Consider the following 57671-nt stretch of genomic DNA (forward strand, 5'->3'; position numbering starts at 1 on the left):
TGTCACTGTCATAGGTTTTAACATTATCGGTATACCTGGAGGCTGTATCAGCATAGGTTGATCCTTTAGCTACAGCGACTTCCTTTCCGTCTAAATCATCAACAGTTTTGATTTCACTTTCTGGTCGGGTAAAAATCTGCGGTCCAGAATAATAATAGGGGGTAGAGAAAGCAACATGTTTGCTTCGCTGTGGATTAATCGTGTGGCTGGCAACAGCTACATCTGCACGGCCAGTCTTGACTCCTTCTACTATACCTTTAAACTTGATACGCTTTTGAACCGGTTCAAGACCGAGTTCTTTTGCGATCGCTTCGCCAACTTCGATATCAAAGCCTGACATCGTAAGGTCCTCATTATTTACATAACTAAATGGTTTAAACTCGCCAGATGCAGCAAAAACAAACTGATCTTTATGTATCAGTTCAGATCCGTCGGCAAGCTTTTCCTTCTCCGCACAAGCTGATAAGAAGCAGGCCGCGATAAAACTGAATATCAATATTAACTTTTTTTCCAACCGCATATTACGTATCAACTCCTCTCATGTATTTCTACAATCTTTTTTGCTAAGTATCTTACTAATAAGTGTGAATACCCTTTTAATTCCACTAATAAACAACAAGCGTCATTATTTGTACAAATTCTAACGATTTATTTCAGCTGAAAATGTCGAGTGTTTTTATAATTGCTTTGCTAATATGTATCCATGAAGGAGGGATATGTTGCCAAAAGAATTAAATCAGGTGATTGAATATATTGAAGAACATTTAACCGAGGACTTGTCTCTCGAAAGTATTGCACAGTATGCCGGGGTTTCCGATTACCACTTTAGAACAGTATTTTTTCACCTTTCAGGGATGACTTTAAATGAGTATGTTAAAAACAGAAAACTATCGGAAGCAAATAAGGATTTAATAAATGGAGAAAAGGTAACAGATGTTGCGTTTAAATACGGTTACCAGTCAGTCGACGGTTTTACTAGAGCATTTAAAAAATGGTGTGATTGCTTACCATCGGATGTCATCAAAAAGAAAGTAAGCAAGTCATTTCCTAAACTCACATTCGTTATTACAGTAAAAGGAGGAGTTTCAATGGAATGGAGAATTGAAGATAAACAAGCGTTTAATTTAGCAGGGGTAAGCAAACGTGTACCTATGCAGTTTGAAGGTGTAAATCAGGAAATCGTAAAGCTGGCCCAAAGCATAACGGAAGAACAAAGAAAAGAAATGCGCGCACTGCAAAATACAGAGCCCTTTGAAATTGTGAATGCATCTTATCATGCTGATGAGAATTTCCTTAAAGAAGAAGGGCAGTTAACGCATATGATCGGTGTCTTAACGACTGAAACTGAAGTCAGTGATCGATTAGAAAAAGTGCGAGTTGAAGCATGTACGTGGGCGGTATTTCCGAATGAAGGACCGTTTCCTGCCACATTACAAGAAACAATGGCCAAAATATACTCGGAATGGCTTCCTACTTCCGATTATGAAATTATCCAAGCACCAACTTTTTCGTTTACTAAAATGGATGAAAATAAAAAAGGTTATGCTTACAGTGAAATTTGGCTTCCTGTTCGGAAAAAATAACAGGAAGGATATTCTTATACTAAGGTAGAACAAGTGTAACTGAAGTATAAAGTAGTGGGAGGGGATAGAGTGGTCCTAATCATTCCAAAATGCATGAAATGTGATAATGAAATTAAAGACGATGAATCAGTATTGGTTCAAATGCGTTATCCGAAGCGAAAAGGGTTTACGGAAATCAAAGCTTATTTGAATCTGGAAGGCAAATTTATTTGTGAAAAGTGCTCAACGGAAATTAATATTTAAACAAAGAAAAGTTGCTCCATTGGTAAATGAAACTGGAGCAACTTTTCGTATATTCAGGCAACTTTTTTACATGCTTCTGCACATTTAAAGCACGCTTCCGCACACTTTTGGCAATGGTCATGATCATGTTTTTTGCATTCATTTCCGCATGCTTCACAAATTTTTGCACAAACGGCAGCCAGCTCGGAAATAAACGGGGTACCTCTAGAAATTGCCTGTTCCAAGTAGTTGCAAATATCTGCACATTCTCTGTCCAGACGGATACATTCGGTCATCATCTGAACGTGATCCTCTTTTAAGCATGCGTCAAAACAGTGGTTGCATGCTTCCATACATTCATGTAAAGTTTGCAGCAATTGTTGATGTTGCTCATGTGACATAGTCTATTCCTCCTCATTACAGATTGTCCACTTTAATTTTCCCGTTATTTTGTCCAGTAAACTATCCTAAATAATACTTAAAAAATTGTAAGGTTATCTTATACCTTGCAGGGGTATAATAAATTGGGGAGAAAATTAAAAAAAGGAGAAATGCAGCGATGAAAAAAAAGAGATTAGTAACAGGTGCGCTCGTTTTAAGTACAGCGCTCGTTTTAGCGGCTTGTGGTGGAAATGAAGAAGAGTCAAACTCTATAGAAGAAATGGATCATTCAAATATGGAACACGCCCAAATGGACCATTCAAGTTCAGGTGAAGTACCTGAAGGATTGGCGAATGCGGAAAACCCTACATATCCAGTTGGCAGCGAAGCAATAATTAATGCCGATCATATGGGCGGTATGAATGACGCAACAGCAACCATTACCGGAGCATTTGATACAACTGTTTATATGGTTACGTATACTCCAACAACTGGTGGCGAGCCAGTTGAAGATCACAAATGGGTTATTCATGAAGAGCTTGAAGACGCTGGAGAAGCACCAGTCAATTCCGGTGAAGATGTCGTATTAAATGCGGAACATATGGACGGAATGGATGGTGCGACCGCTACAATCGATTCGGCTGAGCAAACGACCGTATATATGGTGAGCTATAAAGATACTGAAACAGGTGAGGAAGTAACGCATCATAAATGGGTAACAGAGAGTGAACTTTCCCCTGTGGAATAAATTGTGAAAAATAATTATGCCTTAGTTAATAAATAGGTAAGGTCCTTCACATAATGGTGTGAAGGGCTTTTTACATATTGAACAAAGCGGGTAAATTACATGAACTAGCGTATTTAATGTTAAACTCAATAAATAAACATATAGTGAATATAAAAAGACGAATTTTATTATGAGCGATATAGAATCCCTTTAAAAGTAATTGGATCTTGTATTTTTCTTTTAACACTGATGAAGGGAAAGATGATATGGTAAAAGACTTCGAAAAAGTAATGGAAACTCTCTCAAAAATAGATGTATTTTCCAATCCGAACAATGAGCCAGTTACGATTATTGGTGAAGCAGAGAATTTGAAATGTGTAGGAATCGGGACGGACGCGGCAGTTTTTTGGTCCGAACACACCCCGGCGTATGCATTCAAACTATATGCGAAAGATAAATCAGCCAAAGTAATGGTGGAAGAAAGTGTTTACCGGAAGTTAGGCAATTCGCCTTATTTTTCAACCTGTTTTGGTTCGAACGACAATTGCCTCGTATTAAGTTACGAGGAAGGGAAGACGCTATTTGAATGTATCCTTGAAGGCATCCATATTCCGGAACAGGCGATAAATGATGTCGAAGAAGCAAGAGAATATGCGCGCAGTAAGGGCCTGAATCCGCGTGATATTCATTTGAAAAATATACTGCTGCAAAACGGCAGAGCTAAAATAATCGATGTTTCCGAGTATACGATGTCAGGAAATGATTGTCGATGGGAACATTTAAAAAAAGGGTATGAGCAATACTATCATTTAATAGACGGGAAATCCGTGCCGATCGGGGTAGTTGAAACCGTTCGAAAGTGGTATAACAGGCGAGGGAAGAAATCATTGTCATTTGAAGAAATTACAACACCTATTTTAAAACTTTTCTTTAAAAATTGATAAGTTTTTTATGCCAATATACAAATAAAAGCCTCGCATTTTGATGATATATTCATCTGAATGCGTGGCTTATTTAAATAGATCCATTTCGTACTTTTTCAATCAGTGAAGAAATCCATTCACCTTCATTATTAAAACGACTTGTAAAATAGCCGGTTAAAAAATCCCCACCTTCTTTTTTAGAACCTTCCAGCTTAACTTGCATATTCAAACTTGTAATATAATCTCTTTTCTTTTCAAGCTTTTTTAATTTCTCTTCAAGAATTATAATGATTTTCGCACGATCCACAAAGTCCAGATTCATTAAACCTACAATTGTATCTGAAAGGGAATCGGCTTTTTCAAAAAGCTGATAAATTTTGTTCGGAAGCAATGCAAGACCCTGTTCTGTAATGGCGAAAACTTGCTTATCCGGCCGGTTATCTTCTTTAATAATCTCTGTTGGCTCGATAAGTCCTTGTTTTGTCAAAGACTCGAAATGATAATAGAGCTTACTTTCCGTCAGGTTCGCCAATTTATCAAAAGGAATCGGTTCTGACAGCTCTTTTTTTAGTTTATATGGATAACTGCTTTCTTTCGCTAACTTGCTCAATATATAAATTTGGATGGACATAGTATTCTCCTATACTTTATACATTTTAATTTCCGCTACATAAATACAACTCGTGCCTGAAAATAGCACGAGTTGTATTTTTCCTTAGTTTAACAAAGTTATGCGATAACTTCATCCGCTTTTTTTAAAGAAGCTGGTTGTTCAGCCGGTGCATCAACTGGCAGCGGCTTATGGAAGATCCAAACAATAAGGACATTAATAAGCATTGCTCCGACACCTACTGCAGCTAATCCCCATAGGTAAGGGCCAGGGCTGATCGAACCGAACATAATCGCTAAATATGATTGAACCGAATGGTACATCGGTGTAATATAGCTGAACCATTCATATGGTGCGTACATCATATCACGTGGAATTGTTGCGCCATTTGCCAATGTTTGCATTAGCAGAATCGGAATGTTAAGAATCATACCGCCTTCACCAAGGATAAATATTGGAATTGCACAAACATTAAATGCAGCCATATACAATAAAATCTGCTGACCGGCTACAGGCAACAATACTGCCATGTCGACATCTGCAATTGAAAAGGCAACAGTTAATGAAGCAATAGTTGAAAGTACTGCAATCATTAATGCAGTCAATTGTACATACATAAATAATCGTGTTTTGCTCGCTTTACCACGGCTCGCTTTAAATGAACCGACTAACTGCATTCCTGCAATCATTGCACCTACATAACAAGCCATTGTTAAAAACATTGGCAGCATACTGTTATGCATTCCCGTTGGCACATCATTCATAATGACATAGTTTCCAGTGTAGCTGTTTTCGATTTGCGCAGCCATTTCAGCAGCCTGTTCTTCAGGAAGGTTAAAATTCATTAAAATGCCTTGAGCTGTTTGCTGTGAGAAATTTGCACTTAATTCGCTATTAATCTGAGTAACTACAGATGACATAGAAGATGAAACCATTGTTGATGAAGCTTCATTTACTGTGAAATCAATGTTAGTACCTTTACCGCTCTGTGCATCCGCCGAAAAGTTTTCAGGGATATGAATAACTAATGCAAGTTCATTGTGCTCTAAGTCTTTCAGAGCCTGTTTATTTGTTAAGTCTGTTTCGATTGTCTTAAATGGTAAGCTTTCACCTAGCTGACCTGCAATCTGATTGCCAGCTTCGCCTTTGTCGTCATTTACGATGGCAATTTTTAATTCATCCATATTGCCGGGTATTGCTGTATATCCAGGTAAAAAGATTCCGAGCATCGCTACCGCATAAAATATTCCCATAAAAATAGAAGCAATTGCTCCTTGTGATTTTAAAAATTGTTTAAATTTCACGTATTGTTTCCTCTCTTATACAAACATTAATTCGAGTACTCTAATTGAAGTACTTTGCTTTTAGTATTCTATAATATTAATGATTTACCTGTAAAGTAATAAGTTGGTCAGAAATATTACGATAATGTGAACGGTTAGAATGAGCATTTAATTTACCCATGGAAAATATCTGTCATAAAAATTTTAAAAGTTCTGTAACTTTTACACTCTTTTCCAGTCTAATTCAATACAAAGTATGGAAAGGGAGGGGTTTACATGAAAAACGGCAAACTTTTCGGTATAGGGCTTGTCGCGTCACTTGTAGCGGTTTTGGCACTCGGATATTTTATGTTCGCTAAAAATACGGAAGTGCAGGCAACAGGTATTTTATTCGAAGGGGAAACGTATTCAATTACGTTAAAGCAGCCAATTAGGGAAAAAAGTTTAACAGATGGGTCCATTATAGTTGTCGATGAAAACGGCAATAACGCTAAAGTGAACTTTTCAGTTGATAAAGCCGGGACTGCTTTATCTGTCGAAGGGCTTAGCGTAGGGAAGTACACACTCGAAATTAAGCAAACCGCATACGCGAAAAATGCAAAGTCGCAGCAGGAACAGTCAGTAGCACTTGAAGTTGTAAGGAAAGTGGAAAAACTTACTACAACAGAAGATTTAAAAGATTACTTCAGGGCGTTTGTAGCACAAGAAAATGCGGTATCGAGTCGCTTTAATGATATGGTGGTTGAAGAATCGGCGATGTCGATGGAAAACAAAGATTCAGGCAGTGGTGGGCCGAGTCACTCTACAACAAACAACCAGGTTGAAGGGATTGAAGAAGGTGACATTACAATTACGGACGGCCACTCGATTTATACGATTGTCGACAATAAAGTAGTCATTGTTGATGCTAAAACTATGAGTGTAGTAAAGCGTTTAAAGGTTGGCAAAGATATTTATCCATCGCATTTAATGCTGCATAATCAAACATTAATTATCGGATACACACAGTATGTGGAAACACAAAGAGAGCCGTATTATGACGGGAAATCTGTTACGAAAATTGCTTTCTATGATGTGAAAGATGCTAAAAATCCTACATTAGTACGCGAAGTGGGGCATGACGGGGATATTACAAGTCTCCGTAAAACAGGCAGCTATTTGTATGTTGTATCAAGTCGTATGCCGAACTACTGGCTGCTGCAGGAAACACCGGATGTAGAGCTTCGTCCATCTACGTACGATGGGGAAAAGGAAACTGTTATGCCGGTTGATAAAATTCGCATGCTGCCTGAAAGCAATGAACCGAATTATTTGATCGTTTCAGCAATCGATATGAGCAATGTAAAGTCGAACGCATGGAAAACAGAGAGCTTCCTAGGTAATAGTGGGCAATTGTACATGTCAGAAAACGCAATCTATATTGCATCGATGAATCATTATCGTTTCGGACCAGTAATGGAAAGTACATCTCTTGAAGACACGGTATCTAGTACAATGCCGGTGAGCCAAAACGATGAAACGAATATTTATAAAATTTCTATTGATAAAACAGCGGTGAAAATGACAGCACAAGGTAAAGTTCCTGGTTCTGTATTAAATCAATTCTCAATGGATGAGCATGATGGGCATGTCCGTATCGCTACTACAGAAGGCAGTGCATGGGGAACAACAGCCAATTCGAAAAACAATCTCTTCATTTTGGATGGAAACTTAAAACAAGTAGGTGCGGTCAAGGATTTGGCGAAGGGGGAACGCATTTACTCTGCTCGCTTTATGGGAGACAAAGCGTATTTAGTGACATTTAAGGAAACAGACCCGCTCTTTGTTATTGATACGAAAAATCCGACAGCGCCGAAAGTGTTAGGGGAGCTGAAAATTCCAGGCTTCAGTAATTACTTGCATCCAATTGGCGAAAATCACTTGTTAGGTATTGGTTACGATACGGAAGTGAAGATGGAGGAAGGTTCAAAAGAGCCGGTTGTCTATACAAAAGGAATGAAACTGAGCCTGTTTGATGTGACGGATTTCAATAACCCGAAAGAACAGCAGGCGGTTGTAATAGGAGGTCGCGGTACTTATTCACCTGTACAGTATGACCATAAAGCACTGTTCAGAGATTCGCGTCAAAACTATTACGGCTTCCCGGTTACGATTTACTCGCCAACAGATGAGGAAGACCAGCTGAAATATGAAGGAACAGGTGCTCATATTTACAAAGTGACACCTAAAGGAATTGAGCTTGCAGCGGATATGATCGAAAAGGCACGTCCTGGTGAACAATATGAAGATTCGTATAATGTTGTACAGCGTCTTCTTTATATTGATGATGAGCTATTTACAGTATCACGTTCAAAAGTGACGAGCTTCAACGGTAAAACATTAGAAAAGCAAAAAATGGTAGGTTTCTAATAAAGATTCAACCACAAGCACAGGTGGAACTGTGCTTGTGGTTTTTTTCATGTCCTGAAAAAATTTAAAGGGGGTATTCAGGATTTCTTAAGAATTTCTTAATATTTAGCCTTTCTAAATATTAAGATTTGCCCTTTACACTGAAGTTAAGTGAAAAGGAGTGAACGATGATGATTAAAGTAACGAACTTACAACATACATTTTCCATCGGTAAACGCGGAAAGGAAAGACAGGTTCCGGTACTGAGAGATGTATCATTTGATGTTAAGAAGGGGGAAATCGTGGCAGTCGTCGGGAAAAGCGGATCGGGTAAATCAACACTGCTTCAGATTTTGGCAGGCTTTATGAAGCCGGAACACGGTTCGATTGTAGTAAACGCACAGGAAATTGCGGCATTTAATGAAATTCAGAGTGCAAAATTCCGTTTAGAAAACTTCGGCTTTATTTTTCAAAACTTTCAGCTCATGCCAAGTCTGACGGCATTTGAAAATATTGAATTGCCTTTAAAACTGCAAGGGATGAACGTATCTGAGCGCAGAAAAAGGGTTGAAGTGATCATGAAAAAGGTCGGGTTAACTGAGGTGACGGACCATTATCCGAATGAACTATCAGGCGGGCAACAACAGCGGGTTAGTATTGCGCGTGCCCTTGTGACCAATGCACCGATTTTGTTGGCCGATGAGCCGACAGGAAGCCTCGATTCAGAGACAGAGCAGGATATTTTAATGCTTATTCAGCAGCTGAACCGCGAATTGGATTTAACATTTATTATTATTACGCATGATGAGGAAGTAGCGATGATTGCGGACAAGCGCTTCCGCATGCATGACGGTCAATTAGTGAAAGAAGGGGAACACAATGCTATTTAAAGATCAGGTAAATTTTGTGATGCAGCATATTAAGAAAAATAAGCTGAGAGTATTTATGACAGTACTTGCCGCAACAATGGGCTGTGCGTTTTTAATCGTGCTTGCCTCAATCGGCTTTGGATTACAGGATTCAATTGAAGATGAGATTCTATCGAGTGAAACGGTGACACAAATTGAAGTGCTTGGCAGCCAAGCGCTGTTTACTGAAGAGGAAGTAGCAGATATTGAAGCAGTAGAAAATGTACAAACGGTGTTAAAAACAACAAGTGTGGATGCTAATGTAGCAGGCTATATGGGGGACCGTGATACGTCTACATCAATACGTTTAGTGGACTTTACTGATTATGCATCGGTAGCGAAACCGTTATCGGAAGGGAAATATCCTGAAAACGAAAGAGAAATTATTGTTGGTTATCATTTCGGCCAATCATTATTGAATGAAGCGGACCGCAAATTAATTGAGGAAAAATCAAAGGCAGCAGAAGCGGAAGGCACTTATTACGACGGTGCTGAAGAAGGGTACAAGGAGTCGCTTATCGGCAAGGAAGTGGAGATTGCTCTAAGTACACATGAACAGCCGGATGTACTGTCAGAGCGTATGACGTATACGATTGTCGGTGTTATGCCAAAGCCGTCATACGAATGGGCAACTGAAAACAGAATTTATATGATGGATGAGCAACGTGAAGTAATTGAAGATATGTATAGCCAAGTAATTGCTGATGTAGAGGTAGCTAGCGATTTTCAGCTGTTTTCTGAACGCTTCGATATTTATGCAAAAAGCTTGGAATATGTAAAGCCGATTTTAGAAGAGCTACGCGGAAAAGGCTACGGTGTGTATTCCGTTACTGAACAGCTGGATGAGTTAAATGTCTTTTTCCTAGTGTTGAAAGCAGGACTTGTTTTTGTTGGAACAATCGCAGTACTGATCGCATCCATCGGAATTTTCAATACGATGACAATGGCGGTGACAGAACGTACGCGTGAGATTGGTGTATTAAAAGCAATTGGAGCCAGCCCAAAACTGATTCAACGACTGTTTTTAATGGAAAGTGCGTTTATCGGAGTTATTGGAACAGTTCTTGCAATTGCAATTTCATATATTGTAAGCTTTGCATCGAATGCGCTATTGCCGCTTATTTTAAAGGCAGCAACAGGAGAAGATGGATTCAACAATGTACAATTCTCAGCGATCCCATGGCAGCTCGTAGTGATTGCTGCTGCGATCAGTATCGGCGTGGCGATGATTTCAGGTTTGCGCCCGGCACGTAAAGCAACGAAAATTGAAGTAATGCAGGCGTTAAGACAGGAATTATAAAAAACTATATGCCGTTGTAAAATAAGTACATTAAGATTAATAAAATAAATAAATTTAAGGGCCAAACATATTTTAGTTGATGAATATGTTTGGTCTTTTTAAATTCTCAGGAGATACGTTGTGGATAGGAAGCAGATTGATGAACAGTAGAAAGTGTTAGAGTAAACCCGTATAATACTTATTCAATGCAGGTCGGTTACAGCTCATTTGCAGGTGATGGCCAATGCAATAGCATCAAGAACACCTCTTTTTAAATGCTTACCCGAATATCTGCTATTACAACGCTCAGCAGTTCTTCCGTATAAAAGAGCAAGTTACGGTTCCATATAATGGAGAAAGTTTCATAACCAACGAGAATAGGCTGGGACATAAAAGAAGTACTGTTGAATAAGAGGAAAAACCTTATTAAGAAACAGATATTTTATAAAATTGATTGGAATGAAGGGCGACTCCTACGGAAACAGCACGACGCCTGAGACTACAGGCTCAGGCCGTGCTCGTGGAAAGCGTCCCGGAATGGAAATCAATTTTTAACGAACAGCAAAAAAATGCTATTTTTCTCAAAGAGAAAAATAGCATTTTTGGGCTATGTCCCAGCCGCTTCTTTTAGATGATCGTTCCCGCACAATCATCTGCAGGTAGATGATTTTTTGATAAATCTAAGCGCAGCTCGGGAACTTTCAGAAAGCTCTTGATGGCAAGGGCACATGCTCCCATCGCACATGCATCTTTGCCAAGATCCGAAAGCTTCAATTCACGGTACTGGCTGACCGAAGACTTCAACAGGCTTTTAATGCGATCGATGGCGCCGGGATACATTTTCAGCACCTGGCTATTGAGTACAATTGTTTCGGGGTTATAAAGATTGATAATATTATTCAATCCAATTGCCAGAAATTTAAAGAATTCATTAATTTTTCGGATTATAACCGGATCTTTAGCTGCAAGCCAGCTTTCCACATCTTCGTAACTGAGATTGCTCTTGTTTTTGAGAGTGGCGAGATCCTGCAGGAACCTTGCTTCTGAAGCATACATTTCCCAGCAGCCTTTATTGCCGCAAGTGCAGAGCTTACCGTCTGGAACAACAATCATATGGCCCATTTCGCCAGCAAATCCGTTATAGCCTTTCAAAAGTTCGCCTTCCATGATGATACCAAGTCCCATGCCAGAATACATAGAAATAGACAAAAGGTTTTCGCTGTCCTGGGATTTAAAGACTTTTTCAGCAAAAGCCGATGCATTGGCATTGTTCTCGATTAGCACGGATACACCGGTTTCTTTTTCGAGATCGACTTTCAGGTCCTTGTCACGCCATTGGTGCTGAGGGACAAAAAAAGCTTTCTCGTTTTTTCCCACAGTGCCATGAACGCCGATGACTGCGCCGATTAAACCGTAGCGGCTGTCCGAACATTGAGCCTGAAATTTAATGATTTGCGTAGCCAGTAGTTCCACAACGGTTTCGTAATTTGAAGTCTCCAACGGAATAATTTCAGTATGTACAGGATAGCCGAGTAAGTCGGAAAGAATATATGTGATATTCTTATGATCCAGATCGATGCCTAGTGCAAAACCATTTTGACGGTTTAATGACAGCATGACGGGACGTCTCCCTACATTATGGTGCTCCTGATGCATTTCATAAATCAGCTCTTCATCTAGCAGATCTGCTACCTGCACGGATATTGTGGCTTTGTTCAAGCCAACCTTTTTTGACAGGTCGGCTCTGGAAATCATGCCATGTTCGATGATTTGCTGCAGAATCAAACCTCTGTTTATCTGTTTTATATAAGATCCGTCTACCGTAACCATATCATTTTCCTCCATTGCTTAATCATTTTGCCCAAGCCTTTTTGGCCGTGACTGCAGTCGAAGTTATCTATAACTAAAGGATACCACAAAGGCTTGCTAAGGTTAGGGCATCACCTATAAAAATTACATTTTCGAGCGAAATAAGGGAGTTTCGAATGACAATCCGGTTTTTTAAAAGGAAGCACTGTACAAAATAGGGAAGCTTTGAAATAATTATCTGAATAATCTTTTAATAAAGCACTCTCAGATAATTTAATGAACAATGTAAGCACTTTCAGCTAATGAAATTATCTGAGAATCATATAAAATGGGGGTAGATTCATATGAAAGGTAAATTAGTAATAGAACAGCCGCTTATGGTGCATTACAAGATGGAAACATACTGGGATTATATCGATTACCATTCCCATCAAGAATATGAGATTTATTTTTTCCATGCCGGATCATGCCGTTATTTGATTCACGACCAGATTTATGATCTTGAGCCAGGAGATATTCTGTTAATGGATGGCATGGCTCTACACAAACCGAATATATCGCCGGACAGCGAGTATGTTCGCAGCACAATCCATTTTTCACCGCAATGGATGGAAAAGGCTTTAGAGGCAGTGGACGGTTTGCATTTGCTGGCCGTCTTCGAAAAATTGCATTACTGCCTGATCCGTACACAAGAGAACGAAGAATCAAAAGAGTTGGAAAAACTGGTACAGCGCCTTGAAGAAGTGCAACGGAATAATGACTTTACAGGTGTCGGAAAAGAAGCAAACACGAAAATCCTGCTTCTGCAGATTCTGGTTGCCGTCAATCAGCTTGGCCAAGTCCATTCCTTGAAAATTCCAAGCAAAAAAGCTGAAAAAGAAATGCATGCTGAGAATATCGCTTCTTTCATACAAGGAAATTTCCAGATGAAATTGTCGATTGAGTCGATTGCGAATGCATTGAACTTAAGTAAATCGTATACTTCACATGTCTTCAAAGAGATGACCGGCTTCACAATCATGGAATATGTGATGGGTTGCCGTTTGAACCGAGTCAAACAATTGTTGGAAAACGAACCTGAGAAGACCTTAAAAAATATTGCGCATGAAAGCGGTTTCGAAAGCATTTCTCATTTTAGCCGTTATTTCCGTGAAAAAGTCGGGATGACAGCAAAAGCTTACCGAAATCGAGAATAAAATACGTGGGAGGAGAATGAATATGAAAAAAGTGAGATTAGGAATTATCGGTTTGGGAGCTCAAGGGGGCGCTTATGCAGGCTTTATCGCTGAGGGCAGAGTACCGAATATGGAAATCGGGGCAATCTGCGATATCGATTCGGCGAAAAAAGAACTGGCGGCTGAAAAATATCCGTCTGTGCCGTTCTATGAAGACTACATTGACATGATGGAGAGCGGCAATGTCGATGCTATCATCACTTGTGTCCCGCACTACCTGCATCCTGAAATGGGGATCCAGGCGCTGAAGAGAGACATTCATTCTTTATTGGAAAAACCAGCTGGCGTCTACACGAAACAAGTGAAGGAACTAAATGATTTTGCAGCAACTAAACCAGAGCTGACATTCGGCATCATGTTCAATCAGCGCGCCAATGAACTGTATCAGAAAGTTAAAGAAATCATCGATAACGATGAGATTGGAAGCATCCGCCGCACAAATTGGATTATCACGACTTGGTGGCGTCCTCAGGGCTATTATGATCAAAGCGCTTGGAGAGCAACTTGGGAAGGTGAAGGCGGCGGTGTGCTTGTAAATCAGGCTCCGCATCAGCTGGATCTGATGCAATGGATCGCCGGTATGCCGAAAAAAGTCTATTCCAATGTCAAATACGGCTATCAACGAAACATCGCGGTGGAAGACGAAGTGACGGCAATGTTCGATTACGGCAATGGCGCAACAGGCGTCTTCATCACAGCAACTCACGACATCATGGGAACGGACCGTTTTGAAATCCACGGCGACAAAGGAAAAATCATTGTTGACGACAGCAAAAAAGTGACCATCAAACGTTTGAAACGTCCGGAAGCTGAAATGAGTGCGAGCATGGACATGCAGGACGTTATGAAAATTTTCATGGGGGGTGGCGCAGACGACATCTATGATGAAGAAGTGCTGGAATTCAAAGACGAATGGGGAGTACAGCACACAAGCGTACTCAAAAATTTCGCGGACAATGTCCTGGATGGTACACCACTTCTCGCACCAGGAAGCGACGGAATCTATGGAGTGGCATTAGCCAACGCAATTCATCTATCAAGCTGGCTCGGCAAAGAAGTTGAATTACCGGTAGATGAAAATCTGTACTTCGCTGAATTATCGAAAAAAATAGAAGAAGAAAAGAGCTTGTTAATCCAAAAATAATAATAAAAACAACTCATCACCATTGCCGGTGTTGATTTGTTTTTTTAAAGAGGGGGGAATCCATATGCTGAAAATAGGAGTCATCGGATTGGGAGATATTTCAAAAATACATATTCCAGCCATTCAAAGCAACCCCTATGTCGAGCTTGCCGCAGTTTGTGATATCGACCCGGAGATGGAAGGCACAGTCGAAGGGCCAGTGTTTTACACCGATTACCATAAGATGTTAGAAAAAGAAACTCTAGACTGCGTCCATATTTGCCTGCCACATCATCTTCATTACACGGCAACAAAAGCATGTGTTGAAAAAGGTATCCATGTCTTTCAGGAAAAGCCGTTGGCGCTGGATGCGAATGAAGGCAAATCGTTGGTTGAATTGGAAGCGTTGAATCCAAATATCAAAATCGGGATTTCACTACAAAACCGGAGGAATGAGACAGTTATAAAGCTGCTGGAGATTTCAGCAAGCGGGGAATATGGAAAGATTCTAGGTATAAAAGGACTTGTCGCCTGGTTCCGTCCGAAAGAGTATTACGACATCAAGCCTTGGCGTGGCCAAATGAAGTATGCGGGTGGCGGTGTGATGATCAATCAGGCGCTTCACACGATAGATCTGATGCAATTGTTCGGTGGAGAAATTAAGACAATCAAAGGTTCCATCGATGAATTGCTGGATTATGGATTGGATGTAGAAGATACGGCAACGGCCCGCATCGAATTTATAAATGGAGCGAAGGGTCTATTATTTGCGACGAATGCCAATGCGGAGAATTCATCAGTGGAACTCGAATTGCTATTTGAAAAAGGTAAATTCACAATTAAAGATAGCATTTTGACCGAGACACTAGTGGACGGAACGAAACTGAAGTTAGAAGAAGATCGGAAATTGCCGGGCATGAAATTTTATTACGGCGCAAGTCATGTGAAATTGATCAATGAGTTTTATGAATGCATCCGGCACAATACCGATGGTTATATTAAAGCAAAAGATGCGCAAGTATCAATGGAAATGATTGATGCCATCCGTCAGTCAAGCATTAGCAGAAAACAGATTGCAATGGGGGTATATCAATGAAAAAAGGGAAAATCGGCGTACAAATGATGATGCTGAAAGATAAAGTCGAGGAAATCGGCGTTTACGAAACGATGAGAAAAATTAATGAACTGGGATATCGCGCAGTGGAAGTCTCGCAAATCCCAATGACTGAAAATAATGTCTCTGAGCTGAAAAGAGCCAGCCAGGATTTCAATATCGAAATAGCAGCTTTATCAGCTTCGCTGGACCCGATAATGCCAGGAATGCCAGGCGAAACATTGACGGATGACTTTAATAAAATTGTTCAGGATTGCAAAACACTGGACTGTAATTTCCTCCGCATCGGCATGCTGCCGCTGACGATTATGGGCAACAAAGACAAAATCATGCAGTTTATCTCAAAAGCGGAAGGCATGGCGCATAGCCTGGCAGAACAGGGAATCGAACTATACTACCACACGCATCATGTCGAGTTCCAAAAATTTGATGGTGAGTACCTTCTTGATTTGATTAAAAACAATACGTCCAAGCTTGGTTTCGAGTTGGATATTCATTGGATTCAGCGCGCTGGTGAAAATCCGGTTGATATTATCACTCAGTATAAGGACCGGATTTCTTTATTACATCTAAAGGACTACCGCATTGGCCAATTAGACTTGAATGAGGAAGATTTCAAGGATATGCCAAAGTTCTTCAATAAATTTACAAATTTAATTGAATTTGCGGAAGTCGGTGAAGGGAATATGAATATCCCGGCAGTCATTGATGCAGGGCTTGCAAGCGGCGCAAAGTATTTCCTAGTGGAACAGGATGATACGTACGGTCGCGACCCGTTCGAATGTCTGGAAATTTCAGCGCAGAATTTACGTAAACTCGGATATGCCGACTGGTTCGAGGCAACGGTTAAATGACAGGAGGTCGAAATAAATGAGTAAAGACGGAATGACATATGCGCCGAAAGGAAAACCGAATCCTGTAGTGAAGGAAGGTGAATTTTCGATTGCGGCTGCCGCTCTTGATCATGGCCATATCTATGGAATGGTCAACGGCTTACTGGAGGCAGGCGCGACATTGAAATGGGTTTATGATCCGGACTCAAAAAAAGTGGAAGAATTCGTCGAGAAATTCCCACAAGTGGCAATAGCAGAATCGCTCGATCAGATTCTGGACGACCATGAAGTGAAACTGGTCGCCGCAGCTGCCATTCCTTCGCAGCGCAGTGCACTTGGAAACCGGGTAATGGAATCCGGAAAAGATTATTTTACGGATAAAACACCATTCACCACGATGGCCCAATTGGAGGAGACGAAGCGTGTCGTTAAAAAGACCGGGAAGAAGTACATGGTTTATTTCAGCGAACGTCTTCATGTTGAAGGTGCGGTTTTTGCAGGACAGCTTATTAAGGACGGTGCAATCGGCCGAGTTATTCAAGTGACCGGTTTCGGACCACACCGTTTGAATGCAGAAAGCCGTCCGGACTGGTTTTTTGATAAAGAGCAGTACGGCGGAATCCTTTGTGATATCGGCAGCCATCAGATTGAACAATTTTTATATTATGCTGGCTGTAAAGATGCGGAGGTTCTGCACAGTAAAGTCGGCAATTACAATAATCCGGACTATCCTGGGCTCGAGGATTACGGAGATGCCACGCTGCTTGGAGATAATGGTGCCACTCAAATTTTCAAAGTCGATTGGTTTACGCCTGACGGATTGCGGACATGGGGTGATGGCCGCACTTTCATCACCGGAACAGAAGGTACCATCGAAATTCGCAAATATCTGGATGTGGCGCGTGAAGAAACGGGTGATCACTTATATCTTGTTAACAAGGATGGCGAAAAGCATTACAGTCTTTCAGGGACTGTGGGCTATCCGTTTTTCGGGGAATTCATCAAAGACTGTATCAATCGCACTGAGAATGCTATGACGCAAGAGCATGCATTCAAGGCAGCTGAGCTTTGCCTAGTCGCACAGGAACAGGCTGTCGTCGTCTCGCGGTAAGTAACAAAGCAATAAGGAAGCCGTTCCGCTAGCTGTTTAATATACTGGAAAGTGAAACGGCTTTTAAATCAAGTTTTCTGAGTATTGAAAAATCTGATTGATTTTGTGCTTACTTTTAGTTTGTTGACTAAACAAATAGTGTTTCCACATCAATCTTATAGTAAGCACAAAAATTTCAAGAAAATATTGAAAGCGCCTTCATCAAATATTTGAATCGAAAGAGAAGCAACAAAAAATTCTTATGGTAGAAAAGAGGAGATTCAATGAAAGCTGCAGCACTCAACGAAGACCATACGTACCATAAAGCAAAAATTTGGCAGATTGGATTTTTCACACTAAATAACACGGCAACCAATTTGTATATGTTCATTTTAGCGTTTGTCACTTATTACGCTACAGGCATTGTTGGATTGACAGTTGTGGCTGTCAGCACCATTTTGACATTGATGCGCGTATTTGATGGGATAACAGATCCGATTATCGGCTTTATCATCGATAAGACAGAATCAAAATTCGGTAAATTCCGTCCGATGATGGTTATAGGGAATATCATTTTAGCGGGATCTATTTTGATTATGTACAATGTCACGCATCTTTTGCCGGAGTCACTCCAATTGGTATTTTTTATCTTAGTCTATGCAATTTATGTCGTCGGGTATACGATGCAGACAGCTTGTACAAAAGCGGCTCAGACGGTGCTGACGAACGATCCGAAACAACGTCCGCTCTTTGCAGTATTTGACGGTGTCAACAACACGATATTGTTCACCGGTGGACAAGTATTTATAGCCTCCTACTTAGTAATCAAGCATGGTGGATTTACAATGGCTTTATTCCATGAGTTGAATACTTATGCCATACTCGCCGGTTTTATATTTACAGTGCTGGCTGTCATAGGCATCGCGAGCAAAGATCAGAAAGAATTTTATGGCCTCGCAGATTTAACAGTACAGACGAAGTTTCGAGATTATTGGCCGATTTTAAAAGGAAATCGACCGTTGCAAATGCTTATCATTGCAGCTTCCAGTGATAAATTAACGTTAAGCGTCTTGCGCCATGCAGTTGTTGTAGTTATGTTATTTGGAATATTACTGGGGGATTACAGTTTAAGCGGAACGATCTCAATGATTATCATTGTACCGACGCTGCTCATCACTTTTGCGGGAGTATGGTATGCACGCAAAACAGATTTGAAAAAAGCTTTTGTCATATCAACTTGGATCGGTCTCTTAGCGTTTGGGATGTTGGTGGCTTTCCTCTTCACGATTGATCCAACAACAATTTCACTTAGCGATATGGGTCTTGCCACAATCGGTTTTATTGTCTTGTACACATTGGGAATGGGCTTCGGAGCGTTGCCATCTGCCTTAGTTAATCCGATGATTGCCGATATATCCGACTATGAAACATTTAAATCTGGCCGCTATGTGCCGGGGATGATCGGAACACTGTTCTCCTTCGTCGATAAATTGATTTCGTCGCTGGCTCCGGCTCTTGTCGGTTTTGCGGTAGCATTGATCGGCTATAAAGAAACTTTCCCTGAAATTGGAGATACGTTAACAACTTCCTTATATGGAATGACTATCTTCCTGGCATTTGGAATTCCGGTTCTTGGGTGGATTGCTTCTTTAATCGCAATGAAGTTCTATCATTTGGATAGCAAGAAAATGGCTGAAATCCAGACTTCAATTGCTGAAGCTAAGGAAAAAGCTGAAGAAAAAAGAATGAGTGAACCATCTGCGGAACTAGTAGGTGAAAGTGAAGATATGCTGAACACTATTCTAAATCCGAAGTGAAAACTACACAGTCCTATCTAGAATGGGAATGTTGTTTTCAGAAAATTAAAGTAATTAACTGTAAAAAATGGATATAAATTAAGGACAAAGCAAAAGCGGTTCTCCCCAAATCAAATTGTGGAGGACCGCTTTTAGTTGCTTACATAGAGTTCACTTTACCGTTAAAATATAAACTAAACGATTATTTAGCTTACGAAGCTCTACGCATTGATTTCATAATAAAGCTTACAATGAACACAAGTATAATTGCACCTATGATAGCTGGGACGATATAGAAATCAGAAACTTTAGGTCCCCAACTTCCTAGAAGCATACCACCAATCCATGCACCAACAATACCTGCGATAATATTACCGATAATTCCACCTGGGACATCTTTACCTAAAATTGCTCCTGCTAGCCAACCGATAACCCCGCCAATTATTAAGAACCAAATAAAACTCATAATTTCCATCTCCTATTTTTTATTTTAACTATTTCGCGATAGTGTTTTATAACCTTTATTGACCTCTTTCAAACATTTATAAGAAAAAAAGTTGTGAAAATTTTAATGGAGATTGTGGATGGTACTCAAGAATTTTTGTGAAATGTCTAGTTTCTCAAAAGAGTTTCCAACAACCGCAGCTGTTGTTCCAGCTGAAAATAAGCCCGTTCTGCTTGCTCAAGTGTGACCAATTCGAAATGAAGAGGCTGTTTTGGGATGAGCTGTGCAACACGGTGCAAATCGGCCGTAATAATTTGTGCGATTTTCGGATAGCCGCCCGCTGTTTGTCGGTCCGCCATCAGCAAAATGGGCTGTCCGCTTGGAGGAAGCTGAATCGTCCCGATAGTAACGGCTTCAGAAAGCAAATTAAACGGTTTTTCCAATGAAATCGCGCTTTGCCCTTCCAGCCGGTAGCCCATGCGGTCGGCTTCAAGTGAAATTGTATAGTGCTGTTCGATGAAGTGTTGTTGCATTTGAGGGCTGAATTCATGCCACTCGGTCCCTTTTAATAGGCGAATAGGTTTTCGCTCATAAAATGGATCTACTTTGATTTGATATGTATGATATGGAATGGTCGATTTTTCATAAGGAATCGAATCACTTGCTTGAAGCGGTCGTCCATGAAAACCACCTAAGCCAGCTTTTAAATAAGTGCTGCGGCTGCCGAGTATTTCATCAACAGAAAAGCCGCCCGCAATACATAAATAGCTTCTTGCACCTTTTCGAATGGCACCGCATTTTAATACATCTCCTCTATTGATGGGAATTACTTTATACATCGGAACCTGGTTATCGTTAACTGTTGCGTGCATTTTCCCGCCTGCCAGTACAATCGCAGTCTTTTTCTCAAACTCATATGAACCACCAAGTAACGTCATTTCAATTGCTGCTTTATTTTGCTGTTTAAGCAGGGCATTGCCGATGCGGAAAGCGACAGCATCCATGGCACCACTTACAATAACACCGTATTGCTGGTAACCGATACGACCTGCATCTTGAACGGTGCTGAACAACCCGGGTTTAATAACGTTTAGCATGAAGTATCCTCCTTAACCTCGACAAAGCGTATGCGGTCACCGGCTCGCAGTAATGTTGGCGGATTTTGTTCCGGTAAAAATAATCGTTTCGTCGTACGGCCGATTATTTGCCAGCCTCCTGGTGTTGAGAGTGGGTAAATGCCCGTTTGCTCACCTGCAATACCGACGGAACCGGCCGCAATCTCAAGTCTTGGTGTAGCACGGCGCGGTGTTGCAATGTGTTGATCCATTCCACCTAAAAACGGAAAACCCGGCGCAAAGCCGAGCATGTGGACGAGATATTCCTTGGATGTGTGGATTGCAATCACTTCTGCTGGTGTTAAGCCATTGATGTTCGCAACCTCCTTTAAATCAGGTCCATATTCACCACCGTATAGCACGGGAATCTCTATTAACCGACTTTCTTGGGGAACTTCCTTCTGTTGGTGCTCAAGCAAGGTTTTAATATATTGCTGAACCTTTTCAGCACTCGTTGTTGTTTGGGTCTGCTGCAAATATTTCTGCACTGTAAAAGGATCGTAATACACACAGAAGTTTGTATAGCTAGGCACAATTTCGATTAGCCCCGGGAATGGCTGCTCCTGTAAAATTGCAATGGCTTGCTGGATTTGCTGGTGGGTTTGTTCGTTAATCGTCATACTGAACTGAACGAACAGTGCCTTGTCGCTAAGTTGTTTGAATTGCAGTGCCGGCATGAAATGTCACCTCATTATTGGAATGAATCATTATGTATGGCATGATAATAGCATAACATTCAGATAATTCCAAAGTTGGGGGAGACATTATGTTTCGAGTAGATATTAACTGTGATTTAGGAGAAAGCTTTGGGCGCTATAAGCTGGGGGAGCAAGAGGAGATTCTTCGTTATGTTACGTCCGCCAATATCGCGTGCGGATTTCATGCAGGGGACCCGTCAGTCATGCGCGAAACGGTGGAGCTTGCGATTAAGAATAATGTGCAGATCGGTGCCCATCCAGGATTGCCTGATTTAAACGGTTTCGGGCGGCGGGAAATGAACATCTTATGGCAGGAAGCATATGATCTAATTGTTTATCAAATCGGTGCACTGCAAGGGTTTTTGACGGCAAAAGGCGTGATGATGCAGCATGTGAAGCCACATGGAGCACTTTATAATATGGCGGCGGTAAATGAGGAGCTTGCCGATGCCATCGCAAAGGCCGTTTATGATATATCACCGGAGCTTCTTTTATATGGTTTGGCATCAAGTCAATTAACTGCTGCCGGTGAAAAATACGGCTTACATACAGTCCATGAAGTATTTGCGGACCGTACATATCAGGCGGATGGTACATTAACATCACGCACTATGCCAAATGCACTTATAACAGACGAAGCAAAGGCGATTGCACAAATTATTGAAATGGTGAAAGAGGGGACAGTAACCTCTGTTCAGCAAACGAAAGTAGCACTGCAGGCACATAGTATTTGTGTGCATGGAGACGAGGAGCATGCGGTGCAATTCGCAAAACGCGCACGTCAGGAACTGGAACAGCAGGGGGTAAAAGTTCAGGCATTTCGAGCGTTTGAGTGAGGTCTAATGGTAAGTGAGGATTAATTGACCTCAAGTGAGGATTAAGTGCAAGCATCTGAGGATTATCCCGATGAAAGTGAGGATTAATTACCCTCAATTGAGGAATAAGTACAGGCATCTGAGGATTAACGCAAAAAGAGTGGCGATTATAAACCACCACTCTTTTTTAAAGTTACTTTTAATGATACGGTAAAATTTCAGAAACCGTTATAAATTCATAGCCCTCCTTTTGTAAGTAGGCAAGGACAGGCTCCAGTCCATCTGCTGTAGATTGGTGGATATCATGCATTAACACGATCGCGTTATTATGCAATGCTTTTTTCACCATCGGGAACAGCTTTTCTGAATCGCGGTATTTCCAGTCGAGAGTATCAATCGTCCAGTTGACCGATTTACATGGTATTGCGTTACGAATCTCCTCATTAATCGCCCCATAAGGTGGGCGGAAAACAGTTGAATGTTCGCCGGTTGCATGAATAATCGCTTCCTCTGTGGAATTGTACTCCTTTTCAATTTCAGCAGGAGACATTTTCGTTAAAACAGGATGCGACCACGTATGATTACCGAGTTCATGACCGCTATCAAGCACTTCACGTACTAAGCCCGGATAATATTGCGCGCGGCTTCCAAGCATAAAGAATGTCGCCTTGGCATTATACTTTTCCAGAAGCTCTAAAATCTGTTTCGTTACTTCCGGGTGCGGACCGTCATCAAATGTAAGGGCAATCCGTTTTTTTGATGAGTCCTTATCAGTAGGAATGATTGTACTTTCGGATTGCATCGCTATTTGGAAATCAGATGCTAAAAGCGGGTTGATGAATGATAACGGAATTTCAATTACTGGTACACCTGCTTCCGTTTTTGCCACTTCACCTTCATTAAAGTAAATGAATAGGGAGTCATCTTTCAATGCAAAACGTTTAAATAAACGCCATTTTGGCTCGGTAGCGAATGCGAGCTTCTTTTCTAATACATCCTCTTTATAAGCTGGATTTTTAAGCAATTCCGATTGGATATGTGCTGCAAAAGTTTTTAGACTTTCTAAATCCTCATTTAAAAGATCACGAATATCAATCAAATCGCCTGTTTCATAATCAATTAGAAACGTTTGAATCGTTGTTTGTTTCTCTTCGGTATTTAAAATCATTTTATTTGTTAAAACAAAGGAGTAATAATGATCATGCTCGAATGTTTCAACAGTTATCGTTAGGTCGCCTGCTAACTTCTTTGAACCCTGCTGCAGGCGCATCATGCTTATGTAATATTGTTTTGATTGTTCTATATAAGTCGTTACCGTGTTATTAAAAGTTTCGTATTCCGTTAGCGGATATTGAACGGTATAGGGCAATCTCTTGTTATCAGAGCGATCTGTAACAATTTTTATTCCCGGGAATTTTGATGCTTCCTCCGTAATGGTATGCTCTTTAGCGGATGTTTTGTCGCTGGGCCGGAAAATCGGATCATCGCTTAAAAAAGTTAAAAAAACGATAATGGCACCTAAAAAGCCGATAGCACCAATAAGAGTTAAATCAATCCAAGGACCACGCCGTTTTCTGTAAGGGTTTGTCATGATGTATCGGGTTCCTTTCTAATTGGGATAATCTATTTCATATTGACCAGAATGAGGGTCATTGTAAACTTTAAGGAAATACGCAGTTCTGTCAGCATAATTTGCACGAAAAAAGACTGTTATTTTCCGATTGCTTAAAGTAATATGAGCTAAGAAGTGGAAGGGGGTCCCTTGAATGAATGCTGAAAATACTGAACTGGCGCTCGACTGCTTTTTGCTCGCTGGTCGTATTATGATTGAAAGCGGTGCTGAAACGTATCGAGTGGAAGATACGATGCTAAGGATGGCCCGTTCTCAAAATATGATGAATGCACAAAGCTATGTTACGCCAACAGGTATTATTTTCTCCCTAGGTAAAACACAGCCTACACAAATTACATCGATTCCAACACGAATTACAGATTTACATCGAATTGTGCTTGTAAACAATGTTTCACGTAAGCTTACATCTCAAATGATAACATTAGAGCAGGCGTATGACGAGTTAAAGAAGATAGAAAAAACAAATTATTTCCTTCCGATTTCCGTTCAAGTTTTGGCGGCATGTTTAGCGAGCAGTGCCTTCTTATTGTTGTTTAATGGAACAATCTCGGATATCCCGGCAGCCTTTGTTGCAGGGGGTGTCGGTCTTTATATTGTGACGATTCTTCATAATATGACCCGCGTAAAATTTTTCTCAGAGTTTTTAGCATCGGTAGGAGTGGGTGCTGTTGCATATCTCGCAGTGCATTTTAATGTTGGTACGGAAATAGACAAAATAATTATCGGTTCGGTCATGCCACTAGTGCCGGGACTGCTCATTACGAATGCAGTCCGCGATTTAATGGCAGGGCATTTCACAGCAGGGATGGCAAAAGGTGCCGAAGCCTTTTTAACAGCGTTTGCGATTGGTTCAGGTATTGCGCTTGTGCTTTCGCTATAAGTTTTTGGATCAATTCGGAGTGCGATCATTCCAAGGTATGATCGATTGGAGGGGAGCGTTCGTTGGTGGAGCATGTTTTAGCTCAAATCGTTATTAGTTTTATTGCGACCGCATGTTTTGGTGTCATTTTTAATGCCCCGATCAAAACAATCCCGGCATGTGGTTTCGTCGGTGCTGTAGGGTGGGCAGTATATTATGTTCTGTTCGAAAGCGGACTGGATGATGTCCGCGCATCCTTTCTTGGAGCATTTGTCGTTTCATTAGTAGCATATTTCTTTGCACGCAAGTTTAGGATGCCGATGATCATATTTAGTGTTTCCGGAATTATTCCACTTGTACCTGGAGGCATTGCATACAGTACGATGCGCAATGTGATGGAGCTCGACTATATTGCAGGTCTGGAAAATGGCATGCGGGCATTTATGATTTCCGGCGCGATTGCAATGGGACTTGTATTTGCGGAAGTAATGATGCAGATTATCCTGCGTATAATGAGAAAAGGTAGAACTTCGATTCAATCCTTTACAAAAGTGAAAAAGAGAAGCTCGTAAAGCACTGATCATCAGTTGCCTTACGAGCTTTTATTTATCCTAATAAAGAAGAAATTTCTTCTGTAGAACTTGGTTTGCTTACGAAGTATCCTTGGATGACCTCACAGCCGATGCTTGTCAGGATCTGCATTTGTTCTTCTGTTTCCACACCTTCCGCAACAACCGTCAAATTCATTGATTTTCCTAGCTGTACCATACCGTTTACGAGCTGCTGGTTTTTTTCTGATTTCAGCGAGCGAATAAATGTCTGGTCAATTTTTAAAATTGAAATTGGCAGAAGTTGCATGTAACGGAACGAGCCGTAACCTGTACCGAAATCGTCTAGCGCAAAGACGATGCCTTCATTTTCAAGTGTCCGCATTTGCTTAATAATTCCTGTTTCAGCTTCAGCTTCCAATGCAAACTTTTCGGTAATTTCGATTTGCAGTAAATTTGCCGGACATCCAGTACGTTCAAGTGTTTCCAAAATGGACTTGGCCATATTTTTATCACGGAACTCGCGCACGGAAGAGTTGATGCTAACTTTGATCGCATGGCCCGCATTTTTCCATAGGACCGCTTGTTCACATGCTTTTTCCAGCATAAACGAACCGATATTATTAATGAGACCTGTCTCTTCCGCGATAGGAATCAGTTCATCAGGTGATACAGCGCCGATTTCTTCATCATCCCAACGGACTAATGCCTCGACAGCTGTGATTTTACCGCTTCTTAAATCAAGTTGAGGCTGGTAGAGAACATGCAGGTTTTTCTGATCTAATGCAAGCAGTAATCGCTTTTCAACAATTGATCTGCGGTTTAACGCAGCATGTGAAGATTTTGATAATGAGACGATGCTGTCACCGCCCGCACTGCGTACAGAAGCGATCGTAGCCAATGATGCCTTCATTAATTGAGAGAATGTCATTTGATCTTCCGGGAAGCGTGTAATACCGCCGCTTAATGAAAGTGGGACTGCTACGTTACCGCTGTAGATTGGATTTTGCTGTAAATAATTCAGGAAACCTTGTGTAAACCATTCTGGTAATGGTGTAATTACGACAAATTCACTTTCATTAATACGAGCCATCGTACTATCTTGGAAATACATTTTCATGCGTTTTGTAAATTCTAAGATAAGGGAATTTCCGGCTACGCCATCATGTAAATCCTTAATTGTGTAAAACTTATCAATACTTAAGTAAACGAATGAAAAATGACGCTGTTCTTCAATCATTTCTCCGATAATTTGTTCCAGGCGGTGGACATTCATCATTCCTGTTTCTGTATCGATATATGCGATTTTCTCCAGTTGGAACTGAATCTTTTTCTCTTTTGTAATATTCCGTTCAATCAGCAAATACTCGTTCTTTTCAAATGTTTGGCCCATCATCGGAATCGCCGTTAAATGTACCCAGTAAAGCTGCTCATCCTTTGTCAATTTCTCAACTTCACCTTGCCAAACTTGCCCGTTTTGCAAGGTTTTCCAAATTTCAAGGACAGCTTTTTCAGATTCAGGATTCTGCGGGAATAATTGCCACAATGTTTTCCCGATGACCCGTTTTGGTGTCCAGCGGCTTGCTGTTAAAAATGGCTGATTTGTTTGAGTAATAAAGCCGTCCTGGTCAAGTGTAACGGTCATGAATGATTGGTGGATCCCGTTTTTAAGGTCGACTAAATGCTGCTGTTCTTCATCCATTAAACGAACTTCTTCATTTGGAATACAAAGAACAGAGATCGCTTGCTCATTTGCAAAGACAGTCGGCTTCGTATAAAGTGTGCAAGTTTTGGAAGATTGACCTTTCAGTGAAAGAGGAATGTTGTACAAACATAACGCTACTGAACTTGTTAAAATTGATTCAATGACATCGTCACCTACTTCTGAAAATAGCGTGTCGTGTATGGACTTTCCGATTAGTTCTTTTGTCTCTTGTGTTGGGTAGTCTAATTGACGGAGATTTCCATGAACGAGTGTACCATTAGGTAAAAGTACAAAAGAAGGAAAAGGGGTATCTAGTAGTGGCTCAGTACTAGTAGAATAGATTTGTTCTTTTGTCATAAGTTAAGTCTCCTTAATTAATTAATTCATATTGCAATTATAATTAAATAACATCGTTTAGTCATTTAAGATGAATTTTTATTTGTAAAAAATAATCATGCATAGGATTATTATACCTTATTATTGGGTAATAAGTAGTTAAATTTATGCACCTTTACTAGAAAAATTGTATCATGAAGTTGTTTTGTTTTTAATGAAAATATTATTTATGGAAAGATAAATTTGAATGGATTCGTGCGCGAGTATTGCGTTACTTCGATAGCTTTACTAAAATAAAGAAATTATAGTAGTTAGAATTGGAGTAGAAAGAATGAATTTATCGGCAATAACAGTGTCGTTTCCTTTAGATGAAGAAACATATGAAGAAGTACAGAAATTATGTAAAACAGCGGCCGTTTGTGATGGCGTACTATTAAATCAAGTCATGAATTTACCGATAGCGAAAAGCTATGAAATACGGGGATTTTATGTACTTGTATATGATGATGAAAAGAATTTGCTGGTCGGTGCGGGTACTGCAGTCGATTTGATGGGATTAAATACGTATGAATGGTCGATGATCGTTGCACCAATGTATCGTCAACTTGGAATTGGTACGGCGATATTGAACGTGCTAAAAGAAGGATTGGGGATGCGTGGAAGTGAAGGGGAGCTTGCATTAATCGTGGAAGGCTCGCATTACGGCAAAGAATTTCTTCAAAAGAACGGGTATTTATACAGCTTTTCTGAAGCAACATTGGAAGCCCGTGCAGAAGTTCTGCAAAAAGAGGGACCTGTTACTTTACGCCCGTTTATGCAAAAGGACACGGAAGCACTTGTCTCGGTTTTCAGTGATGCTTTTGGCGATATTCGTGAAGAGTCATTGGAACTGATCGAGTTTAATACAACGACTGAAGGCCTAGTAATGTGGACCGCCGAAATTGATGGTGAAGTCGTAGGCACAGTGACGACCCGCAAAGAAGGAGAAGTACAGTGGATTACAGCATTTGCAGTTTCTCCGAAGAGACAACGCCAAGGGATCGGCACGCAAATATTAAATTTAGTGAAAGATTATGCGCTACGTTCGGGTGACAAGACAATTTTACTTGATGTGGAAGTCGAAAATATGGCAGCCCTTCATGTATACGAAAAAGCCGGCTTTATGAAGTCATCCCAGCTTGATTATTACATTTATATTGGATTGTAAGCCGTGTAGATTCAAGTGCTTACAAAGATAAAAGAACGGTTATGATTAGTTCATCACAAAAGTAAAGCACCAATCGCATTGAATGACTGCGATTGGTGCTTTTAAGTTAATACCTCGTTCACTTCATTAAAAAAGCCTCTTTCGAAGGGCCAATCAAATAAAGCTCATGCATGGCACGGGTTAAGGCTACATATAGCAGTTTCCGGTCAAGAGGGTTGTCATCGTACGGTGTGTCAAATGACGTAAGAATAACCGCATCAAACTCTAACCCTTTTGCCAAGTGACTTGGGATGACGAGAAGTTTTTGCTGATCGATTGCTGAATTTTCGTCGAGCAGCTGTGCAGGGATATCCGAGTTTTCAAGCTGTCCGATTAACTGAACGGCTTCACCTGTTGTTTTGCAAATGAGTGCAATGGACTGATGCTGACTGGCGCGGATTTTTACAAGCACTTCTTGAATAATATCGGGATCAAACTCTTCCGCGACGATAAATTCAGGCTCTTTTCCATGACGGACAACAGGTTCAACAAGAGGTAAATCCTCATCCATCTGCATCAGGATTTCATTGGCAACATCCATAATTTCAATTGTTGTTCGGTAGCTTTTTTGAAGTGTTGCATACGTTGCGCGCGGGAAAAGAGAAAGTACAGGCTGCCACTCTGTCAGGGACCGGTAGCTATGGATTCCTTGAGCGAGATCGCCAACCATTGTAAACATATCCGTTTCAAGGCCCGCTTTTAGTGCAGCAAGCTGAAAATAGCTGTAATCCTGTACTTCATCGATAAACACGACGCGCATTTTCCACTTCTCATCAATACCTTTGATCTTTGCCTGCAAAAAGTAAAGGGCAGCCAAATCCTCCAGTACCCAACGTTCTTTCTGATGTGCTTTTATAAAATGCGCCACTTCTTCCAACGGCCATTCAGGTGCAACTTCACCTAATAACTCACGATTCGTCAAAAGCTCACGGTACATCTGTTTCACTTTTACTTTCTGGAATTTTTTCATATAGACTGTTGCAACGGATTTTGCTTCCTGTCTAATTTTTGGAACGCGGGCATCCCGTTCATCAATCAGTTTTGTTACTGTACGACGGCGTTTCTCTGCGTCGCGCATGCCATTTAGCGCACGGCCAATTGCATCTTCATAGCGCGTATTCAATGTCGTGAGCACAGCTGCGGTTTTCCGCTTTACCTCTGTTTGAATAACCTTTTTAATACGTTCAAGCCGCTTTTCTACAGGCATATAATGAAATTCTACCAAAAACAGCTTTCGTAAATGCTCGCCTTTCATAATGCGGTATTTTTCAATGAATACATCATCAAACAATGCTGCAAGTTGCTGTTCATAGTGCTCGATATAGCGGTTCATCATGAGCTCGTAAAATGGACTGCCTTTTGTTTTCGAAATCATGGCATACTCTTGCTGTACGGAAGGGTTTGCGATGAGCTGCTCGAGTTGTTCATTCGGATTTTGAAGTTTTAATTTTAGGTTCAGTGCATCAAGTACATATTGTGCATATGTTGTCTGGCAAATTTTATCGACGCCAAGCTCCGGTAATACATCAGCAATATAATCGATAAATAACCGGTTTGGTGCAAGAATCATCAACTGTTCTGGATTGAAATGCTCGCCCATCGTATAAAGGAAATACGAAATCCGGTGGAGGGCAATTGTTGTTTTACCTGAACCTGCCGCACCTTGTACAAGAATCGGCTGGCGCAGATGTGCACGAATAATTTCATTTTGTTCTTTTTGGATAGTGGAGACAATTTCCGTTAACCGGACATCGGCTTTTCCTTCGAGTGCTTCCTGGAGGAGCTCATCATTTGTTGTTAAATCGACGTCCCGATAATTGATCAGCTCGCCGTTTTCAATTTTATATTGGCGCTTGGCAAACAAATGACCGGAATGTGTTTCATCCCGGACATCATAAGAAATATCACCAAGTCGGCCATCGTAATAAACGTTTGCGACAGGGGAGCGCCAGTCAACGATAATCGGTTCATGGGTCTCACTATGGAAAAGTGAAGTCTTTCCGATATAAAGAAACTCCTCATTTTCGTTTTCACGTTGGAAATGGATTCGTGCAAAATACGGTTTTTGCCGAATCGCTTCCAACCCTTCTTTTTGATTACGGGCAAGCTCGAAAAAACGTGTATTCATTAAAATATTCAGGAAGCTGTCACTGGAGTCCAAATATTCCACATTGGCCATCGCGGTACGGATATTTTCCTGTGCCGTTTCAATATCTTTTTTCGAGCTATTTAAAATCTGGTCCATATAATGGATTGTTTCGTGCAGACGCTGTTGTTCCTGCTTAAAATCTTGAGCTGTCATTAAATTTTCCCCCCTAACGTGTTACCACTTTGCAACATGTTCTTCAATGCAGCCAAGCATTTGCTGGATATGCAGTGTTTTGCCATCGTCGAGCTGAATAAATCCATCGTAATAACCGACCATCTGATGAACAGAGGAAACGATGAGTTTCGCATTCGTTTCTGCTACACGTTCAAAAAATGGTGTGAAAGTTAGGTTGACGCGTCCGCTGAATTTCGTTTTGATCGTCCACGGATGCATGAAATTGGTGCGATCATAGTGAAACAGAACATCTTCATGAATTTTCATCATTTGACCGTCGATAAAAATGGCATTTTCGGTCATGCCTGTTCCATCTGTCCATTTACCGCCAAAATTTAAACCAATCCGCTGACCACGAACGCGCTGCGATGCCATGCCCCAGTTCCATGTTGCTTCCCGAGGCCATACACCACGTCCGTAATCGAGTACAGCAAAGCTTTCTTCCGGTGTGAACGTAAAGGTGCGGTTCCCGATTTTTACCGTTCCCGAAGTTGGCAACGTATGATGTTTCGCCGTGAATTGGAATGTCCGGCGATTCCATGGAATGACTACATTAAGGGAGTCATCGTCTTTCGGGTGTGCAATTGTGAGCTCTGCATGCAAAGGATCACCGTCAAAATCAGGCGCGGTTACTGTTAAATGGGTCTCGCGGTTGAAGTATGTAAGTTGAATGGACATTTCAGAATTTTTATATTGTATTGTTTCCAGCACTTGTGTCGGCATTTTTACTTTTGCCCCAAGCGGAATTAAAATTGTTTTTTCAAAGTAACGTTGTGTCTCATATTCGAGGAAATAAACAAAGCATACAGCCGCATAATCCATATGACTGATTGTCGCGGAAAATAAAATCTCCTCCCCATATACACACCAGTAATTCCATTTTTTCTTGCGCATAAAATGCCCTGACAAATTACTGTCGATAATAGGTCTACGTGCAAAACCGATTGCTTCCGGATTTAAGTTACCTTTTTTATCGCAAAGGGCTATCGGAAGAAAAATTTCCCTTTCTGCATGTTGTGTCATCATAATTCCCCCTAACCGTTTCATAATTTCAATAAAATAATTGTATCAAAGATTTACAAAAACAGGGGATTTTTGCTCTACATTCACAACACTTTCATAATTAGAAAGTACTCGACATACGCTGTGAAAAAAGGAGAAGATTGTTGCCTACTTATAATCGGATGGCTGCTGTGGCTTATGCAAATAAATGGTGGGATAGCTTTAATCCTGAATATCCGGTATTTCGGGATGACTGTACAAATTTTATTTCCCAATGTTTACGTGCTGGAGGGGCTCCAATGCGGGGGGCACCGAACCGTGGGCAAGGCTGGTGGATGATCGGACAACCGGAGCGCTGGAGTTATAGCTGGTCTGTTGCACATTCTCTTCGCTGGTATTTGGAAACGTCCACGCAAGGCTTACGCGCGACTAGGGTAAGCTCGCCAAGTGAACTGCAGCTTGGCGATCTCATTTTTTACGATTTTACAGGGGACGGCCGTATCGATCACAGTACAATTGTGACGCGAATTGAGCAGGGGGTTCCGTATGTTAATGCACATACATCGAACAGCAGCGACCGCATCTATACGTATGAAGATTCCACTGCCTATACTCCAAACATGCAGTATTACTATTACCATATTGAAGATGAGTTTTGAATGTCTTTATGGGAAGAGAGAGTGGTGAAATAAGCAGAGTTTTTCCGCTTGTTTAATACGTTACTTAACAGAATTGTGGTAACCTGCCTTATAATGAACCTTTTTAATAGAATTCCCTCAATGTAATATGTTAAATAGAGATCATTCATGCTAATGTAATAGTAGTAATTGAAGGAGGATTTGGCGATGACTTTATCAGTAAGAGACGCAGTATTGCAACGTCGTTCGATTAAACTGTTTAACGGACAGCAAGTTGACAAAAAGGCAGTAATGGAAATTTTGGATGATGCAAAATGGGCACCGAATCACGGCAACCGTCAGCCATGGCGCATTGTAGTAGGTGCAGAGGAGCAGCTGCCAAAAGTACATGAACTGCTTCGAGACCTTGCAGTTCCGAAATGGCAGGAGCTTTCAGAAGATGCGCTTGCTATACAAATGAAAAAATTCACATTGGCCGGTGCGTACGCATTTGTGCTTGTGACAGAAGATGTTCGTCAAAAAGAACGGTTGGAAGACTATGCGGCTGCCGCTTGCTATTTACAAAATGTGCAACTGCTGGCATGGGAAAAAGGCATCGGTACTTGTTGGAAAACACCGGGCTTCTTAGACAACCCGAAATTCCGTGAAGCATTAAACGCACAGCCGCATGAGCGTGTCATTTCGATGTTCCAGTTTGGTTATTACGATAATGTGCCAAATGTAAGAGTACGTAAAGAGCTTACTGAGTTCGTAACGGAATTTGGTCAATAATAATAGGATTGAATGCATGAGGAAACAATGATTTCCTCATTCATTTTTTATATTCCTAAAAAAGCAAAGGGGGGGCCGCATTATGTGGCAGCCCCTTTAATTATTCCCTGACGAATAATTTGCAAGGATTGATCGCAACCTAGTATACAATTCATCTAAGAAAGGATGAGATATAAATGAAAAAAGTATTATTTCTGCTCGGGCTTCTATTATTAGCAGGGTGTTCGGAGGAAATAGTCGCGTATGAGGGGATGCCGTTAAAAATTGCTGTTTTAGGGGAGTTCCAAGATCAGTACAATACTAATATAGAAATTGTAGAAATTACATTCGAGGAAATTGAAGAAACGGTTACGGATCAAACTTTACAATTTGATGCACTTTTTATTACGCCACTTGTATTTGGACAAGCTTCCATGGATGAATATATTAGAGTATATGAGGAGGCAATCATTCCGATCGTTTATTATGAAGCAGCGAAAGGGCATTTTGCTTTTACGAAGGAAAATATAACGTATGATACACTGCATTTTCAAAATCTTGTAAACGGTTCACATTCAACGCTTTATTTACATAATGAAATTCCGGTAGGGAATGAATTGGCAGAGAGAAAAAGTGGTATCTATGTTTGTAATTTTTATTTAAACGGGAATCGTTATGATATTATGCTGAAAGAAATTTATGAAAAAATTGAAACACTAACTTGATATAAGAGAAAAAATCCCGTTCCAAAGTTTTATTAGCTGTGGAACGGGATTTCGCTATTTTTATATTGCCATTAATTCTAATTTAGGTGCGCGTTTACGATGTGTGATTACGCCGGAAAGAACCGTCATGAAAAATACACTAGCAACAGTTACGATATACAAGGCACTAGATATTCGCGGTTCATCGAAAGCAGAATATCTGTACGGAACCAATTTTGAAACGGAATACCGCAGGAGTTTATCGTCTGCAAACTATTTTAAAAAAAGTTTTGTATGGGTGAGATGGGGAAAAGGTACTTACGAATAATTTAATGGAGGGATGCAAATGTTTTTTGATGAGCCGAAACAGAAAATTGATGTTGCCTATACGAAACAGGAATTGCTAGAAAAACTCCAGGAATTACGTAGACCGGACAATGAATTGGAAGGTACACATATTTATGTTTTAACAAAGGATGTAGACGAATTTCACTCCATCGCACGTGATCAGCAAGTGTCACTTATTACAACAAATGGAGTCCGCAGTATAGTGAAAACAGCATTAACGAAAGAATCGCCGATTGAAGAAAAACTTCGCCGCCTCGGTTTACCGGAAAATAAGCGACTTGAATACGAAAAAATAATTGAAGATGGCGGTAAACTGCTCATAACAGGTACCGACCCATTTGATGAAGAAGATTGGACAGGCCATACACTCGATGAATGGATTACAAACCGGTCCAATCCATCGAACCTCATTAACAAAGAGGTAATGGATGAACGACCTGTACCATTTGAGCCTGAGAAAAAATATGAAGCATTACCGAATACAAGTGTTGCAGGAGATTTTGGCCGCAGCGGTGATGTGGATGATCCGGATATTATTCCGTTACAAGACGATCAGCGCATTGTTCGCGACCCGAATACAAAAGAAATTGGAATTTATCAGGCACCGCATGAAAAACAAAATTAAAATGGAGAGTCAGACTGTTCTTTTGGGCGGTTTGGCTTTTTTGTGTGGGGGCGGGAGCAGGAATTTATTAGAACAATTGGAGGGGTTATTAGAAAGTTGGGGGAGAGTATTAGAAAATGAGTCAGCGTAGACTGTATTTTTATCGGAAAAGGTGCTCAGGAAGGCCGGGACTGATTTTTTTTAGAACAATGTTGCGGGTTATTAGAACAACGGTGGGGGATATTCGAAAATGAAGCGAAGATATTAGAACAAAGCGCGGACTTATTATAACATCTCAGTAATATATTTGAAAATCGGTAGTTTATTAGAACAAATAAAAATATATTAGAACATTTCGAAATTTATTAGAAAATGCACGCACGACAAATTGCCAAACCGCCAATAGAAAAACAGATTTTTAAAGGGAATCTCGTCTTTTTGTAGAATATTTTGTATGGATGTGAAAGGGGATAAGGACATGGACAAAGTAGTAGCTTCTGTACAACAAGCGATTCAGGCAATAGACGATGGAGCTGTATTATTGGTGGGGGGCTTCGGGTTATGCGGTATTCCAGAAAATCTAATTCAGGCGGTAAAAGATAAAGGAACAAAAAATCTGACGGTTGTCAGCAATAACTGTGGTGTCGATGATTTCGGTCTCGGCATTCTGTTACAAGACAAGCAGATTACGAAAATCATTGCTTCCTATGTAGGGGAAAATAAAACATTCGAACAGCAATTTTTAAACGGTGAGCTTGAAGTGGAATTGACACCACAAGGCACATTAGCGGAACGTATTCGTGCTGGCGGTGCGGGTATACCGGGATTTTATACGGCAACAGGTGTTGGTACGCCAATCGCAGAGGGGAAAGAGACGAAGGAGTTCGACGGCAAGACATACTTGCTTGAACGCGCGATTACAGGGGATTTTGCGCTTGTGAAAGCATGGAAAGCCGATCGCTCCGGAAATCTTGTATTCCGTAAAACATCGCGCAACTTTAACCCGCTATGTGCAACAGCAGGTAAAGTGACGATTGTCGAGGTGGAGCAGCTTGTTGAAACGGGCGAACTGGATCCGGACGAAATTCATCTGCCGGGCATTTATGTGCAGCATATCGTCCACAGCCCATCATTTGAAAAGCGCATTGAACGCCGTACTGTAAGGGGGGAAGCATGATGGACCAACGCATGAAAATTATCCAACGCGCAGTGAAGGAAATTCAGGACGGAACGTATGTGAACTTAGGTATCGGTATGCCAACTTTGATCGCAAATGAAATTCCGGAACATTATAATGTGATGCTGCAGTCGGAAAACGGGCTCCTTGGAATTGGGCCGTACCCGACAGATGCAGAAGTCGATGCCGATCTGATCAATGCAGGGAAGGAAACGGTCACAGCAAAAGTGGGCGCGACGTTTTTTGATAGCGCGGAAAGCTTTGCAATGATTCGTGGCGGACATATTGATTTGGCTATTCTCGGTGGAATGGAAGTTTCTGAAGAGGGGGACTTGGCCAACTGGATGATTCCTGGAAAAGTAGTGAAAGGAATGGGCGGGGCGATGGACTTAGTTGTCGGCGCAAAAAAGGTCATCGTCATTATGGAACATACGAACAAATACGGTGAGTCCAAAGTAAAACGTGAATGCTCATTGCCGTTGACAGGCAAAAGTGTCGTTCACCGGTTAATTACCGATATGGCGGTCTTTGATTTTCAAGATGGCAAGATGCAGCTAGTGGAGCTTCAGGATGGGATGACGCTAGAAGAAGTGCAGGAAAAAACAGAAGCTATATTTGAAGTGAAACTGTAAAATCATGCGCAAAAAGCAGCTCAGCTTTTTGCGCATTTTTAATTTCTACACAACAGGGTTTAGTGACTTTTACTCTATAAAAACTTGAAAAGAACAGCGAAATAGTGAGTAAAATAATATACACCATTATTGGTAAATTAAAACAAATTCTCTATGTTTGATGCAATTAAATTGATAGATTCCCTCTATATACCAATATCGAATTGGTGGATATTCTTATAGTATGAATTATTATTTTGATAATTTTGAAAATTAAAGTAATGGAGGGGTCTTATGAAAAAGAAAGCGTTAGCACTATCCTTAACTGGTATTTTGGCACTGGGAGCTGTTACACCAGCTTCATTAACTGCCTATGCTGTAGGTGAAGGACCGAACTATGGTGGAAATGAATCGATTCAAACGTCAATCCTATATACTTACGATGAAATGGTAAATTATCTTAAAAAGCAAGACGCGAAACAAGATGCTATGCAGCTTGAAGTAATCGGTCAGACTGTAAAAAAAAGAGATATTTACATGGCGAAATATATTACAAATCCTAACAACCCGACAATCCTATTTTTGACACAACAGCACGGTAATGAACAATTAACTACAGAAGGTGCATTGGAATTTATCAAGCATCTTGGCACAGGTAAAACAAAGGGTGTTCTTGATAAGGTCAATATTCTTATTGTGCCAATGTTAAATGCAGATGGTGCAATGGGAGATGTCGACTTTTCTCTTGATGATTATATCGCTGACGGAGGTCGAAATCTAACTCGATACAATGCGGTAGGGGCAGACTTAAATCGTGATCATGTTGATAAAGTGCATCCGGAAACTCAGGCTCTTCATAAAAATGTCTTACAAAAGTATGATATTGACTACATGATTGACCTGCATCACCAAGGTACTCAGGCAAGACGAGACGGGAAATTAGTGTCAGGATCTATGCTTTATCCTACGAATGATAAAGTGAAGCCGGAAGTATTAGAGAAATCGAAAAAATTGGGAGCTGTTGTATTTAATGCTGTTGATTCTACTGGATGGGGTCATTTAGCCAAATATAATGGCGGCAATGGTGAGAATATTGGCCGTAATGGTGCCGCAGTTCAGTATGATATCGCGACGCTCCTTTTTGAAATGCGCGGAATGTCCGATCATTTTAATGAATCGGCAGTGATTGGTCAAAAAAGTAATGGTTACTTAATCAAACAAACGATTACAACACTTGATGCCGCTGTTCAAGCAATAGCAGACGGTTCAATTGAAAGTGCAGATATCAGTTTCTGGGATACGCTGGATACTCAAAGATAATGTTGACAGTGTAATCGGTAGTTAGAATAGGACAATCATAATGGAGGGATTTTATGAAAAAGAAATTTTCAAACGCTATTTTACCAACTGCATTGGCTCTGACATTAGGTGTTTCTTCTGTTGCCTTTGCAACTCCGCAATCATCACCAAACGGACCTTACATCGAGGACAATCAAAATATATCACTATCAAGTTATATGTCAAATGAGGAATTAGCAAAGAAGCTTCAAAATCTTGAACGATCTGCAAATGGAAAGATGAAGCTTGAAATTGCCGGTTATTCAAATCTCTCGCCAGATGGCTATCAAACGGAAGCCGAAAAAGGTGAACCAATCTATTTAGCCAAATTTGGAGATAACGATCCGAATAAGAAACGTATTTTAATTACTGCTCAGATTCATGGAAATGAGCAAATTGGTGCCGAAGCTGCGATTGATATTATGCAGAAGCTTTCATCAAACGGGAAGGAAATTAAGGAAATTTTAGATAATGTATCAATCTGGATCATGCCGCGCATTAACCCAGAAGGAGCAGACAACAAGTATGAGGGTAGGTGGTATCCGACTCGCTATACACACCAGACTTGGCTGCCGGAAAACATTGGGTTGCCAACGAACACTGTTGCTCCGTGGTACTACAATAAAGATGGTAGTGAGAGAGCACAGAATAATGAGGGTCGCGTAGTATACGGAATCCCGGGGTATGATCAGAACAGGGATTACAATCCGAATCTTGATTTTAGAGTAGAAAATCAAGAACTAGACAAAGTGGCTACGTTCTTAAACTCAAGAACAACAAATAACAGTAGATATGGCGGCTTCTATGTGACAGCGGAAGCACGCACAGTAACAAGAGTATTCCAAGAGTTCCAACCGGATGTTTATGTAGATGTTCATCACCGCGGTTTCAATACAGTATCTGATGAGGATAATCGCTCGGTTCCGGTGCAATTTGCAGCAGTGGTAGCAGAGCCCTATACAGATCCATTTACTGGGAAACAGTATGAAGTTGATGAAGATGTCCTTACACTTGCAAAACAAGTAAATGCTCTCTCGGCACTTTCACTTCAAAAAGGAAACTCACATTTTGGAGCTGTTCAAAAATATCCTAATGTAAATTTACCGGGCACGGCTCTTGGTGCGTTTGCATTAAACGATTCATCAATTATGCTGATTGAAATTAAAGGCCAGAGTCAAACTTTAGGGCAAAAGCAGTCTGGTATGTTGAAGGAAACGGTTACGCAGCCTTTAATGGCAGTTTTCAAAGGTCTGGCTGATGGCTCAATTTACGAAGTTGATACAACCGTATATGATCGAATTCCAGAGTCCTCCAACCCAATCAGTGACCCTACTTCAAGGAATTGATAGGATTTGTATAGAAGAAATGCAAATGGTTTAGGACCATATTGTAAACACTTTTATCTTAAAGAAATGAAAAAGGAGCAAGAGAGTCTTGTTATGGACATCTTTTGCTCCTTTTCTATGTTTATTATTAATCCGCTTTATTCATTAATTTAGCATCAAGTGATAATGGAGAACGATCAGCGAACATGAAATAAATACCTAGAGCTACGTATACAACCTCTAATTCATATCCAGCGTAAGTACCGTCACCAAATAATCCAAGTGATAGTTTAGCTGTGAAGATTGCACCGATCATAATCACTGCAAATAGAGCGCCGACTACTCGAGTACCAAGTCCAAGAATTAATAATAAACCTCCGACTAATTCAATAATTGCTACTACAAATGCAAGACTACTCATTAAACCAAGTGACTCGAAGTAACCTGCTGTATTCTCGATCCCACCTTGAAACTTAACAAATCCGTGGTAAAAGAACATAAAACCAAACACTACTCGTACAAGTAATGATGCCCATTGTTGTTTCGTCATAAAAAATTCCCCCTAATAACTTTTTGTAAATTACTTATTAAAAGTAAGCTATATGGTGAAAAATAAAGTGATCTACAGTTATGTAGGTCACACCCTCATCGATTACTTTTCGTAACCTAGTGTAATAAAGTAATCTAAGGGTTTCAACAGTATTAACGTAATTAAAAGGGAAATGGTCGTTTTCGACGGGAAATATGGTTATTTGACGGGAATATCAACTTCTTGTGTAATGTCAAAAATCAGATTTATGGGGTATCGGATGCCGACCTGATAGATCTGTAATTTCTAAAATAAAGTGACGTGTTTCTGCAAAAATACAGGACCGCGTTTTTTATTTGTAGATTATAATCAACTGAAAGAATTAACTTTACATAAATAAATATTTTGAGAATAAATAGGATTAGCTTTCGTTGTACTTTATGAAAAAGCTTTTTCAATAACATAGGGAGCGAAGTAAATGAATAGTTCATCAACCAACTTTATTAAGCGATTAAAAAAACGAAAAGAAGATGCACTCGAATATATTATTGATGCCTATATGCCTCTTGTCAAAACGATTGCTACGAAAATCTTATGCAATATGAAAAGACAGGATATTGATGAGTGTATCAATGATGTTTTCTTAACAGTTTGGCAAAACGCACATCAATTTCAAGGAAATGCTGAAGATTTTAAGAAGTGGATTGGCATCATCACAAAATATAAAGCAATTGACCGATATCGCCAAACAGAAAAACAAATTGCTCGAGAACAATCCGATGTGCTGCTTGAACAAAAAGCCAGCAGTCTACAGACGGATCGATTTATTTTACAACGTGAGGATAAAAATGAAATATTACTAGCTATTAGTCAATTAGCAGAAATTGACCGGGATATCTTTATCATGAAATATTATTTGGAGCTATCCAATAACGAAATCGCTGAAAATTTAAGTCTTTCCAAAGCTGCTGTTGATAATCGCTTATATCGAGGAAAAAAAATATTAGCTACCAATACAAAATTAAAGGAGCGATTTTTATGAGTCTGAAAAAATGGACAGAATTGGATATCGATCATCTCGATTTGGTCGAAGTGTCCGAGATGGAAAAAGCTCGTGTCAAACAACATGTATTAAAGAAACATAAAAGAGCACCTATTTTGCGAAATATTGCGGTTGCATCCATCATCGTGCTAAGTGCAACGATCACAACTGGCTTCGCCTTTCCTACAATTGCATCGCAGATTCCGTTTATGGATAATATTATAAGTTACTTTACGGATGATGAACGTTCTACTAACTTTGAAAACTTTTCTACTGATGTGGGACTTATTGAAACGAGCAATGGTACGACGGTGATGATAGAGAATGCTGTTTATGATGGAACGAATATTACCGTATCCTACGCCATAGAAACTGAGCGACCATTTGGTGATGAAAGTAGTACACTTTCTCACCACTCATTTAATGTGGAAGATTCAATGGGGGGGAGTGGTTCACGTGAAATAAAGAGAATTACTGACACACGTTATGTTGGTATTGAGACTATTACACCATTTTTCAAAGATGCTCAACACCCAGAAACGGTCCAGGTAAAATGGGAGCCAACAATAATAAGAGATAATGAAGGTGCAGAAATAGAAGGTGATTGGTCCTTTGCCTTTTCTCTAAAACGTTTAGAAGGAAACGTAGCACTTCTGAACGAAACCGTGCAAAATGAAGACGTACTATTCACGCTCCAATCAGTTGAATATACGCCAGTATCAACAATTATTTCCTATGAACAAGTGGTGACGGATGAATTGCTGAAATCTTGGGAAAGTGTGACACCTGTATTTAGAGTATCAGACGACCTTGGACATGTGTATTTAGATGAGCTTGGTGGTGGGGGTATGTCTCACGATAACGGTAAAACATTTAAGGGGACTACTGAATTTGGAACAATTCAAGAAGGTGCAAGCCAATTGATCATCCAGCCCATTGAAATTGCCAGTCTTAATTTTGGAAAAGGTCATATAGAAATAGAACTTGATCCTATTGTGATTGAATTGAATCAATAATTTGGAGCTAGCTATTTGAAGTTGATTTTTTTAAGGGCGCTTTCTGAAATAAGAAAAGCGTCTTTTCATTTATTAGATAAACAGTTAGACATAGATGTTAGAATAAAAACTTAAAAACATACGATAGGGGCTATTTATGAAAATAGTAGAAGTATCCGGCAAAGTAGTGATAGATGACTTTGAATTATACGGCCACGTTGAACATGAACACATATAGTAATTAGAAGGAAGATGAGTAATGGAAACGACAACACCTTGGTACTTAAAGAAAAAAACATTATATTTTTTCTGTATTGTAACCCCGCCAATCGGTTATCTTGTCTTACTAACGAACTTAAAGAAGTTTGAACAGACTCAAAAAAACGAGTGTTTATCAATCGCAACTATTATGATGGCAATTTTCGTTGTTGAAATTCTTACCAGAAAATTTAAATACCTTGCTAGAAGTGGAGAACTTCGGAACCCCATTTGAAGCAATTACTAATTTTTAGAAAGGCTGATCGATTATTAAATGGAGTAAAACTAAATCAACACTTGAAGGTTTTATATGTGAAAAGTTACAAGGAAGAATTAAAATATATGCAACTGTCTACCGGAAATTTCATGATGGTCCAAGCAGGGTCTGGATTACATTTGATAAAAAAGAAATTATAAGTGCTTCGGATGTTACTTATCAAACAAGACATGAAGAAACATACCGCAAAATAAAAGAGGAAGAAAATTTAAGAGGGATTCCATTCAATCCGGATTGGGACGAAATGTTTCATTCTCCTGAGCGACAAGCATTGGTAAAAGCATCCGATAAATCTGAAGAAATGATGATTAACCAAAATATTTTCAGCAGTTATCACTTTTATGCGCCCTTTATGGAATATAGTTCATTGTCCATTGATGAAGCGTTAACTTCCGAAAATATAATGATACAGGCATTTGCAATGTTTGATAGAAGGCTAGGCAAAAGAAGGTTGGAAAACTTGATGCTTACGAGCAAAAATACACACCCATTAATTTTGAGATTTTATAAAATCCGATGTGATGTTGAAGGGATTGCAGTAACAGAAAATCCCCCGCCTAAAATGTAGGTAGGGGAATAGTTTTGCTTTGATACTTACTTCGGATAAGTCTGACACACACGTCCAATTTGTCCATCAGCCAACCGCACTTTAATGCCGTGGGGATGGGAGCTGCTGTTTGTCAGTAAGTCCTTTACGATGCCGCGTGTTGTTTTGCCTGTACGCTGGTCTTTTTTTAGTACGATATCAACTTCCAAGCCAGGAAAGACATCGCTTCGGTTTTTGCCGTTCATAGTAAAACGTCCTCTCATTCATAAGTTTCTCTAGTATAGCACGAAACCGAAGAGGACCTGACGTTACAGCCTATTTCGGCAAATGCTTCAAAAAATTTGCAGCCGCAAATCCACGCACGTCCTGTTCACTGTAATTCTTTAGCAGCTCATTAACTAAGTTTTGATGCATTCCAGAATGTTCAAGATGGGAAATCTTCGCATCGATTCCATCAAAATCAGATCCAAGCCCAATCAAATGCTTCCCGCCAAGTGAACAAATATAGTCAATATGACGAATCAAGTCCGTCATGCTCGCTTTATTTGTGCCGTTTATAAATTCAGGATAGTACACAACATGAATCGGTGCATTTTTTTCAATCATCGCTTTTATTTGTGCATCGTTCAAATTGCGCTCATGTTTGCAAATAGCCATGGCATTTGAATGAGAAGCGATCACATAATCGGCATGCTCGATTACATCCCAAAAGCTTCGTTCATGTAGATGGGTAACATCGGTGAAGAGGCGATGTTCATTATTCAGCTTGATGATTTCTTTGCCAAACGGTGTAACGCCAATCTGTGATGTACTATGTAAACCGTCTGCCGCTTCGTTTGAGTAATTCCATGTAAGCCCGATCGACAACACGCCAAGCTCAAGGAACTGATGCCAAAAATCAATGTCGCCACCGAAAAAATCAACGCCTTCAATCGTTAAAAAGGCGCCAGTTTGTCCTGGCTGGAGCATATCAAAATCCGTCCATTTCTTAATATGCACGACGTGTTCACTTAGCACTTCCTGCTGAAAATGCGCAATTTGTTTGAAAGCAGCAGCCCGTTTTTCCTCCAAAGTTAAAGTAGGGTAAACATAAACCGCAAACGCCTGTGCCATTACATTTCCTGCGCGAAGTTTATCGGCATTTACATCAAGCAGACCATCGTTAAACCGGTGACCGTCCTGCTGCATACGCCACAATGCATCACAATGTAAATCAATTACTGGAATACTCATTAAAAAACCCCCTCCATTTTGGTGAAAAAAAGGTGAATGACCGCAATCATCCACCTCATCTTACTTTTAATCTTTATGCATGATGAAGCCCTGCAAAAATACCGCCTTTTGCGACAAGCTCTTCATATGTGCCTTGCTCTTCAATTCCATTTGGTGTGACGACTAAAATATAGTCCGCATCGCGAATTGTCGCTAAACGGTGCGCAATGATCAATGTCGTCCGGTTTTTCGCCAAATCATTCAACGACTGCTGGATAATCCGCTCAGTCGCTGTATCTAAGGCAGATGTTGCCTCATCCAAAATTAAAATTGGCGGGTTTTTCAGGAACATTCGCGCAATTGCAAGACGCTGTTTTTGTCCGCCCGATAATTTCAGACCACGTTCACCGATTTCCGTCTCAAAGCCATCCGGTAAATTCTCGATAAATTCCAGCAAGTTCGCCTGCTCGGCCGCTGCTTTAATATCCTCGAAGCTCGCACCTAATTTACCATATTCGATATTTTCACGGATAGTACCTGTAAATAAAAATACATCCTGCTGTACTGTACCGATTTGCTTGCGGAGCGACTGCTGTGTTAAATCGCGGATATCATAACCGTCAATTGTAATCGCACCATCCGTAATATCGTAAAAGCGGGGGATTAGTGCACTGATCGTCGTTTTCCCTGAACCGGACGGGCCGACAAAGGCAACCGTTTTTCCTGCTTCCACCTTGAACGATAGATTGTTCAGAACTTGCTTGCTGTCCGCATATTTGAAGTCCACGTTTTTAAACTCGATATCGCCGTTTAATTGGTCAACATCAATTGCATTTGGGCGGTCGACAATCGTCGGCTCCTGGTCAAGCAGATCGCAGAAACGTTTAAAGCCGGCCATTCCTTTTGGATACATTTCGAGCAATGCACTGATCTTATCGATTGGTCTAATTAATACATTCGTAAATAAAATGAAGCTTGCAAACTCCCCGGCTGATAGATTGTCGTTAAATGAAAGCCAAGCGCCAACAACAAGCACGAGCAATGTCAATAGACGTGTTAAAAAGTAAATGCTTGAATGCGTACCGGCCATTACTTTATAGGCATAGATTTTCGCTTTACGGAAAAGAGCATTTTGGTCTTTGAAGCGGTTCGTTTCGAATTCTTCATTTGTAAATGATTTCACGACGCGAATACCGGAGAAGCTGTCTTCCACACGGCCATTGACGTTCGCAATTTCAGTGTACATAACGCTCCAGCCTTTTTTCATTCGTCTATTGCTCCAATACATAACTGCAATTAAAAACGGAACGAATATCAGAATAATCGTCGCAAGGGTCGCGTTAATGTTGAACATAATTGTAAACGCCCCGATGAAGGTCATCATTGCGATGAACAAATCTTCCGGACCATGATGCGCAAACTCCCCGATATCGAATAAGTCATTCGTAATACGACTCATTAAATGACCTGTTTTCATATTATCGAAAAACGTATAAGGCTGACGCTGCACATGATTGAACAGTTGCTGGCGCATATCGGTTTCGATATTGACCCCGAGTTTATGCCCCAAATAGTTCACGACAAAGTTCATGCCCGTACTTAAAATATACGTCAGTAAAAGAAGCGCACTGATTTTCGTAATCATGCCCCAATCGTTTGTCGGGAGCAGATCATCGATAAACCACTGCACAGCCATCGGGAACAGCAATTCCAAAACGGCCACAAATACCGCACATGAGAAGTCGATAATGAACAATCGCTTATGCGGCTTATAATACGTAAAAAATCTTGCTAGCATTTCTAGTCCTTTCTGTTAAACAACTCAAAACTGAGTGCAACCGGTTGTAATAGTAGTGAAAATGATTCTTACTCGGATTATAACATTTTTTGGGAGCTTTTCGAGAGGCGAAATTTTGGAGCAGAAAAATTTAAATTTAATTTCATGGAGAATTTGGAGACGATACTATGAAAGTGAGATTTATTTATAAGGCATGTTAGTTATGATAAGAAAAAAGAAATGGTAAACTAAAAGAAAGCAAAGAAGAGAAGCGAAGGTGTACGTATGAATTTTTATATAGTAATGCAAGGGCGTACATACGATGAGGCGAAGGAAAAGCAGGTCGTATGGTGCTCAATTTTAGATAATAGTGGACAAACACCACATTCTTGGGAGCGGATGAAGGAAGTAAAGAAGGGCGATGCGATTTTTCACTGTGTCAAAGGAGAAATCGTTGCGATCAGTACTGCTCAGGAAGATTGTGGGGAAGGCGTGAATCCTTTTGATCAATCAGGTGAAGTGGGGCATCAATTCCCGGCGGTGTACGAGGAACTACATTTTCCAGTTTCGATAAAAGAACATTTTGAAGAAATCGAGCCACTGCTCCCGGTCAAGTATTCACCGTTCCAACATAATGGTGACGGCAACCAAGGCTTTTTATATCCTTGTAATGAAATGCTCGCAATCAAACTACTTGAGCTTATGAGTGATGCGAATATTTATGAGGAAAATGAGGAGCAGCTGGAATTTGCTATTGGTCTGATAGCGCAAAAGGAACGTAATACGCTGGCACCAGTATTAATCGAAACTGAAGCGGAAGCAAAGGTGAAAATCCGTAAAGGCCAGCAAAAATTTAGAAAGCAACTGATGCCGTTATGGGACAATCAATGTGCGCTATGCGGAATCTCGCTACCTGGATTATTACGCGCAAGTCATTCAAAACCTTGGAAAGATGCAACAAATGATGAACGACTTGATCCATACAACGGTATTCTACTATGTCATAACCATGATGCGTTATATGACCAAGGCTATATCGCGTTTGATGGAACGGGGAAAATCCATATATCCTCTGAAATTGAGCAGATGGGTTATGTGAAATACGGGATTCATGAGAAAATGCGCGTTGCAAGGGTAGAAGAGAATAAGAAATATTTCAAGTGGCATAAGCGGGAGATTTTTAGGGGAGAGAAAAACGGACTAGAAAATAGCTAGTCCGTTAAAAAGCATTAACTACTGGGTATATTGTTGTTCGCATTCACTCAAATACGCAACTGCCCACTCAGTTTTGGGGGAAATATTTCTCCAAAATTATTTAAATAATTCAAGTATTTCAGTATAGTCAACTTCAGGATCTGGCATGAGTTGCCCACCCTCAATGGCATCGAGCATACGTTGCTCTTTTTCTTTTAAGCGGTCATAAATTTTTTCATCTATTGTGTTGCGTCCGTTTTCCTGTCCTTCAAGCATAAAGTAATAATACTGCGTATAGTCATTCTCTTTTAAACCTAAACGGTGAATGCGATCGCGTGATTGTAACATATGAGTTAAGTTGAAAGAGTACTCTAAATAAATAGCATCATGGCATGTGTGATGTAGAGAAACAGATTCAGCGAGTGTATGTGGATTTGTGATTAATACATCAATTTCACGGCGTTTAAATGCTTCAATAATTTTTTCACGTTCTTGCTGAGGTGTACTACCGTAAATCACAGCAGCTCGAATACCTTTCGCTTTTAATTCAGCATATACTTTGTCGATTGTATTAACAAACATACACCAAATTAAGGCCTGTTTACCTTCTTCATTTAATTCTGTTGCAAGCTCAATAGCTGCGCTGAACTTAGATGTCGTTTTCACCTGACGAATCTTTTGAATTTCCTCCTCTGTAAAGGTAATGACGTCATTATCAAAATTGTTAAACCAATTTGTTTTATTTTCTTCACCATACATTTCAATATGGTTGATAGCTTTTAAAAGTAAGTAGGGATTAGTTGAAGCTTGAATTAAGCGAATATAGAGATGTAATGGATTGCCTGCATATTTTTTGTAGAGTAACTCAATAATTTCTTGTTCAAGATGATTCGCTGGTACGCGAATAATGTCATCAGGATTGGCAGCGGGCACTTCAAGTTCTGTTTTAGTTGTACGCCAGAAGAATGGATAAAGTTTTTGATTAATTTTTTCAATTTTTAGCACATCGGGATCTTTAAGTTCACTTACTTTAAAATTAAAGAACTTTTTATATTCGTCCGTGTAAAGGATGTTTAAAAAATTAAAAATATCTTCATAAGTATTAGGGATAGGGGTACCTGTTAAAACATATTTGTAAACTGGTCTTGTCGCAATTTTTTTTGCAACTTGTGCACGTTTACTACGAACACCTTTAATTTTGTGTACTTCATCAAAAACGAGCATTGTTCGTTCATCGATAATATCACATAAAATTTTCTCGTACTTCTGTAAGGATTCGTAATTGATTAAGATGAGATTTTTCCTTAAACTATTAATTTCCAACTGAATTGCAGGGGATTCCTCATCATGAATATCAAGCAAACTCAATACTTTATTTGGTCCAAAGTTTTCAGCAAATTCTAGTTTCCAAGCGAGGAAGGAGTTTTTAGGACCAATCATAACAATACGGTCGACAGCGTTAATGCTAGGTGAATTTAAATAGGCAAATACACCATAAATCATCGAAGTTTTCCCTGCACCTGGTACAGAAAAGTTCGCTGATTTTTTCATTTGTTGCATGTAAAATGCGCTCCACATTTGTTTATCACGTAATGGACGGTGCAATTCTTTTGATACGATTAATTTAAATTCTTCGAAACGTTCTAAAATTTGAGCATCTTGAGATTTTAGGAGTAGTGCATACTTCGAACGCTCCTCAATCCAATACGCTTGCTGTTCTAAATATGTCGATAAGTCATTACTTACAATAAAATTGAATTTTTTACGATTCGCATATTTTGTAAGAAGCTTAATAACTTCTGTCATCTCAACATATGTTAAATCATTTTTGAAATTCGGATAATCATCATCTAAATATGGTTCTAAACGCTTAATTGCTAAGTCTTTTGTACTTATTTTATAAGAGGTTAAATTATCCTCTAAAAATAATTGTTCCTCATGGATAGATAAAATTAATGCATCGTCTACTAACATTTCTGGATTCAAAATTAATCTCCCTTTATCGTAAGTGATAATTTTTTGCTTAATCACATCATTAATTTCTTTAATGAAGATATTATATTGCTGTGCTTTATCGTTCCATAGATTATCAAATTCCTGGCGAGCTTGAATAATTTTTTGCATATCAAATGGAGAAGTTAACCAAGATGCGGTAATATCAAACGACTCAAAGTTATTCTCTATTGCAGCTTTTGTTTCGTTGTTGGAGCCAGTGAAGTAAATTATATTTCCGGCGGCATCTTCACATAAACCGAATTTTGAATGGAATATACCTGCCGTTTTAAAGCCAATTTTGATTTCAACTTTCCTAAGCGCGATTAAATGCGCTAAATTATGAAAGTTTACTTTTTCCTCAATATTTAATGATTCATCTAACTGAGTTAGTAATGTGTTTGCAAGCTTTTCTCGTAAATCATAGCCTGCTTTGATTAAGCCAAAGTCTTCTTCACTAATATCTTGAGAAATAATGAGCCGCATTTGACCGCCGTTTTTTATCAGACCCTGTAAGCCCCTCGCATAGAGCGAAAGGGCTTTTGAGCTGAAATAGCCGCTTACACGATCGTAAGAAGTTGCTATTTCTAGCACAGGGTTATAAAAATCTTCAGCGATATTAGAGGTGGTTGTATAGTAGGAGGACTTGAAAGGAAGAGATTTAAACTCCAATCTTGTCTCCGAATAATTCTGTAGTTGAGTTAATCTTTTCTAGCAATGTCATAAATTCTTGTTTAGTCGCGGCATCTAAACGAGAAACTTGATCTGTATCGATTGCATCTAAAGCTGAAATAGCACGCTTTAAGTAATCAACAGGTTGCCCTTTAATTGTCTTGAATTGAGTTTCTTGGATTTTATCTTTAATTACCTTTTCTGATTCAACTTTAATTTCTAGCTCTGCATTAATTTCACGGACAACGTCTTTAGTTACATTTTCATGTTCTTGGAATGTTTCGTAAACTTCTTCAACGATATCTTCGTACTCTTCTAAAAACTCTTCACGGTTATCTGCTCGTAAAATTTCTTTTCCAATATCACGGATATATCGAGTTATATCACCACGGTATGGGATAGCTAATGCAGCAAATAATGTTTGCTTTACACGTAAATATTCGGCTTCATCTGATTCATCTTCACGATTTAAAATTCCCATTACCTCCTGTAATGGACCATCTAGATTTAAATCACGAGCAACGTAATATTTTCCTTCTGCATTAATAAATTCTAAAAACTCCACCATTAATGTTGCTTTTTTAATCATTTTTTCTACTTCTGATTTCTTCTTGTTTGTGTTATGAGCATATTCTTCTGGTGTAAATAATGGACGTTCATTTTCATTCGGTCGAACAAGTAACGTATAAATTTCGACTAAATTATCGATTGGGTCGTAATCAACAGGACGTTCTTCCGCATGTTGAAGGTTTAATTCAAGTCGTTTAATGTCAGCATCTGTTAAGCCCTGTGATGCATCTAAAATGACTGCCTCGAAGTATAGGTTTTGACCTTCTTCCTCATTAATTAATGATACACATGTAAAACGACGATTTCCGTCAATAATACGTCCATCGTCTAATACAACCCCCGGTAAACGCTGACCAAACATTTTAATGTTTTTTTTCGTTGCTTCTAAGGCATTGGTGTTTGATTCGATAATATATTGACGTAGCACCTTATTATATGCATCACGATTATTGGGAGATAAGACGTTTCCTTCTGATTCGTAACGGTTTATTGAACTGATAATACGGCCATTTTTATTATTGTAGTATAAGTAGTTTACTGGAATGCGGAATACCTTATGATTTTTGGTTTGACCTTGAATTGTTAATTTTCGTGTAGAATCTGTAGGTAAAATAATCCCTTCATTTCTTAATTCCGTTAATGTTTTAAATGTCATAGCTTAAGTCTCCTTATTTATAAACTTCATCAAAATAAACTTCTTTGTTACAATAGAACTTCATTAATTCTCGCGAGTAGTAAATTTTGGTATTTTGAAGTAATGCGATAATTTTTGATAATTCAATTTCCAGATGATAAGTGAATTTAATTTCATCTATTAAATCATATGCTTCTATAGAATCATAGTATTAATTAGCCATTTTAAGAAAATACTTAAAGAAATATCTTTTCATTGGGATGTAAATATATACCCGGCGTGTAAAGTGACAGCACGAAGCAATATGTATTATTGCATAAGAAAGCCCCCTAAAACAGAGGGCTTAGTAAATCCAATCAAGATATTTTTCTTTGTTTTTAAATAATGTAGTTAATGGTGGAGAGTAGAATAATTTTTCTAGTTCTGCAGATTTCAAAAATTGCTCGAGTTCTGAAAAACTCATTTTTAAATTAAATTTCTGCATCAGCGCTTCAAGTAACTCATCAAGTTCGAGTCGATTATATTTATCAAAAAATATACTTAAGAATTGATCGTATGATGGTTTGGTTGGTGATTTGATGAAGATGTAATGACCGCAAAATTTTAAATACTGTAAGTGACCAGGTCTTTTTAAAATGGATTCATAAAAAGGCGCATCAAAGCCGAAGTCTTCAATAGAATCCGTGAACCCATCCTTTCCTAAAGATGATAATGTGAAAAATTGGTTATCGTTAACAAAATTTTCAACAGCATTTTTATAACCTTTGATGGTTTGTTTTTGTATTTGAGCGTTAGCCAATGCCTTTTCGGTTAAATATGTTGTATTATCTATTTTAAATATCGAATAATTATTTTCTAAGTTTTCTAATGTACGCGATACAAAGCTTGTTTGCCAGATTGGATTTTCTGGTAGTTCAAAATAGCGATCCTTAAAAATGTTTTTGTGAAAGTATTCGCTAGCATTTTCAAAAATAGCACTTATTGTATAGGGGGGGAAAGATTGAAACCTATTAAATTAAGTGCTTGCTGGTTAACATCGAATTCGCTAAAACTACTATCTACGCTTTTAGCGATATCAATAAATTGAGTAATCGTATAGATTTCTTCTGTTAATAGATGCTTAAATGAATCGTAATAATAGGGTTGTTTTTCATTGTGTACTTCTTTGTTTTGTAGTGGAGGCATAGTAGCTAAAATTCTGCCAATAAAAGAAGCGTTAATCCAATAAGCCTGTTTCGTAATTAACTGACCATCTGGTAATGGCGTTACATCATTTGCATTTTGAGCTTTTGGACGTATATGCATAATTTTAGAGTCGCTTGAAGAAGGAAGGTCATTTGTTGTAATTGTTTTTGAGCCACGTATTACTTTAGTTAAAGTAACGCCCACTTTAAGTTTCGTATTCAACAAATGCCAAAAATGCTTTAACTCGTTTTCAATTAGATTTTCGGGCATTTTCCAACTATGTAATCCTCTAAAAAAGAATGTCCCATTATAAGACTGGAAAACTACAAATAAAAAAGTAGTATTCGTAAATTTTTTTTTTAAAAAGCTAGAATCCCATTGTTCCTTAACAACTTCATGAAAATTAACTTGTTCAAAGGACATAGATTCTTTAGGCTTCATATTTTCTTGAAGCCGAACAGTTTTTATAAGTATATTTTGTTTTTTTAAGTCGTTTATATTCATGTGGAAATAATTGAACATGGAATTAGATAATGTGCTAATTGTTGTCTTGTTACTAATTAAATCAGCATTAAGCCCTGTAATTTCCCCTATTTCTTTTACCGACTTGTGTTCGAAAATTTTAAAACTAGTTATATAAGTACATATGTTTTCCATTTTAACTCCTCCCTGTTAGTTAGTGTAATTGTAGTGAGAAGGAAGTGCTATGTTGATTGAACTATTGTTTAACATTGACCATCCCTAAATTTTTCCCTGTTATAGAATCCTTTTCATGAGAAATATAAAATTTATTTAACCCATGAAGTCCAATAATTAATGTTGGAACAGTTAATTGTGTGTTTAAAGGCTTAAGGTACTGGATGTATTTTTCGAATGATCCAATAGCATTATCGAATCCTCCACTCCTTTTTAAATCATTTGTAGCTGTTATAACGATAGCAATTTTTGTTTGAATGGCTTTTTCGACGTGGTTCAGTTCACTAGCAAGTACAGGTTTTAGTAAATTCCACGCAATAACGCTACCATGATTAAATCCAACTTCAATAGAAATAGTATTTTTAGCGAAATCGAGGCGCCAAGTATCATCTTTATAATTGGGGTCTTTAAAGATTGAACTTTCACTAAACCAACCTTTTTCGGATAGACGTTCTTTAATTATACTATTAATTGATTTTGATATACTTTTCCCTCTTTTTTCGCCTCTACTTAGAAATTCAGATATAATTTCTTCTTCAGTTATACTATGTAGAGCTTGTTTTATTTCTGACCAAGTATAAATAAATTCAGAGTCATTCAATATTGTATGTGCATGACGATGTTGATATATTTTAAAATCCATTAATATGCCCCCCCTATAGAAATTATAGCATGATATAAAATTTCACAGGCTAAACATAACGGTTGATCTTTTGAATTTTATCGTTTATAATTATTCCATGAAAGAAAGGATGTTCGCTATGACAAAAAGTACTCTGAATGTAGTCGAGTTATTTGCAGGAGTGGGCGGGTTTCGATTAGGTTTAGAAAAGGCGAACGCTGAAATTTTCAACACAGTGTGGGCAAACCAATGGGAGCCTTCTCGCAAAGTGCAACATGCATTTGAATGTTACAAAAGAAATTTTGTGACTGGAATAGATGAATATAGTAATACGGATATTTCTAAAGTGCCCGAAAGTAATATAAATAAGTGGGGAATTGACGTTTTAGTAGGAGGATTTCCATGCCAAGACTACTCAGTGGCCCGAAGTCTGAATAACGAAAAAGGTTTGGAAGGGAAAAAGGGTGTTCTTTTTTGGGAAATAAAACGGATGATTGAACATTCTCATCCTAAATATGTCTTGCTTGAGAATGTAGACCGCTTATTAAAATCTCCTTCTAAGCAGCGTGGGCGTGACTTTGCTGTAATGCTTGCAACGTTTCGCGATTTAAATTATATAGTGGAATGGCGTGTTGTGAATGCTGCAGAAGTAGGCGGGGTTCAAAAACGACGGCGAATTTTTATTTTTGCATATAAAAATCATTTGGATTTTGCTCTGAAGCAGAAAAAATTCACACCAGATAAAGTTGTATTTAAAGAAGGTTTCTTTGCAAAAACTTTTCCGGTAAAAAAAGAACCGTATAAAAATCGTGTAAATACTATTGAACTCCCTAAAGACTTAGTGGGGATTTCCGATACCTTCGCACATGAATTTCATCCGGCTGGCATCATGATTGATGGAGATGTATTTACGGCACATACGGAGATTCTAAATGAAAGTTTTACGCCACTTAAAGAAATTTTGCAAGATGAAGCTGAAGTGGATGAAAGCTTTTATTTAACAGAGGAACAGATAATGAAGTTTGCTTATTTACGCGGGCCTAAAAAAATAGAACGCACTTCAGCAGAAGGGTTTAAATATATTTTTGCTGAAGGTGGTATGTCTCCGACGGATGATGTTAATGGACCAGGACGTACTATGTTGACGAGCGAAGGTACTACGAATCGAAGCACTCACATTGTTGAGATAAACGGTAGAAAACGTTTCTTAACACCTGTTGAATGTGAAAGATTAAATGGCTTCCCTACAAATTGGACAGAAGGAATGCCCAATCGTATGCGCTACTTCTGTATGGGAAATGCACTGGTTGTTGACCTTATTGAAAAAATGGGTGAAACCATTCTTAAAATTGACCAAGAGGAAACAGTAAGTTTTACTCAAACTGCTTTAAAGTTAAATTAATAATTAGTTAAAGTCCTTAATTGTATGCTGTTTGGCTTACAATTACAGGACTTTTTTAGTTTTAAGTGTTTATATTAACAAATTCAATCAATTAATAGATGGTCACCAATTCTATTGTAGAATCCTTATACGATATGCTTATCTTCAATTCATCAAGGGAAATGATACAAAAAAGCAGCTGACTGGAGTGATACTCATGGCAGATAAAGTTTCACCTGAAGAACGAAGTAGAATTATGGGGAAAATCCGAGCTCAGTCAAAACTGGAAAATCGTCTTTCTAAGGAATTGTGGAAAAGAGGAATCAGGTTCAGAAAAAATACACGAAAACTATTTGGTACTCCCGACATTTCCATTAAAAAATACAAAATTGTCGTCTTCGTGGACTCGTGTTTTTGGCATATGTGTCCTATACACGGCAATAGACCGAAAAGCAACCAGGAGTTCTGGGATAAAAAGCTTTTACGCAACCAAGAGCGCGATAGGGAAGTCACAGAATATTACTTGGAAAAGGGCTGGCATATAAAGAGAATATGGGAGCATGAGATAAAGAAAGATATAAATCAAGTTACCGATGATCTGGTTGATTTCATAAATAAGGTCCGGTTTAGCGAAACAAGTAATTCCTCAATAAATACCAACGATATGCTCCAATGTGGTCCGGCCGAAGAAGATGCGTCAATACTAGCTACAGAAGAACCAAATGAAAAGCATTAGGGACGCTAGACAAATTTATATTTAAAAATACTAATTAAGGGGTTGTCCGAATATCGGGACAACCCCTTATAATTTTTTTCACCAACCCCAACCCTCACTGAAAAGACAAATACCCAATCTTTTTCGTAATTTTGGCAGACTCTTCACGAAGTAATCTTATATAGTAATTTATTTTTTCATCTGTTAACCGATTGGTAGGGGCAACAATATTAATTGCTGCAATTACTTTACTCTGCTGGTTTTTGATGGGTACGGCAATGGATGTCATATTGGTGCGGTACTCGCCTCGTACAACGGCATATCCTTTTTCCTTCGTGTTTTGCAACTCTTTTTGCAACAGATTAGCATCTACTATCGTACGTGGGGTAAATCTCATAAAAGGTTGGTCAAGGATTCGTTTAATCGTATTAGTGCTGCTGTACGCCAATAATACGCGGCCGCTTGCAGTACAGTGCAAATAATTTGAGTGGCCGATATGTGATTCTACTTCGACCGTTTGCTGGTTTGATAATTTATTAAGATAAACAATGGCATCATTTTTCAAAATGGCTAAATGAGAAGTTTCCCCGGTTAACGTAATGAGTTTCATCATACTTTCTAACGTCACATCGTAAATATCCAAATGTTTTAAATAAATGGAGTTCAGTTCAATTAGTGATATGCCCAATTCGTACTTGGCATTATTTTTAGCTTTTGTTACAAAGCCCTCTGATTCCAATGTTTTTAAAAGTCTGTGTACACTGCTTTTACTAATCCCCAATTCATCTGCCAAGTCCAACACGCCTTTTTGATAATCGTTTATTTTAAAAGCCTTCAAAATTTTCAATGCGTTTTTAACGGAATGTAGCTCGCCATTATTCTTCATTTGCAACCCCCATTGAAATTCTATTTGATGTTTATATTATTCTCTAAAAAACATTTTTCACCTTTCCCGCATAGAGGGAATTTCGTGTTGTATATAACAAAATAACAGTTAATATTAATTTACAATCTATTTTGATTTTTCAGAAAATAGAGCGAAAAATAACATTCAAGGGGGATTAATCATGAATAATTATGTAGAGCCAATCTTTGATGTAGCACAAATCGCACATGTTGAGGTACTTTCTAACACGCCGGAGGAATCGATTAAATTTTACACAGAAATGTTAGGTATGGCCGTTGTAGATGTTATTGAAAATCAAACTTTTTTACGTGCTTATGAAGAAAATTATAAATACTCCTTAATTATTACTGAATCTGATTATTCAGGTTTAGGACATGTAGCATGGCGCACAACATCTCCACAAGCATTAGAGCGTCGGGTTAAGGCGATTGAGGCGAGTGGGTATGGTATTGGTTGGCAAAACGAAAATTATGGACATGGACCTTCTTATGCATTTACAACTCCTGATGGTCATAACATGGAAGTCTTTTGGGAAGTAGAATACTTTGATTGTCCTGAAGAGAACAAGTCTAAGTTACTTTCTCGATTTAGTAAGCGTCCAAATCGTGGTGTCCCGGTACGTCGATTAGACCATATTAATTTATTCTCATCAAATCCTAAAGCTGATACAGAATTTTTAGTTGAAGTATTAGGCTTTAAACTTCGCGAACAAATTGTTGATGGAGAGTTTGTCGTAGGATCATGGATTAGTGCTTCTAACCTTGTTCATGAAATCGCTTTCATGGCTGAGCCTACAGGGGCTAAAGGAAAATTACATCATATTTGCTATTGGTATGGTATACCTCAAAACTTATACGAAGTTGGCGATTTGTTGAAAGACCATGGTTACTTTATTGAAATCCCACCGAATAAGCATGGGGTTAGCCAAGCATTTTGTATGTA

55 protein-coding genes (2 of these 55 running past the window's edge) are annotated in these 57671 nt (G+C 39.3%); 33 read left to right on the forward strand and 22 right to left on the reverse strand.

The window, feature by feature from the left end; translation table 11 throughout:
* A protein-coding gene (locus M3166_RS14615) for a transporter substrate-binding domain-containing protein (RefSeq protein ID WP_251690599.1) crosses the window boundary here: on the reverse strand, nucleotides 1–520 show its 5' portion. 266 nt of this gene lie to the left of the window's left edge; only the first 520 of its 786 coding nucleotides appear in the window; the start codon lies at nucleotides 518–520; its stop codon lies beyond the left edge, outside the window.
* 199 nt (nucleotides 521–719) lie between these two features.
* Here M3166_RS14615 and M3166_RS14620 point away from each other — a divergent pair, with 199 nt between their 5' ends.
* Both M3166_RS14620 and M3166_RS14625 read left to right on the forward strand, forming a co-directional pair.
* Nucleotides 720–1583 (forward strand): AraC family transcriptional regulator, encoded by an 864-nt coding sequence (locus M3166_RS14620; protein WP_251690600.1) that lies wholly within the window; start codon nucleotides 720–722, stop codon nucleotides 1581–1583.
* Nucleotides 1584–1652: 69 nt separating this feature from the next.
* Nucleotides 1653–1826: a Fe3+ hydroxamate ABC transporter substrate-binding protein gene (locus M3166_RS14625; RefSeq protein WP_251690601.1), complete on the forward strand. Its 174-nt coding sequence runs from the start codon at nucleotides 1653–1655 to the stop codon at nucleotides 1824–1826.
* A gap of 53 nt (nucleotides 1827–1879) precedes the next feature.
* Here M3166_RS14625 and M3166_RS14630 read toward each other — a convergent pair whose 3' ends face one another.
* Nucleotides 1880–2206 carry a four-helix bundle copper-binding protein gene (locus tag M3166_RS14630; protein ID WP_251690602.1) on the reverse strand — a complete coding sequence of 109 codons (327 nt, stop codon included), beginning with the start codon at nucleotides 2204–2206 and terminating at the stop codon, nucleotides 1880–1882.
* A gap of 158 nt (nucleotides 2207–2364) precedes the next feature.
* Between M3166_RS14630 and M3166_RS14635 the strand changes: the two genes are divergently transcribed.
* Both M3166_RS14635 and M3166_RS14640 read left to right on the forward strand, forming a co-directional pair.
* Nucleotides 2365–2934 (forward strand): YdhK family protein, encoded by a 570-nt coding sequence (locus M3166_RS14635; RefSeq protein WP_251690603.1) that lies wholly within the window; start codon nucleotides 2365–2367, stop codon nucleotides 2932–2934.
* 245 nt (nucleotides 2935–3179) lie between these two features.
* Nucleotides 3180–3854: a serine/threonine protein kinase gene (locus M3166_RS14640; protein WP_251690604.1), complete on the forward strand. Its 675-nt coding sequence runs from the start codon at nucleotides 3180–3182 to the stop codon at nucleotides 3852–3854.
* A 73-nt stretch (nucleotides 3855–3927) separates the two neighbouring features.
* Here M3166_RS14640 and M3166_RS14645 read toward each other — a convergent pair whose 3' ends face one another.
* Both M3166_RS14645 and M3166_RS14650 read right to left on the reverse strand, forming a co-directional pair.
* Nucleotides 3928–4467 (reverse strand): PadR family transcriptional regulator, encoded by a 540-nt coding sequence (locus tag M3166_RS14645; protein WP_251690605.1) that lies wholly within the window; start codon nucleotides 4465–4467, stop codon nucleotides 3928–3930.
* 98 nt (nucleotides 4468–4565) lie between these two features.
* Nucleotides 4566–5750, reverse strand: coding sequence for a YhgE/Pip domain-containing protein (locus M3166_RS14650; protein ID WP_251690606.1), 1185 nt, complete (start codon nucleotides 5748–5750; stop codon nucleotides 4566–4568).
* A gap of 255 nt (nucleotides 5751–6005) precedes the next feature.
* Between M3166_RS14650 and M3166_RS14655 the strand changes: the two genes are divergently transcribed.
* The 3 genes from M3166_RS14655 to M3166_RS14665 all read left to right on the forward strand — a co-directional run bounded on the left by M3166_RS14655 (nucleotide 6006) and on the right by M3166_RS14665 (nucleotide 10325).
* Nucleotides 6006–8138, forward strand: a complete 2133-nt coding sequence (locus M3166_RS14655) for a beta-propeller domain-containing protein (protein ID WP_251690607.1) — start codon at nucleotides 6006–6008, stop codon at nucleotides 8136–8138.
* A 170-nt stretch (nucleotides 8139–8308) separates the two neighbouring features.
* Nucleotides 8309–9007 (forward strand): ABC transporter ATP-binding protein, encoded by a 699-nt coding sequence (locus M3166_RS14660; protein ID WP_251690608.1) that lies wholly within the window; start codon nucleotides 8309–8311, stop codon nucleotides 9005–9007.
* Nucleotides 8997–10325: an ABC transporter permease gene (locus tag M3166_RS14665; RefSeq protein WP_251690609.1), complete on the forward strand. Its 1329-nt coding sequence runs from the start codon at nucleotides 8997–8999 to the stop codon at nucleotides 10323–10325. Before M3166_RS14660 ends, M3166_RS14665 begins: the two co-directional genes overlap by 11 nt.
* Nucleotides 10326–10931: 606 nt before the next feature.
* On the opposite strand, the gene M3166_RS14670 is transcribed toward M3166_RS14665, so the two are convergent.
* Entirely contained in the window at nucleotides 10932–12134 is a 1203-nt protein-coding gene (locus M3166_RS14670) for an ROK family transcriptional regulator (protein ID WP_251690610.1), read from the reverse strand.
* 323 nt (nucleotides 12135–12457) lie between these two features.
* Between M3166_RS14670 and M3166_RS14675 the strand changes: the two genes are divergently transcribed.
* The 6 genes from M3166_RS14675 to M3166_RS14700 all read left to right on the forward strand — a co-directional run bounded on the left by M3166_RS14675 (nucleotide 12458) and on the right by M3166_RS14700 (nucleotide 19325).
* A complete protein-coding gene (locus tag M3166_RS14675) occupies nucleotides 12458–13309 on the forward strand; it encodes an AraC family transcriptional regulator (protein ID WP_251690611.1) in 852 nt (283 codons plus the stop codon).
* 22 nt (nucleotides 13310–13331) lie between these two features.
* Entirely contained in the window at nucleotides 13332–14492 is a 1161-nt protein-coding gene (locus tag M3166_RS14680) for a Gfo/Idh/MocA family protein (protein WP_251690612.1), read from the forward strand.
* Nucleotides 14493–14556: 64 nt separating this feature from the next.
* Complete coding sequence (locus tag M3166_RS14685) at nucleotides 14557–15567, forward strand: Gfo/Idh/MocA family protein (protein ID WP_251690613.1); 1011 nt, start codon at nucleotides 14557–14559, stop codon at nucleotides 15565–15567.
* Nucleotides 15564–16439 carry a sugar phosphate isomerase/epimerase family protein gene (locus tag M3166_RS14690; RefSeq protein WP_251690614.1) on the forward strand — a complete coding sequence of 292 codons (876 nt, stop codon included), beginning with the start codon at nucleotides 15564–15566 and terminating at the stop codon, nucleotides 16437–16439. Before M3166_RS14685 ends, M3166_RS14690 begins: the two co-directional genes overlap by 4 nt.
* 16 nt (nucleotides 16440–16455) lie before the next feature.
* Complete coding sequence (locus M3166_RS14695; RefSeq protein WP_251690615.1) at nucleotides 16456–17529, forward strand: Gfo/Idh/MocA family protein; 1074 nt, start codon at nucleotides 16456–16458, stop codon at nucleotides 17527–17529.
* A 263-nt stretch (nucleotides 17530–17792) separates the two neighbouring features.
* Nucleotides 17793–19325 (forward strand): MFS transporter, encoded by a 1533-nt coding sequence (locus tag M3166_RS14700; RefSeq protein WP_251690616.1) that lies wholly within the window; start codon nucleotides 17793–17795, stop codon nucleotides 19323–19325.
* A 190-nt stretch (nucleotides 19326–19515) separates the two neighbouring features.
* On the opposite strand, the gene M3166_RS14705 is transcribed toward M3166_RS14700, so the two are convergent.
* The 3 genes from M3166_RS14705 to pxpB all read right to left on the reverse strand — a co-directional run bounded on the left by M3166_RS14705 (nucleotide 19516) and on the right by pxpB (nucleotide 21541).
* On the reverse strand, nucleotides 19516–19770 hold the full coding sequence (locus tag M3166_RS14705; RefSeq protein ID WP_251690617.1) for a GlsB/YeaQ/YmgE family stress response membrane protein: 255 nt from the start codon (nucleotides 19768–19770) through the stop codon (nucleotides 19516–19518).
* A 146-nt stretch (nucleotides 19771–19916) separates the two neighbouring features.
* Nucleotides 19917–20846 carry a biotin-dependent carboxyltransferase family protein gene (locus M3166_RS14710; RefSeq protein WP_251690618.1) on the reverse strand — a complete coding sequence of 310 codons (930 nt, stop codon included), beginning with the start codon at nucleotides 20844–20846 and terminating at the stop codon, nucleotides 19917–19919.
* Entirely contained in the window at nucleotides 20840–21541 is a 702-nt protein-coding gene (gene pxpB / locus M3166_RS14715) for a 5-oxoprolinase subunit PxpB (protein ID WP_251690619.1), read from the reverse strand. The genes M3166_RS14710 and pxpB overlap by 7 nt, the downstream gene beginning before the upstream one ends.
* An 89-nt stretch (nucleotides 21542–21630) precedes the next feature.
* Here pxpB and M3166_RS14720 point away from each other — a divergent pair, with 89 nt between their 5' ends.
* Nucleotides 21631–22398, forward strand: coding sequence for a LamB/YcsF family protein (locus M3166_RS14720; protein ID WP_251690620.1), 768 nt, complete (start codon nucleotides 21631–21633; stop codon nucleotides 22396–22398).
* 178 nt (nucleotides 22399–22576) lie between these two features.
* On the opposite strand, the gene M3166_RS14725 is transcribed toward M3166_RS14720, so the two are convergent.
* The gene (locus M3166_RS14725) at nucleotides 22577–23968 is read right to left on the reverse strand and encodes a polysaccharide deacetylase family protein (RefSeq protein ID WP_251690621.1); all 1392 of its coding nucleotides are present in this window, start codon (nucleotides 23966–23968) and stop codon (nucleotides 22577–22579) included.
* Nucleotides 23969–24143: 175 nt separating this feature from the next.
* On the opposite strand from M3166_RS14725, the gene M3166_RS14730 reads away from it, so the two are divergent.
* Nucleotides 24144–24890, forward strand: coding sequence for a threonine/serine exporter family protein (locus tag M3166_RS14730; protein WP_251690622.1), 747 nt, complete (start codon nucleotides 24144–24146; stop codon nucleotides 24888–24890).
* A gap of 65 nt (nucleotides 24891–24955) precedes the next feature.
* Nucleotides 24956–25441, forward strand: coding sequence for a threonine/serine exporter family protein (locus tag M3166_RS14735; protein WP_079523805.1), 486 nt, complete (start codon nucleotides 24956–24958; stop codon nucleotides 25439–25441).
* 34 nt (nucleotides 25442–25475) lie between these two features.
* On the opposite strand, the gene M3166_RS14740 is transcribed toward M3166_RS14735, so the two are convergent.
* Nucleotides 25476–27479, reverse strand: coding sequence for a sensor domain-containing protein (locus tag M3166_RS14740; RefSeq protein ID WP_251690623.1), 2004 nt, complete (start codon nucleotides 27477–27479; stop codon nucleotides 25476–25478).
* A gap of 310 nt (nucleotides 27480–27789) precedes the next feature.
* On the opposite strand from M3166_RS14740, the gene M3166_RS14745 reads away from it, so the two are divergent.
* Complete coding sequence (locus tag M3166_RS14745; RefSeq protein ID WP_251690624.1) at nucleotides 27790–28665, forward strand: GNAT family N-acetyltransferase; 876 nt, start codon at nucleotides 27790–27792, stop codon at nucleotides 28663–28665.
* A gap of 118 nt (nucleotides 28666–28783) precedes the next feature.
* On the opposite strand, the gene helD is transcribed toward M3166_RS14745, so the two are convergent.
* A complete protein-coding gene (gene helD, locus M3166_RS14750; protein WP_251690625.1) occupies nucleotides 28784–31006 on the reverse strand; it encodes an RNA polymerase recycling motor HelD in 2223 nt (740 codons plus the stop codon).
* A 21-nt stretch (nucleotides 31007–31027) separates the two neighbouring features.
* Nucleotides 31028–32050, reverse strand: coding sequence for a DUF2804 domain-containing protein (locus tag M3166_RS14755; RefSeq protein ID WP_251690626.1), 1023 nt, complete (start codon nucleotides 32048–32050; stop codon nucleotides 31028–31030).
* A 140-nt stretch (nucleotides 32051–32190) separates the two neighbouring features.
* Here M3166_RS14755 and M3166_RS14760 point away from each other — a divergent pair, with 140 nt between their 5' ends.
* The 8 genes from M3166_RS14760 to M3166_RS14795 all read left to right on the forward strand — a co-directional run bounded on the left by M3166_RS14760 (nucleotide 32191) and on the right by M3166_RS14795 (nucleotide 39545).
* Nucleotides 32191–32688 carry an amidase domain-containing protein gene (locus M3166_RS14760; RefSeq protein ID WP_353056582.1) on the forward strand — a complete coding sequence of 166 codons (498 nt, stop codon included), beginning with the start codon at nucleotides 32191–32193 and terminating at the stop codon, nucleotides 32686–32688.
* A 186-nt stretch (nucleotides 32689–32874) separates the two neighbouring features.
* Nucleotides 32875–33438: a nitroreductase family protein gene (locus M3166_RS14765; RefSeq protein WP_251690628.1), complete on the forward strand. Its 564-nt coding sequence runs from the start codon at nucleotides 32875–32877 to the stop codon at nucleotides 33436–33438.
* Nucleotides 33439–33614: 176 nt separating this feature from the next.
* On the forward strand, nucleotides 33615–34142 hold the full coding sequence (locus tag M3166_RS14770; RefSeq protein WP_251690629.1) for a hypothetical protein: 528 nt from the start codon (nucleotides 33615–33617) through the stop codon (nucleotides 34140–34142).
* Nucleotides 34143–34467: 325 nt separating this feature from the next.
* A complete protein-coding gene (locus M3166_RS14775; RefSeq protein WP_251690630.1) occupies nucleotides 34468–35094 on the forward strand; it encodes a general stress protein in 627 nt (208 codons plus the stop codon).
* A 457-nt stretch (nucleotides 35095–35551) separates the two neighbouring features.
* On the forward strand, nucleotides 35552–36250 hold the full coding sequence (locus M3166_RS14780; protein ID WP_251690631.1) for a CoA transferase subunit A: 699 nt from the start codon (nucleotides 35552–35554) through the stop codon (nucleotides 36248–36250).
* Nucleotides 36250–36882 (forward strand): 3-oxoacid CoA-transferase subunit B, encoded by a 633-nt coding sequence (locus M3166_RS14785; RefSeq protein ID WP_435368084.1) that lies wholly within the window; start codon nucleotides 36250–36252, stop codon nucleotides 36880–36882. The genes M3166_RS14780 and M3166_RS14785 overlap by 1 nt, the downstream gene beginning before the upstream one ends.
* Before the next feature lie 273 nt (nucleotides 36883–37155).
* Nucleotides 37156–38181: a M14 family zinc carboxypeptidase gene (locus tag M3166_RS14790; RefSeq protein WP_251690633.1), complete on the forward strand. Its 1026-nt coding sequence runs from the start codon at nucleotides 37156–37158 to the stop codon at nucleotides 38179–38181.
* 53 nt (nucleotides 38182–38234) lie between these two features.
* Nucleotides 38235–39545, forward strand: a complete 1311-nt coding sequence (locus tag M3166_RS14795) for a M14 family zinc carboxypeptidase (RefSeq protein ID WP_251690634.1) — start codon at nucleotides 38235–38237, stop codon at nucleotides 39543–39545.
* Nucleotides 39546–39672: 127 nt separating this feature from the next.
* On the opposite strand, the gene M3166_RS14800 is transcribed toward M3166_RS14795, so the two are convergent.
* The gene (locus M3166_RS14800) at nucleotides 39673–40074 is read right to left on the reverse strand and encodes a DoxX family protein (protein ID WP_251690635.1); all 402 of its coding nucleotides are present in this window, start codon (nucleotides 40072–40074) and stop codon (nucleotides 39673–39675) included.
* 457 nt (nucleotides 40075–40531) lie between these two features.
* On the opposite strand from M3166_RS14800, the gene M3166_RS14805 reads away from it, so the two are divergent.
* From M3166_RS14805 to M3166_RS19520, 4 genes are all read left to right on the forward strand, one after another.
* Nucleotides 40532–41095 (forward strand): sigma-70 family RNA polymerase sigma factor, encoded by a 564-nt coding sequence (locus tag M3166_RS14805; RefSeq protein WP_251690636.1) that lies wholly within the window; start codon nucleotides 40532–40534, stop codon nucleotides 41093–41095.
* Nucleotides 41092–42111 (forward strand): DUF4179 domain-containing protein, encoded by a 1020-nt coding sequence (locus M3166_RS14810; RefSeq protein ID WP_251690637.1) that lies wholly within the window; start codon nucleotides 41092–41094, stop codon nucleotides 42109–42111. The genes M3166_RS14805 and M3166_RS14810 overlap by 4 nt, the downstream gene beginning before the upstream one ends.
* A 238-nt stretch (nucleotides 42112–42349) precedes the next feature.
* On the forward strand, nucleotides 42350–42583 hold the full coding sequence (locus tag M3166_RS14815; protein ID WP_251690638.1) for a hypothetical protein: 234 nt from the start codon (nucleotides 42350–42352) through the stop codon (nucleotides 42581–42583).
* A gap of 34 nt (nucleotides 42584–42617) precedes the next feature.
* Nucleotides 42618–43193, forward strand: coding sequence for an SF0329 family protein (locus M3166_RS19520; RefSeq protein ID WP_353056585.1), 576 nt, complete (start codon nucleotides 42618–42620; stop codon nucleotides 43191–43193).
* A gap of 26 nt (nucleotides 43194–43219) precedes the next feature.
* On the opposite strand, the gene M3166_RS14825 is transcribed toward M3166_RS19520, so the two are convergent.
* From M3166_RS14825 to M3166_RS14835, 3 genes are all read right to left on the reverse strand, one after another.
* Nucleotides 43220–43417 (reverse strand): YwbE family protein, encoded by a 198-nt coding sequence (locus M3166_RS14825; protein ID WP_251690640.1) that lies wholly within the window; start codon nucleotides 43415–43417, stop codon nucleotides 43220–43222.
* A 70-nt stretch (nucleotides 43418–43487) separates the two neighbouring features.
* On the reverse strand, nucleotides 43488–44405 hold the full coding sequence (locus M3166_RS14830; RefSeq protein WP_251690641.1) for a dipeptidase: 918 nt from the start codon (nucleotides 44403–44405) through the stop codon (nucleotides 43488–43490).
* A 73-nt stretch (nucleotides 44406–44478) separates the two neighbouring features.
* The gene (locus tag M3166_RS14835; protein WP_251690642.1) at nucleotides 44479–46182 is read right to left on the reverse strand and encodes an ABC transporter ATP-binding protein; all 1704 of its coding nucleotides are present in this window, start codon (nucleotides 46180–46182) and stop codon (nucleotides 44479–44481) included.
* A gap of 264 nt (nucleotides 46183–46446) precedes the next feature.
* Between M3166_RS14835 and M3166_RS14840 the strand changes: the two genes are divergently transcribed.
* On the forward strand, nucleotides 46447–47376 hold the full coding sequence (locus M3166_RS14840) for an HNH endonuclease (protein ID WP_251690643.1): 930 nt from the start codon (nucleotides 46447–46449) through the stop codon (nucleotides 47374–47376).
* A gap of 96 nt (nucleotides 47377–47472) precedes the next feature.
* Here the strand turns inward: M3166_RS14840 and M3166_RS14845 are convergent, their stop codons facing one another.
* The 5 genes from M3166_RS14845 to M3166_RS14865 all read right to left on the reverse strand — a co-directional run bounded on the left by M3166_RS14845 (nucleotide 47473) and on the right by M3166_RS14865 (nucleotide 53747).
* On the reverse strand, nucleotides 47473–50019 hold the full coding sequence (locus M3166_RS14845; protein WP_251690644.1) for an SNF2-related protein: 2547 nt from the start codon (nucleotides 50017–50019) through the stop codon (nucleotides 47473–47475).
* A complete protein-coding gene (locus M3166_RS14850) occupies nucleotides 50009–51244 on the reverse strand; it encodes a hypothetical protein (protein WP_251690645.1) in 1236 nt (411 codons plus the stop codon). Before M3166_RS14850 ends, M3166_RS14845 begins: the two co-directional genes overlap by 11 nt.
* A gap of 322 nt (nucleotides 51245–51566) precedes the next feature.
* Complete coding sequence (locus tag M3166_RS14855; protein WP_251690646.1) at nucleotides 51567–52022, reverse strand: hypothetical protein; 456 nt, start codon at nucleotides 52020–52022, stop codon at nucleotides 51567–51569.
* A gap of 179 nt (nucleotides 52023–52201) precedes the next feature.
* Nucleotides 52202–53065 (reverse strand): MutH/Sau3AI family endonuclease, encoded by an 864-nt coding sequence (locus tag M3166_RS14860; protein WP_251690647.1) that lies wholly within the window; start codon nucleotides 53063–53065, stop codon nucleotides 52202–52204.
* A 61-nt stretch (nucleotides 53066–53126) separates the two neighbouring features.
* On the reverse strand, nucleotides 53127–53747 hold the full coding sequence (locus tag M3166_RS14865; RefSeq protein ID WP_251690648.1) for a BglII/BstYI family type II restriction endonuclease: 621 nt from the start codon (nucleotides 53745–53747) through the stop codon (nucleotides 53127–53129).
* 118 nt (nucleotides 53748–53865) lie between these two features.
* Between M3166_RS14865 and dcm the strand changes: the two genes are divergently transcribed.
* Both dcm and M3166_RS14875 read left to right on the forward strand, forming a co-directional pair.
* A complete protein-coding gene (dcm, locus tag M3166_RS14870) occupies nucleotides 53866–55128 on the forward strand; it encodes a DNA (cytosine-5-)-methyltransferase (RefSeq protein WP_251690649.1) in 1263 nt (420 codons plus the stop codon).
* Nucleotides 55129–55324: 196 nt separating this feature from the next.
* Nucleotides 55325–55843 (forward strand): very short patch repair endonuclease, encoded by a 519-nt coding sequence (locus tag M3166_RS14875; RefSeq protein WP_353056583.1) that lies wholly within the window; start codon nucleotides 55325–55327, stop codon nucleotides 55841–55843.
* Between the two features lie 94 nt (nucleotides 55844–55937).
* On the opposite strand, the gene M3166_RS14880 is transcribed toward M3166_RS14875, so the two are convergent.
* Complete coding sequence (locus tag M3166_RS14880) at nucleotides 55938–56708, reverse strand: IclR family transcriptional regulator (RefSeq protein WP_251690650.1); 771 nt, start codon at nucleotides 56706–56708, stop codon at nucleotides 55938–55940.
* A 181-nt stretch (nucleotides 56709–56889) separates the two neighbouring features.
* Here M3166_RS14880 and M3166_RS14885 point away from each other — a divergent pair, with 181 nt between their 5' ends.
* Nucleotides 56890–57671 carry the 5' portion of a catechol 2,3-dioxygenase gene (locus M3166_RS14885; RefSeq protein WP_251690651.1) on the forward strand. It continues 199 nt past the right edge of the window, so 782 of the gene's 981 nt are visible here — the first part of the coding sequence; the start codon lies at nucleotides 56890–56892; the stop codon falls past the right edge of the window.

This window comes from Solibacillus isronensis, assembly GCF_023715405.1.
GTDB classification, from domain to species: domain Bacteria; phylum Bacillota; class Bacilli; order Bacillales_A; family Planococcaceae; genus Solibacillus; species Solibacillus isronensis_B.

Coding starts and splice junctions, on each gene's coding strand:
- M3166_RS14795 (WP_251690634.1), top strand. CDS start 38,235: ATGAAAAAGAAATTTTCAAACGCTATTTTACCAACTGCATTGGCTCTG.
- M3166_RS14780 (WP_251690631.1), top strand. CDS start 35,552: ATGGACAAAGTAGTAGCTTCTGTACAACAAGCGATTCAGGCAATAGAC.
- M3166_RS14775 (WP_251690630.1), top strand. CDS start 34,468: ATGTTTTTTGATGAGCCGAAACAGAAAATTGATGTTGCCTATACGAAA.
- M3166_RS14860 (WP_251690647.1), bottom strand. CDS start 53,065: ATGGAAAACATATGTACTTATATAACTAGTTTTAAAATTTTCGAACAC.
- M3166_RS14875 (WP_353056583.1), top strand. CDS start 55,325: ATGGCAGATAAAGTTTCACCTGAAGAACGAAGTAGAATTATGGGGAAA.
- dcm (WP_251690649.1), top strand. CDS start 53,866: ATGACAAAAAGTACTCTGAATGTAGTCGAGTTATTTGCAGGAGTGGGC.
- M3166_RS14815 (WP_251690638.1), top strand. CDS start 42,350: ATGGAAACGACAACACCTTGGTACTTAAAGAAAAAAACATTATATTTT.
- M3166_RS14785 (WP_435368084.1), top strand. CDS start 36,250: ATGGACCAACGCATGAAAATTATCCAACGCGCAGTGAAGGAAATTCAG.
- M3166_RS14655 (WP_251690607.1), top strand. CDS start 6,006: ATGAAAAACGGCAAACTTTTCGGTATAGGGCTTGTCGCGTCACTTGTA.
- M3166_RS14800 (WP_251690635.1), bottom strand. CDS start 40,074: ATGACGAAACAACAATGGGCATCATTACTTGTACGAGTAGTGTTTGGT.
- M3166_RS14770 (WP_251690629.1), top strand. CDS start 33,615: ATGAAAAAAGTATTATTTCTGCTCGGGCTTCTATTATTAGCAGGGTGT.
- M3166_RS14740 (WP_251690623.1), bottom strand. CDS start 27,479: ATGACAAAAGAACAAATCTATTCTACTAGTACTGAGCCACTACTAGAT.
- M3166_RS14670 (WP_251690610.1), bottom strand. CDS start 12,134: ATGGTTACGGTAGACGGATCTTATATAAAACAGATAAACAGAGGTTTG.
- M3166_RS14835 (WP_251690642.1), bottom strand. CDS start 46,182: ATGCTAGCAAGATTTTTTACGTATTATAAGCCGCATAAGCGATTGTTC.
- M3166_RS14705 (WP_251690617.1), bottom strand. CDS start 19,770: ATGAGTTTTATTTGGTTCTTAATAATTGGCGGGGTTATCGGTTGGCTA.
- pxpB (WP_251690619.1), bottom strand. CDS start 21,541: ATGCCGGCACTGCAATTCAAACAACTTAGCGACAAGGCACTGTTCGTT.
- helD (WP_251690625.1), bottom strand. CDS start 31,006: ATGACAGCTCAAGATTTTAAGCAGGAACAACAGCGTCTGCACGAAACA.
- M3166_RS14675 (WP_251690611.1), top strand. CDS start 12,458: ATGAAAGGTAAATTAGTAATAGAACAGCCGCTTATGGTGCATTACAAG.
- M3166_RS14825 (WP_251690640.1), bottom strand. CDS start 43,417: ATGAACGGCAAAAACCGAAGCGATGTCTTTCCTGGCTTGGAAGTTGAT.
- M3166_RS14700 (WP_251690616.1), top strand. CDS start 17,793: ATGAAAGCTGCAGCACTCAACGAAGACCATACGTACCATAAAGCAAAA.
- M3166_RS14830 (WP_251690641.1), bottom strand. CDS start 44,405: ATGAGTATTCCAGTAATTGATTTACATTGTGATGCATTGTGGCGTATG.
- M3166_RS14695 (WP_251690615.1), top strand. CDS start 16,456: ATGAGTAAAGACGGAATGACATATGCGCCGAAAGGAAAACCGAATCCT.
- M3166_RS14645 (WP_251690605.1), bottom strand. CDS start 4,467: ATGTCCATCCAAATTTATATATTGAGCAAGTTAGCGAAAGAAAGCAGT.
- M3166_RS14755 (WP_251690626.1), bottom strand. CDS start 32,050: ATGACACAACATGCAGAAAGGGAAATTTTTCTTCCGATAGCCCTTTGC.
- M3166_RS14865 (WP_251690648.1), bottom strand. CDS start 53,747: ATGGATTTTAAAATATATCAACATCGTCATGCACATACAATATTGAAT.
- M3166_RS14840 (WP_251690643.1), top strand. CDS start 46,447: ATGAATTTTTATATAGTAATGCAAGGGCGTACATACGATGAGGCGAAG.
- M3166_RS14805 (WP_251690636.1), top strand. CDS start 40,532: ATGAATAGTTCATCAACCAACTTTATTAAGCGATTAAAAAAACGAAAA.
- M3166_RS14690 (WP_251690614.1), top strand. CDS start 15,564: ATGAAAAAAGGGAAAATCGGCGTACAAATGATGATGCTGAAAGATAAA.
- M3166_RS14810 (WP_251690637.1), top strand. CDS start 41,092: ATGAGTCTGAAAAAATGGACAGAATTGGATATCGATCATCTCGATTTG.
- M3166_RS14790 (WP_251690633.1), top strand. CDS start 37,156: ATGAAAAAGAAAGCGTTAGCACTATCCTTAACTGGTATTTTGGCACTG.
- M3166_RS14725 (WP_251690621.1), bottom strand. CDS start 23,968: ATGACAAACCCTTACAGAAAACGGCGTGGTCCTTGGATTGATTTAACT.
- M3166_RS14765 (WP_251690628.1), top strand. CDS start 32,875: ATGACTTTATCAGTAAGAGACGCAGTATTGCAACGTCGTTCGATTAAA.
- M3166_RS14660 (WP_251690608.1), top strand. CDS start 8,309: ATGATTAAAGTAACGAACTTACAACATACATTTTCCATCGGTAAACGC.
- M3166_RS14665 (WP_251690609.1), top strand. CDS start 8,997: ATGCTATTTAAAGATCAGGTAAATTTTGTGATGCAGCATATTAAGAAA.
- M3166_RS14680 (WP_251690612.1), top strand. CDS start 13,332: ATGAAAAAAGTGAGATTAGGAATTATCGGTTTGGGAGCTCAAGGGGGC.
- M3166_RS14730 (WP_251690622.1), top strand. CDS start 24,144: ATGAATGCTGAAAATACTGAACTGGCGCTCGACTGCTTTTTGCTCGCT.
- M3166_RS14720 (WP_251690620.1), top strand. CDS start 21,631: ATGTTTCGAGTAGATATTAACTGTGATTTAGGAGAAAGCTTTGGGCGC.
- M3166_RS14850 (WP_251690645.1), bottom strand. CDS start 51,244: ATGACATTTAAAACATTAACGGAATTAAGAAATGAAGGGATTATTTTA.
- M3166_RS14630 (WP_251690602.1), bottom strand. CDS start 2,206: ATGTCACATGAGCAACATCAACAATTGCTGCAAACTTTACATGAATGT.
- M3166_RS14880 (WP_251690650.1), bottom strand. CDS start 56,708: ATGAAGAATAATGGCGAGCTACATTCCGTTAAAAACGCATTGAAAATT.
- M3166_RS14640 (WP_251690604.1), top strand. CDS start 3,180: ATGGTAAAAGACTTCGAAAAAGTAATGGAAACTCTCTCAAAAATAGAT.
- M3166_RS14745 (WP_251690624.1), top strand. CDS start 27,790: ATGAATTTATCGGCAATAACAGTGTCGTTTCCTTTAGATGAAGAAACA.
- M3166_RS14685 (WP_251690613.1), top strand. CDS start 14,557: ATGCTGAAAATAGGAGTCATCGGATTGGGAGATATTTCAAAAATACAT.
- M3166_RS14635 (WP_251690603.1), top strand. CDS start 2,365: ATGAAAAAAAAGAGATTAGTAACAGGTGCGCTCGTTTTAAGTACAGCG.
- M3166_RS14710 (WP_251690618.1), bottom strand. CDS start 20,846: ATGCTAAACGTTATTAAACCCGGGTTGTTCAGCACCGTTCAAGATGCA.